This window comes from Citrobacter sp. Ce129 (assembly GCF_030334545.1).
Lineage (GTDB): Bacteria > Pseudomonadota > Gammaproteobacteria > Enterobacterales > Enterobacteriaceae > Citrobacter > Citrobacter europaeus.
In genome coordinates this window covers 57672-115342 of sequence record NZ_JAOWDS010000075.1, presented here as the reverse complement: position 1 = coordinate 115342, position 57671 = coordinate 57672, and the positions used below count along the sequence as shown (strand labels likewise).

Below are 57671 nucleotides of genomic sequence, written 5' to 3'. Positions count from 1 at the left end.
TGATGACGACGGAAAAGTTTACGCCACCTACAGCAACGGCGAACGCATGCTGCAGGGGCAGGTGGTGCTGGCCACTTTCCCGGATGAGAACGGGCTGGAAGCGGTAAGCGGGACTGCCTGGGTGCAGACGGGCGAATCCGGTACGCCGCTGATTGGCACGCCAGGCTCCGGCTCCTGCGGCACGCTCTCCTCCGGCATGCTCGAAAGCTCCAACGTGGATATTACCAACGAGCTGGTCAATCTCATGACCGCCCAGCGTAACTACCAGGCGAACACCAAGGTGATCTCCACCAGTACGCAACTGGATCAGGCTCTCTTCCAGGCGATGTAAGGCTAAGAAATGGATCGGTTGATTTATACCGCGTTGAGCGGCGCCACCCAGACGCTACTGGAGCAGCAGATTAGCGCCAATAACCTTGCCAACGTCAACACCAATGGTTTTCGTGCGGATATGGCGATGGCGAGCAATGACAAAGTGAAGGGCGGTGGCTTCGACACGCGTTTTATGGCGAAGGAAAGTCCCAGCGGCGTCAATGACAGCACCGGCGTGGCGGAAAAAACCGAACGCCCGCTGGACGTCGCCATTCAGGGTACCGGCTATATCGCCGTGCAGGATAAAGCCGGAAACGAGGTCTACACCCGCAACGGCAATATTCAGCAGGACGATCAGGGGCAACTGACCATCGACGGTAACGTGGTGCTCGGGGATAACGGCCCGATTATTTTGCCGCCGAATGCGATTGCCTCTTTCGGCAGCGACGGCACACTGTCGGTTACGCCCGACGACGGCGATGTTACCGCCACCATGGATATCGATCGCCTGAAGCTGGTGGATATTCCGGTCGCCAACCTGGCGAAAAATAGCGAGGGGATGCTGGTGACGGCGGACGGCGTACCGGCACAGCGCGATGAGAACATCAAAGTGAGCGGCGGCTTTCTGGAAGGCAGTAACGTGTCTGCTGTGAGCGAAATGATGTCGTCCATTGCGATGAACCGCCAGTTTGAAGCGCAAATCAAGATGATGAAAACGGCTGAAGATCTCAGCGACTCCGGCAACAGGCTGCTACGCGGCTCCTGAGTCGTTGCCTTTAATCAGGAATAAAGTTTTATGAACGCAGCGTTATGGATCAGTAAAACCGGCCTGTCGGCGCAGGATGCTGAGATGAGTGCGATTGCCAACAACATCGCCAACGTCAACACCACGGGCTTTAAGCGTGACCGCGTGATGTTCCAGGATCTGTTTTATCAGACTCAGGAAGCGCCGGGCGCCATGCTCGATCAAAACAACATCATGCCGACCGGAATGCAGTTCGGTAGCGGTGTGCGTATTGTTGGAACGCAAAAAACCTTCACCGAAGGGAATGTGGAAACCACCGACAACGCGATGAACGTCGCCATCATGGGGCAGGGGTTCTGGCAGGTGCAAAAGGCCAACGGGGATATTGCGTATACCCGTGACGGCAACATGCAGATTAACGCCGACGGTGTGCTAACCAACTCCGAAGGCTTACCCCTGCAACCGGAAATTGACGTGCCATCCGGCGCAACTAACGTGGCATTTGGCGAAGACGGCACCGTGACGGCGATCCTTCCCGGCGATAGCGACCCGACCGAACTGGGGCAACTGACGCTGGTGAACTTCGCTAACCCGGCGGGGCTTTCAGCCGAAGGCGACAACCTGTACCTGGAAACGGCAGCCAGCGGCCAACCGACGGAAGGTATCCCAGGGGAAGATGGCCTGGGAACGTTGCAGGACAGCGCACTGGAAGGCTCAAACGTCGACATCGTCAATGAAATGGTGGCGATGATCACCGTACAGCGTGCCTATGAGATGAACGCCAAAATGGTCTCTGCGGCAGACGACATGCTGCAGTTTATTAGTCAGACGCTGTAACGCAAGAACGTGATATGCCGGGTGGCGCTACGCTTATCCGGCCAATAAGCAACACCCATTTGTAGGCCGGATAAGCGTAGCGCCATCCGGCAGAATATAGGCAGAACGTGAAAAAATATCTCTGGCTGGTGGTCCTGCTGCCCCTGTTAAGCGGGTGCGAATCGCAGGCTATCCTGGTCAAAAAAAATGACGAATTCTTTGCTCCTCCCAAAACCGAGGCGCCGCCAACGGCGGATGGTCGTGCGGGTGGCGTGTTTGAAACGGGCTATAACTGGTCGCTGACGGCGGACCGCCGCGCCTATCGGGTGGGCGACATCCTGACCGTGATGCTGGAAGAGTCCACCCAGTCGAGCAAACAGGCGAAAACCAATTTCGGTAAGAACAATACTGTCGATATCGGCGCACCGACTCTGTTTGGGCATACCAAAGATAACCTTTCCGCTTCCGTGGATGCCAATCGCGATTTCAACGGAACGGCGACCTCGCAGCAGCAAAACAGTTTGCGCGGCGAAATTACGGTGTCGGTACACTCGGTACAGTCGAACGGCATTCTGGAAATTCGCGGCGAAAAATGGCTCACACTCAATCAGGGGGATGAGTACATCCGCCTGAGCGGTCTGGTGCGTGCTGATGATATTCAAAACGACAACTCCGTCTCATCGCAGCGCATTGCCGATGCGCGTATCTCCTATGCGGGCCGCGGTGCCTTGAGCGATGCCAATGCGGCCGGCTGGCTGACGCGTCTGTTTAACCATCCTCTCTTCCCGATCTAATGCAGGATTTTGATATGCAACACTTAAGCGGGCGCTGGATGAAGGCGTTAAACGGCATCGTTATCGCCCTGAGCCTGGCGCTGCCGGGCACCACGCAGGCGCAATCTCTGGAGTCGCTGGTCAACGTCCAGGGCGTCAGGGAAAACCAACTCGTCGGCTACAGCCTGGTGGTGGGGCTGGACGGAACCGGGGATAAAAACCAGGTCAAATTCACCAACCAAACCATTACCAACATGCTGCGCCAGTTTGGCGTACAGCTGCCGAGCAAAATCGATCCGAAGGTGAAAAACGTCGCGGCGGTGGCGGTCAGCGCGACGCTGCCGCCAATGTATTCGCGCGGACAGACTATTGATGTCACGGTCTCCTCGATCGGTGATGCCAAAAGCCTGCGCGGCGGCACGTTATTGCTCACCCAGCTACACGGCGCGGATGGGGAGGTTTATGCCCTCGCACAAGGGAGCGTGGTGGTCGGCGGGATGAACGCGACCGGGGCGAGCGGCTCCAGCGTGACCGTGAATACGCCCACTGCCGGGCTGATACCGAACGGTGCGTCGGTCGAACGTGAAATTCCCAGCGACTTCCAGATGGGTGACACCATTACGCTTAATCTGAAGCGTCCCTCCTTCAAAGATGCCAATAACATCGCGGCGGCAATTAACAGCTCATTTGGCGGCATTGCCACGGCACAAAGCTCAACCAATGTCAGCGTCCGCGCGCCAACCAGCCCCGGGGCGCGCGTCGCCTTTATGTCTCAGTTAGATGACGTTCAGGTTCAGGCCGAGAAAGTACGCGCCCGCGTGGTGTTTAACTCGCGTACAGGCACGGTGGTGATGGGCGATGGCATTGCCCTGCACGCGGCGGCGGTATCGCATGGCAGCCTGACGGTTTCCATCAATGAAAGCAGCAACGTCAGCCAGCCGAATGCCTTTGCCGGCGGTCGTACGGCGGTAACGCCGCAGAGCAATATTTCGGTGAATCATGCCCGACCGGGGATGATAACGCTGCCTGAATCCAGCAGCCTGAAGACGTTGGTTAATGCGCTCAACAGCCTGGGGGCCACGCCGGACGACATTATGTCCATTTTACAGGCCCTGCATGAAGCCGGGGCGCTGGATGCCGATCTGGAGGTAATTTAATGGCCGACATCAAAGTGAATCATAGCGGGGGCATTGACGGCAGCGATGCGTTAATGGGCCCGAAAATTAAAGATAACGATTTGCAGAAAGCCGCTCAGCAGTTTGAAGCCATTTTCTTACGCAACATGCTGAAAGAAATGCGTAAAACCAATGAGATCTTCGACTCCAAAGATAACCCGTTTAACAGCGATTCGGTGCGCATGATGCAGGGGTTTTACGACGATCAGCTATGCAACAGCCTGGCCCAGCAGCACGGCATTGGGATTGCGGCGATGATCGTCAAACAGCTCTCCCCGCATCACAAAGGATAAAGGTTGCGCGGCGGCTTAAGAACTGCGGTTTTTTCGCCGCTTTTAATCGGCAAGGTTGTTAACGACAGACCGGGGAACTGACCGGCGAGGACTCTTTGATGGACATGATTAACATTGGCTACAGCGGCGCATCGACAGCGCAGGTTGAGCTTAACGTAACGGCGCAAAACACGGCCAACGCCATGACCGACGGTTACACCCGCCAGGTGGCCATTACCAGTACCATAGGCGCCAGCTCCGGTTCTGCGAACAGCGCGGGTAACGGTGTGCAGGTGGACAGTATTCGCCGGGTATCTAACCAGTATCAGGTGAACCAGGTCTGGTATGCCGCCAGCGATTACGGTTATTACAACACCCAGCAGGAGTATTTAACTCAGCTGGAAACCGTGCTCAGCGATGATAACAGCAGCCTGAGTGGCGGCTTTGACAACTTTTTTGCCGCCCTCAACGAAGCGACTACCAGCCCGGATGATTCCGCTCTGCGTGAGCAGGTGATCAGCGAGTCCGGGGCGCTGGCGCTGCGCGTGGATAACACCCTCGATTACATCGACTCGCAAAGCAGTGAGATAGTCAGCCAGGAACAGGCGATGGTGGCGCAGGTGAACACCCTGACCAGCGGCATTGCCAGCTATAACCAGCAAATCGCCGAAGCTGAAGCCAATGGCGATAACGCCTCTGCGCTGTACGACGCCCGCGACCAGATGGTGGAAGAACTGAGCGGCATCATGGATGTCCAGGTCAATATTGATGATGAAGGCAACTATAACGTCACGCTGCAAAACGGTCAGCCGTTAGTCAGCGGGCAGGAGAGTTCCACCATCGAACTGGATACCAACGCCGATGGCACGCAGAGCATGTCGCTGACGTTCGCCGGAACCACGTCATCCATGAACACCGATACCGGCGGCTCGCTGGGTGCGCTGTTTGATTATCAGAATGAAGTGCTGACGCCGCTGACGGGAACGATTAACAGCATGGCGGAGCAGTTTACCGATGCGGTGAACACCCAACTGGCGCAGGGCTACGACCTGAACGGAAATCCCGGTGAACCGCTGTTTATCTATGATGAAAACTCATCGGATGGCCCGCTGGAGGTGAACCCTGATATCACCGCCGATGAGCTGGCATTTTCCAGCTCGCCGGACGAAAGCGGCAACAGCGATAACCTGCAGGCGCTGATCAACATCTCTACTGAACCGCTGGATATAGAGGGGCTAGGCAGCGTAACCGTGGGCGAAGCCTGTTCGTCGATCATCAGTAACATCGGTATTTACAGCCAGCAAAACCAGACGGAAGCGGAAGCAGCGGCGAACGTGTACTCCGAAGCGCAGAACCAGCAGAGCAGCGTCAGCGGCGTCAGCATGGATGAAGAAGCGGTGAACCTCATTACCTACCAGCAAATTTACGAGGCCAACCTCAAAGTTATCTCAACGGGCGCAGATATTTTCGACTCTGTGCTGGAAATGTGTAGCTAACCGGAAGAGGAATTAATATGCGAGTCACTACACAACAGTCCTATGTGTCCATGACGCAGAGTTTTAACGACCTTTCCAGCGATCTTTCCCACGTCGTCACGCAGATGGCGACGGGGAAAAGTATTCTGCTGCCGTCAGACGATCCTATCGCTGCGACACGCATCACCCAGCTTAACCGCCAGCAATCGGCTCTCGATCAGTATCAAACTAATATTGATTCCGCCTCGGCGGGGATGAGCCAGCAGGAGTCTATTCTGGATGGCGTCAATAACGATCTGTTAGCGATTCGTGACGATCTGCTGGAGGCCGCCAACGGCACCAATACCGCCGAGTCGTTGTCCAGCCTGGGGCAGGATATTCAGTCGATGACTGAAGCGATGGTCTCAGCGCTGAATTATCAGGATGAAGACGGTCACTATGTGTTTGGCGGGACGGTGAACGATCAACCACCAATTGTCGCGGTGGATGAGGATGGCGACGGGGTGACCGACAGCTATACCTATCAGGGTAACGACGATCATCGCCAGACCACGGTGTCTAATGGCGTCGAGGTTGATACCAATGTTGCGGTCAGCGATTTCTTCGGCGACAGCCTCGACGTTCTGAACACCCTGACATCGCTGTCAAAAGAGTTGCAGGATCCGTCGGTGGACCCTGCCGATCCGCAGGTACAAAGCGATATTCAAAATGCCATCGATACGGTGGATGTGGCCTCTGACGCGCTCAACGCCTCTATCGCCACCATTGGTGAAACGCAGAATACGATGACCATGCTGAGCGGCGCTCAGACGGATATCACCACCTCCAACGATCAGTTGATCAGTCAACTTAGCGATCTGGATTATGGCCCGGCCTCCATTACTTTTACCGGTCTGGAAATGGCGATGGAAGCCACCTTAAAAACTTACTCCAAAGTGAGTGAGTTGAACCTTTTCAGTGTGATTTAACAGTTAGCAGTAGCTCAGGAATAGTATGCAGGTCGGTTTAAATACAACATCACTCTCCGGTAGCGGAGCGCTTAATCCTTCTGTGCAGCAGCATACCGTTGCGCAGAATGCCCCTGTCCGTCAAAAGTTACCCGCAACGGCGAGTGATTACCCGGCCTCACCACTCATTACCACCCGGCCTCAGCGCTACAGCGTGCAGCTTAACGATCAGCTCACCACGCTGCAGCAGGCTGACCACTACCTGGGGCAGCTGGAACAGCATTTGCTTGACTATCGCCACGCATCGCGCCGCGGCCCACAGGCGCAGCAGCAAAAGGGCGCCGAACTTACCCAGTGGCTGGATAAAAGAACGGCGTTATCCGGCGGCGCGGTGGACAGGCAGCTGCGTCCGGTTTTGCAGGGCGAGGCGCGAGTGACATTTCACTCACCTGAACTGGCGCAAATGCTGCAAAAAAACGCCATAAGTTCACGTATGTTCAGCGTCTCTGACGGGCGGCAAACACAGCATTCTGCGGTGGTGGTCGGTGAAGATCTGGATCCCGGTCAGTACAAAATGATGATGAGCAACGCGCTGCGTCGTGTCGGAGTGCAGGTGCACGATCAGCAGGGGGCGCTGAGCTTTTCCACTGCGGAAAAGCAGTGGCCGCAGATCCAACAAACCCTGAGCGTACGCGATGTTGATGCGAAGTCATCGGCGTTTACCCTACTCAAAACCTTTGCCGATCCGTCCCGTTCAGAAGACCTTCTGCAACATATCGCGCAGGGCGGTTCCCGTTCTCAGGATGGCTTACAGCAGACGCTGGATGTTATTGGCGATCAGCGTGCGCAAATGGCCACGCAGCAGGAGAAGGCCCGACAGCTGATTGACGGTATGGCGCGTTTTCCGCAGGCAGAAAGCGCGGTTAAAGCTTCGGAATCACTGGGCGGGATATTGGATCATGCTAATCACAATTATCAGGTATTAGCACAGGCGGTAAACGGACAAGCCCGGCTTTCCAGCCAGACGGTCCGTAGTTTATTAAGCTAATCCTGATGGCATGCTTTTGTTGAGAAAGTAAAAGCAGAGGGGTCTGTGATTAACAGACCTCCTACATCCTGTGTAAAAAGCAAATTTTGCTGCGCGTCTAAATGAATCCACCACGTATGCAGGTTGTGTTCTGTCACAAACGACCCGAAATTCGCCAGCCGAGAATCGTTTTGATCGGTTTTGGTCGTACTAAAATGAAACTCCCCCTGTTTCGACGTGCCAGCATAATGGTTAATACAGGCGGCGATCTTAAACGTTGATGGCGTTTTGTTACTTTGCTCCAATGGGACGAGAGTAACGGTCGTGTTTTTATTCAGTGGACTCGTAATGAGTTCATAATGTACGTTTTTGCCAGAATTAAGATCGTAATTAACAATAACCGTATTTTCAATGTGGGCTTGGGCCATGAAGGTACAAAATAACGTTAAAGCGGACAGGCAGGGGAAAAAGTAATTATTTGCATTTTGGCATTTCATTTAACATTTTCTCCACTTCTTTAATTAAAATACCATTCATTTCATTATCTTTATTTAGCCAGTTATCAAAGCTCAGCGCTAACTGCCAGTTGTCATTGCATTGATTGCTTAGCACAATATCAAGAGCAAGCTTGTTGAGAGACACCCGATAATACAAGGTCATCGAGGCGCTATGCGTGACCAATAGTTGATTGATCTGCTCGACACCAGGAAGAATATGTTGTGAAACGAGTGATAATGATTTCTTATTCTCACCTGGATCATAAAGTTGATAAGCCGTAATACGATTGGCGTTTTCCAGCGTCTCTTTAACCAGTTGCGGGGCTTCTGGCGTTTTTGTTTCTGACGGCGCTTTAAAATAAGAGATCAGGGCAAACAGCGACAAGGCGACAACGATAACGGGTAACGTAATCAGTACGGCCCGGTAAGGGTGACGTCTGGTTGCCAGTTTTCTCTTGCTGCTTGCATGTAATGAACTGTTATTTAGATATATTTTTTCTTTTGTTGTTGATGGTAGACGCTCTTCAGATGCAAGGGCTTCAGCTACCTCAGCATTCTCTTCGGTTACCTCAACGGCGCTGTCATCAGCTTTATTTTCATTAGGATCAATGATTTCAGTCAGATAGTTTTTATTAAATAAATACCCTTTTTTAGGTATGGTTTTAATAATCTCCTGCTGTTTACCATCATCATCGATAGCAACGCGCAGGGCGTGAACGGCTGTCGGCAGACTATTTCCACCGACGATGCGATTCTTCCATACTGCGGTCATTAAAAATGAACGAGATAAAACAACATCGGCATTTTTAGCTAATGTTTCTAACAGAATAAAATGGTATTCGCCCAGACGACGTATCTCGCCTGTTTCACAATGGATTAACGCATTAAGCGAGGAATCCATCCGCCAGTTGTTGACTACAATACTCATGGTTTTATATACCCGCGCAAGATTTTTATATCCCTGGTGTCACACCGTTAAAAATCAGTGCATTAAAATTCTGGAGAAATTGAAATGTCTTTTGGCTGTGAAACAGCAGCCGAATCGCTATTGAGTGTTTTTTATGCTGTGCAAAAAGGGATTTGAAATGTAACGAAAGTGCCTGAGACTCACAATATAAAAATACAGGGCATTTGCAACTAAATGTAAAATAAGGTCAGGGAGTGGGTGATTAAAGCGCTTTTGATTGAGTATAATCTCATTTGTATCATGATGTTAGCCCTGTTGGTGTGTAAGCAATCAACCCATTATTAGATATTTCTAATAATCTTTTAATTAAATCTTGATTGAGATCTCCTTTATGTAGTGGGTGTTGTGGCGCGGGAAGCACGGAAAGCTAAAATAGAGTTGAGGTTTATCTCTCTGGTTAATGAGGTGGTGAGGAGCGTAAAAATTTTTTTTGCAGCGCTTTAAGTTTTCCAGACGGGTGGTCGTTTTTACAGAGTATCGAAACGAAAACGATTATTCCCAAGGAGCTGTACCATGTTATCGATTAATACTAATACCGCATCAATGTCTGCTGTTAATGCTATCAACAAAAGCAGCGCATCACTGTCTACTTCTATGGAACGTCTGGCGACAGGTAACCGTATTAACTCTTCTGCAGATGACGCTGCAGGCAAACAGATTGCCAGCCGTCTGACTGCGCAGTCCAGCGGTATGGGCGTTGCGCTGAGCAACATCAACGATGCGACTGCGATGCTGCAGACTGCAGACAGCATGTTTGATGAAATGACCGACGTACTGGGCCGTATGAAAGACCTGTCCACTCAGGCAGCGAACGGAACCTACAACGACGAAGATTTGCAGGCGATGCAGGACGAATACGACGAACTGGGTCAGCAGATGTCCGATATGCTGCAGAACACCACTTACGGCGGCACCAACCTGTTCGGTGTTTCCGGTACCAGCAACACCGGTAAAGACGGTCTGTTCCAGAGCGCGGTAACCTTCCAGGTTGGCGCTGAATCTTCTGACACCATGACCGTAAATATCTCCAGCCAGCTGGACGATCTGGTCGGCGCGTTGGATCAGGTGAGCGCCTCTTTCAAAGGTGACCAGGCTGATGCTACCGGTAATGCCGGCGTTTCCGGTGGTACTGAGCTGACCACTTCTGGTTCTGCAAACCAGATGATCACCACTATCCAGACTGCAATGGATGACGTGTCTAAGATCCAGTCCAAACTGGGCGCATCTATCAACCGTCTGAACGATACCGCAGCTAACCTGACCAGCATGCAGGACAACACTGAAGTGGCGATCGGTAACATTATGGATACCGACTACGCGACGGAAGCGTCCAACATGACCCAGCAACAGGTGCTGATGCAAACCGGCATCACCATGCTGAAGCAGTCCAACAGCATGTCCAGCATGGTTTCCAGCCTGCTGCAGTAATTCCTGACTTAACGTCATTCACAACACCGCCACCCGGCGGTGTTGTGCTTTCAGCGACCTGGCTTTTACCTGGAAACCTTCCTGGGGAAGGGAAAACGCCTTTCCGCCACTAAGTTAACTTACTGAATCTGAATAATAAAAAATGTTGGCATGCGTTTTGCTATTACATAAATAACGTTGCACGGAGTCATCGATTATGAGCTTTACGAGTCCGATCCAAAAATTAGCACAAGAGTTTGCCTACGCCGATATTGCTACCCAGGCGACGAATTTGCAGAACGAACAGAACGAATTGAATGCAGAGAGCAGTGGTCTGGACTCGCTCAGTACCGCGCTGACGAACTTTCAGACGGCCATCGATGCGCTGAACAGCGACACCGACGGTCCGCTGACGTTTTCTGCTACCTCTAATAATGACGCGAATACCGTATCGGCGAACTCCGAGGCGCAGGCCGGGACTTACTCATTCTATGTTTCGCAGCTGGCGCAGGCGCAACAAACCACCTTCAGCATGAGCGACGACCAGTACAGTGCAACCGGTACCTTTACGTTATCGATGGATGACGGCACGACCATGGATATCGATCTTGCTGCTGCTGATGAAGACGGCGACAGTTTCATTGATGCCAGTGAACTGGTTGACGCGATCAATGACTCGGACGATAACCCCGGCGTGTCGGCGGCATTGGTAAAAACCGACGGCACCACCACCATCATGCTGACCTCTGATACCACCGGCGAACAAAGCGGCTTTACTGTGACCGTTTCGGGCAATCCAGATCTTGCTACGGCGGAATCCACCAGTGAGCAACAGATAACGAAAGCCCAGGACGCCATCATTCATCTGGGGAATGCGAGCGGCCCTGCCATTACCAGTAGCACCAATACTTTTGATGATGTTATCCCCGGCGTGACGATGACTTTTTCTGAGGTCAGCGACCCTAACAATGATGATGATGTGACCACCTTTACCGTTGCCGAAGACTCCAGCGGATCGCAGGCCAAAGTGCAGACCTTTGTGGATGCCTACAACACGTTAATCGACACCATCGATTCGTTGACCAGCTATGGCGATGACGACACGGCTGCCGGGGTTTTTGCCGGTGACGCCGGGATGAATTCGCTGGCAAATCAGATGGATGATATTGCTCACGCCTCCTATGGCGGTGTTTCGATTGTCGACTATGGCATCACGCTGGATTCCGACGGTCACTTACAAATTGACTCCACCCAGTTCAGCGAAGAAATGGAAGAAAATCCGGACGGTTTGACCTCTATTTTCGTCGGGGAAGACAGCATGGTCGCGCAGATGGACGACCTGATGGAAAGCTATCTCGATTCCAGCAACGGCATCATCGCCATGCGTCAGGAAAACATTGATGACCAGCAGAGCAAAATTCAGGACGAAAGCGATCAACTGACTGAAACCTATAACACCAACTACGAGCGCTACGTGGAAGAGTACACCAATACGCTGGTTCAAACGTACACCATGAAAGTGAGTATGGCCGCGTTTATGTAACCGGCTGATTTAAGAGAAGGACTGAGAATCAACATGTACGACACGCAGGATGGTTATTCGCAATACAAAGAGATGGATCTTGCTGCGCGTACCGCAGCAGCATCGCCGTTAGAGCTGGTGCTGGTGCTGTTTTCGGGGCTGATGGACGAGCTGGAACGCGCCAAAAGCCACATTGAGAACAAACGCTACGAGCGTAAGGCGCAAAGCATCAACAAATGCATTGATATCCTCAACGCCTTAACCAGCTCGCTGGAGTTTGAAACCGGCGGCGAGCTGGTGGTGAATTTGTCCCGGCTGTATGACCACTGCGTCTACCGCCTGTACGAAGCCAGCGGCGAATTGTCGCTGGAAAAAATTGATGAAGTGATCCTCATCCTGACGAATCTGCGCACGGGCTGGGAAGGTCTGTCGGCAAAACTGGGATAAGGCGATGCAAAGAGAGCGTCTGCAACAGCAACAGCAGCTTTATGCCCTGGTACAAGAGATGAACGACGCGCTGGATAACAAGCGTTGGCGACGATTACCCGGCCTGCATCAGCAGGTGATGCGCGTTTTTCATGACTATGCCGCCTGGGAAACTGATGCCGGGGCGCTGAGGGAAGTGAAAAGCAAAATGCATGCGGCGTTTGAGGCGCTAATAACCCGGCGAACGCAGCGTGCGGAAGAACTCAAAGCGCGCATGGATCAACATCAGCAAAACCAGGAAGGAATGTTGGCGTACTCAATGGTTAATTTAATTTCGGAGAAGGCATGAATCCTGTATTACTGGCCTCGGCCAGTGCGTTGGCAGAGGCCACACCGGAAAAGGCGGCTATCTCAGCCCCAACAACGTCAACGAGCGGCAGCACGTTTTCTTTGCCGCAGGCTGGGCTTAACGCGGTGGCTGAACGTTTGATTGGCGCAAAAGTCAACCAACAGCAGGCGTCGGCGGCCGGGCATCAGCGCGATGATGCAGATCCTGCGGCTATGCAGGCATTGCTGGCGATGCTGCTGGCGCAACCGGCTCAGGCGTCAGCGTCTGCACCAACCCAGAAGCAGCCGGACGGTGAGATGCTGAAAATGCTGGCGCAGGTGCAAACCTCCCAATCAGGTTCATCGCTTCTGCGTCAACTGGCAGGCGCGATGGCTCAACAAGGAAATACGTCCTCGCCGTCGGCTGAGCAGCATGCCACGGATTTATCGTCACTGCCGCCTAAGCTGCAAACGTTGCTGGCGTCGATCGGCGAGGATTTGCCTCAGGCAACGCCGGATCAGCAGGCCAAACTGGCGACATTCTCCGCCCAGGATCTGCGCGCGATCGCACCTGAACCTGCTTCGCTTTCAACGTCACAGCAAATTTCCGCCCGCGTGAAGTCTGAGGATCATAGCGTTCCTCGCCCGATGGCGGTGAGAAAAACGGATGGCGTGGCGGTTAACCCAACGCTTGCGACGCAAAGTTTGCTCAATACGGCGGCACAGGGAAATCAGCCGGTGAATGCCCTGAGCGATCATAGCGTGGTATCGACGCAAGTTTCGACGCCGACCACGCTGTCAACAGAGGAACTCGGAGAGAAGCTTACCGCGCTGCTCAAAGACAGAATTCAATTCCAGTTGGGCCAGCAACAGCAGGTGTCGACTATTCGTCTTGATCCTCCTTCGCTTGGCAAACTGGAAATTGCCGTGCAGCTGGATGCCGGAAAGCTGATGGTTCACATCGGCGCAAATCAGAGTGATGTCTGCCGCTCGTTGCAGCAATTTAGCGAAAACTTACGCCAGCACCTCACGGCGCAAAACTTCATGGAAGTGAACGTTCAGGTCTCTTCCGAGGGGCAATCGCAACAGCAGCAACAGCAGTCAGATCATCAACAGGACGAGGTTACGTCGGCGCTAACGCTTAACGATGAGCCTCAATTTCAACAGAACGAATCCGTTCTGATCAAAGTGTAAAAGCAAGATGAAGAAAATTGTTATCGCGTGTCTGATTAGCTCCGTCGTGGCGCTGGGTATTGCAGGGGGCGCAGGATGGGGCATTTATCATTCTATGACTAAAGGAACCGCAACAGCAGCAGATAAGCCTGCGCATGAAGCGGAAGATAGCCAGGATGAGTCCAGCAGTATTTTTGTCTCCCTGCCGGAAACGGTGGTTACGCTTCATGATAATGAAGGGGAAGACAGATACATGGTGGCAGAGCTGGTAATGGTCGTTGATTCAGAGAAAGACGCTGAAAAAATTAAGAAAGACGAACCGCTCTATCAAAGTATTACGGTAGATGAACTCTCGAATATGAAATATGAGGATATTCGGGCGCTGAAGATCTCCGATATCAGAAAGAAAGTTTTTGAAAATCTGAAAATTGAATTAGCGAAACGCAAAATGGCGACACCTTATAAGGACATTTTGGTGAAAAAAGTCGTGTTTCAATAAGCGACACGCCAGGAAATAACATGATCCAGGATGCTTACGAGTCAGAAGACTTTAATGCGACGCCCGTGCTAACGCCAAAGCAAGAGAGCCATTATTTACAGGCCTATCTTCCTTTGGTGCGCAAAGTGGTGCGTCAACTTGCGCCGCAATGTACCTGCGTTATGGACAGGCAGGATATGGAACAAACGGCGCTGATGGGATTGCTGAATGCGATTCGCCGCTATGGTCAACCGGATGAAGGCTTTGCCGGTTATGCCGTCCACCGTATTCGTGGCGCCATACTCGATGAGCTGCGCAGCCTCGACTGGCGGCCTCGTCAGCTACGACAAAAATACCATCAGATTAAAGATTTGATTCGTGATGCGCGCACACAGCTTGGGCATGAACCCTCATGGGAGGAGTTGTCCCGGCTGGGATTATCGTCTGAGGATTATCAGGAATATCAACAGTTGGAAGGCGCCGAAACGCTGGCCAGTCTGGATGAATTACTGAATGGCGATATGCCGATTGCACCGCTCGAAGGGCGGGGGCTTGAGGAGCAATTCGTCACCCAGGAAATGTTGAGTTACGCCCTGAGCCAACTCAGCGAAAAAGAGGGCCTCGTGCTCTCCATGTATTACCAACACGATATGAATTTAAAAGAGATCGCGCTGGTATTAGGGCTGACCGAAGCCCGAATTTGTCAAATGAATAAAAAAATCACGCACAAGATTCGTGATTGTTTATATCCAGATTAACAATTCCGAATCAACATGCGGAGGACGTAATGCAAAAGATTTTTGGTTTACTGGTGGTTTTAGGCTGCGTATTTGGTGGCTACTTTGAGGCTGGCGGACAATTAATTGCCATCTGGCAGCCGGCAGAAATTATTATTATCTTTGGTGCGGGTCTGGGGGCGATGATCATTGGTAACCCGGTGCACGTACTCAAAGAGATCGTCCACCAGATTAAAGGGGTGATCAGTAAAAAGAAAATGGGACCGGAGTTCCAGCGCCAACTGCTGATGTGCCTGTATGAGCTACTGGAAATGGTGCAAAACGGCGGTCTGCGCATGCTGGATCAGCATATCGAACAGCCGGAAGAAAGTACTATTTTCCAGAAATACCCGCTGGTACTGACTCAAAAACGCCTGGTGACATTTATCGCCGATAATTTCCGTCTGATGGCGATGGGGAAAATTGATGCCCACGAGCTGGAAGGGATCCTCGATCAGGAACTGGATACGGCGGAAGAATCGCTGTTAACCCCATCGCGCTCCCTGCAACGTACCGCCGAGGCGATGCCTGGCTTCGGGATTTGCGCGGCGGTGTTGGGTATCATCATCACCATGCAGTCTATCGACGGTTCCATTGCGCTTATCGGTCTGAAAGTCGCGGCGGCGCTGGTGGGGACATTCCTGGGGGTATTCATCTGTTATTGCCTGATGGACCCATTGGCAAATGCCATGGAACAGCAGGCGCGGGCAGAACACTCATTGCTTGAATGCGTACGTACCGTGCTGGTGGCGCAGGCGGGCGGTAAGCCGACGCTGCTGGCGGTCGATGCCGGACGTAAACTTCTTCATCTGGCTTCCAAACCCACATTCGCCAATCTGGATGCGTGGGTGAATGCGATGCTGGAGCAAGAATAAGCATGAGGAAGGGGCCAAATCGTCGCGATCGCGGCGCGAAAACCACCATTATCCGCCGACAAATTAAAAAGAACCATGCAGGTCATCATGGTGGAGCGTGGAAAGTGGCATTTGCTGACTTTACGCTGGCGATGATGGCGCTGTTTATGACGCTGTGGATCGTGAACAGCGTCAGTAAAGCTGACCGTGAAAACATCGTGGCAGCGCTGCATGGCCAGTCAATCTTTAACGGTGGCGGTATGGCGCCGTTAAACAAGCTGGGCAAGCAGCCGATAGCGCCGGGTGCGCAGAAGAAAAACGTCACGCGCAACAAACTCGATAAAACCGCCAATCCGCAGGAGACGGCGAAGATCACGGAAGAAAACGCGAAAAAGGCGTTAGACGTGAACGAGAAAACAACGTTACTGAAGCAAAAATCAGCCCGTGAATTGGGCGAGCTGGCGACCGACATTAATGTCATCGCCCGCAACGCGCATATGGAAACTAACCTCGAGATGGAGATTGTTCCTCAGGGGCTGCGCGTACTGATTAAAGATGACCAGAACCGCAATATGTTTGAACGCGGTAGCGCCAAAATTATGCCGTTCTTTAAATCTCTGCTGGTTGAGCTGGCTCCCGTGTTTGACTCGCTGGATAACAAGATAATCATCACCGGGCATACTGACGCGATGAGCTATAAGAGCAATATTTACAACAACTGGAACCTCTCCGGCGACCGCGCATTGTCGGCACGACGCGTGCTGGAAGATGCCGGAATGCCGCAGGATAAAGTTATGCAGGTCAGCGCGATGGCGGACCAAATGTTGCTGGATGCGAAAAACCCGGAAAGCGCCGGTAACCGTCGCATTGAGATCATGGTGTTGACGCAAAGCGCTTCCGATACGCTGTATCAATATTTCGGCCAGCAGGGAGAGAAGGTTGTGCAACCGCTGGTTGATAAGCTGGACAAGCAAAAGCAGGTGACTTCTTTACGTCAACAATCTGCTCCCGTCACGCATTAATTCTGTTCCCGTCCCTCACGCAACGTGGGGGCAAATTATCCCTCAGGAAGGCAATGTGATAGATGTAACCCATATTATTCCCTTGGATATTGATACTGATAACGTCACCGATGTGGCCTGTCAGGGCGCACATTTCGACAAGATTTCAGGTATCTGGTACACCGAACCCCATGAGCTAAACGGGGCGCTGCGTGACTATGTCTACGACACCGACAATTTCAATATCGTCGCCCCGTACTATCTGGTGATTACCTCGAAGATGCACTGCTGGAGCTGCCACCAAATTACCCGTATTCATGGCGTGATGTTTACCCGCTTTATTAAGAAAAATCAGGATGGTCAGGGCTGGCAGTCGGTCAGGCGTAACAGCTTTTTGTTCCACATTAATTCTCTGCCTGAAGAGATAAAAAAGAACATCAAAGCCAGCAATTACTATCTCGATAAAAGTAAAACCACCGGGCTACGCTACTGGATGAACCATTGTGAAATTTGTGGCGAACGTCTGGGCGATTACGAGCTTTTCTGCGTTGAGAATGATGCCTTTCGCCTGATGACAATCGAAAAACTGCTGCGGGCAAATATTCGCAAAGTAAATAAACTGTTTGTCAGTACGGCGGGCAATCCAGCGGAACATACGAAAACGGATATTGTGCGTTACCTGTGCGATGCGCGCTTCGTCATGAATGGTCCGGCGTAAGGTATAATCATACTTCTCACACCATAAAAATACTGTATACTTAAACAGTGTTGTGGGAGGCGAGTGATGCGCAAAATCATACATGTTGATATGGACTGCTTTTTCGCGGCGGTGGAAATGCGCGATAACCCCGCCCTGCGAGACATTCCCATTGCCATCGGCGGCAGCCGCGAGCGGCGGGGAGTTATCAGCACAGCCAATTACCCGGCGCGCAAATTTGGCGTACGTAGCGCGATGCCAACGGGAATGGCGTTAAAGTTGTGCCCGCATCTCACTTTATTGCCTGGACGCTATGAGGCTTATAAAGAAGCTTCCCGGCAGATTCAGGCGATCTTCTCTCGCTATACCTCACTGATTGAACCTCTTTCACTGGATGAAGCCTATCTGGATGTCACCGACAGTACCCACTGTCACGGTTCTGCTACGCTGATCGCCCAGGAGATCCGCCAGACGATTTTTAACGAGCTGCAGCTCACCGCCTCCGCCGGAATTGCGCCGGTTAAATTCCTGGCAAAAATTGCCTCCGATCTCAACAAGCCCAACGGGCAATATGTGATTACTCCTGCCGACGTTCCTGAATTTCTCAAAACGTTACCGTTAGGCAAAATTCCCGGCGTCGGCAAAGTCTCCGCCGCTAAGCTGGAAGCAATGGGATTACGTACCTGCGAGGATGTTCAAAAATACGACCTGGCAATGTTGCTCAAACGTTTTGGTAAGTTTGGTCGTGTGCTGTGGGAGCGTAGCCAGGGCATTGACGAGCGGGACGTCAACAACGACAGGCTGCGCAAATCCGTCGGCGTGGAGCGCACGCTGGCGGAAGATATTCACGAGTGGCCAGAGTGCGAGGCAATTATTGAGCGGCTGTATCCCGAACTGGAACGGCGTCTGGCAAAGGTAAAGCCGGATCTCCTGATCGCTCGCCAGGGGATAAAACTCAAGTTTAATGATTTTCAGCAGACCACGCAGGAGCACGTCTGGCCGCGCTTAAATAAAGATGACTTGATTGCGACGGCGCGCAAAACCTGGGATGAACGTCGGGGAGGGCGTGGTGTGAGGCTGGTGGGATTACACGTCACGCTGCTGGATCCACAAATGGAAAGACAGCTACTGTTGGGGCTGTGACTCAGAACAATTACCGGATGACGGCATAAAAACTTTCTCAGGCCTACAAATTAGCGTGTAGGCCGGATAAGCACAGCGCCATCCGGCATTTAGCGCAGAACCTTACTTCGCTGGAATAGACTTCAGCAGTTCAGTCAGAAGCGTCCAGTAGTGGCCGACGCTTTCAATATGAACCTGCTCATCCGGGGAGTGCGGACCCGTGATGGTTGGCCCAATGGAAACCATATCCATTTCTGGATACGGTTTCTTGAACAGACCACATTCCAGACCGGCGTGGATAATCTGGATGTTCGGCGTTTTGTTGAACAGACGCTGATAGGTTTCGCGCACCAGGTGCATAACCGGGGAGTTAGCATCCGGCTGCCAGCCAGGATACGCGCCTTTAGCTTCCGTTTTGGCACCCGCGAGCTTGCCGAGTGAATCCAGCATGCTCACCACGTAGTCTTTACCGCTATCGATCAGCGAGCGAACCAGACAGTGGATCTGTACATTATCGTCAGTCATGGTGACCACACCGACGTTCAGGGAGGTCTCTACCACGCCTTTTGCTACGTCGGAATTGCGGATAACGCCGTTCGGGGTGGCGTTCAGCAGACGCACGAAGCTGTCGCGAGACTGAGCGGTCAGCGCGGCTTTATCTTGAGTCACGGCATCCAGCACCAGAGCCAGGTTCTTCTCTTTGGCTTCCAGTTCGTTTTTCAGGATTTCCTGGTAGGTGCCGACCAGCGCTTTTAACGCATCAACTTTATCTGCAGCTACGGCGAGGGTAGCAAAGGCTTCACGCGGAATCGCGTTGCGCAGCGTACCGCCGTTGAAATCAACCAGACGCAGATCCAGCTCTTGGGCGTGACCCGCCAGGAAGCGGACCAGCAGCTTGTTGGCGTTACCAAGACCCACGTGGATTTCGCCGCCGGAGTGGCCGCCTTTCAGGCCTTTCAACGTCAGCTTAAAGCTCTGGAAGCCAGCCGGGATTGCTTCACGGGACAGCGGCAGGTTAGAGGTAAAGTCGATACCGCCTGCGCAACCCATGTAGATCTCACCTTCTTCTTCAGAGTCGGTGTTGATCAGAATATCTGCCTGCAGCCAGTTAGCCTGCAGACCAAACGCGCCATCCATACCCGCTTCTTCGGTCATGGTGAGCAGGACTTCTAACGGGCCGTGTACCACGTTGTCATCAGCCAGAACGGCCAGCGCAGACGCCATACCGATGCCGTTATCCGCACCCAGCGTGGTGCCACGGGCTTTTACCCATTCGCCGTCAATATAAGGCTGGATAGGATCTTTAGTGAAGTCGTGTACGGTGTCGTTGTTTTTCTGCGGGACCATATCCAGGTGCGCTTGCAGAACGACCGGCTTGCGATTTTCCATGCCTGCGGTAGCAGGTTTGCGAATCAGGATATTACCGACTTGATCGCGCTCGACGTGGAAACCTTTCTCCTGGGCCCAGCTCAGAATGTGTTCAGCGAGCTGCTCTTCATGGTAGGACGGATGAGGAATAGAACAGATTTTGGCAAAAATATCCCACAGCGGTTGCGGGGATAACTGAGACAGTTCAGACACGTTGAGTCTCCTTGGCGATGTCCTACAAAACTTGCTTGCAGGCCACGGGTTAGCAGAATTAAAAACATCACAAGTCAGGCTTGCGCGATGCGATTGAGAATACCACTTTCTCCGCTGACGGCTAGCATAAAGCATGCAAAAAGAGGCGTGGATTCCGCGAAACACTGGTTTTTAGTGCTTCAGATCTCTATAATCTCGCGCAACCTATTTCCCCCTCGAACACTTTTTAAGCCGTAGATAAACAGGCTGGGACACTTCACATGAGCGAAAAATACGTCGTCACCTGGGACATGTTGCAGATCCATGCACGTAAACTGGCAAGCCGCCTGATGCCTTCTGAACAATGGAAAGGCATTATTGCCGTTAGCCGTGGTGGTCTGGTGCCGGGCGCATTGCTGGCGCGTGAATTGGGTATTCGTCATGTCGATACCGTATGCATCTCCAGCTACGATCACGACAACCAGCGCGAACTGAAAGTGCTGAAGCGTGCCGAAGGCGACGGTGAAGGTTTCATCGTCATTGATGACCTGGTTGACACCGGTGGTACTGCCGTTGCGATCCGCGAAATGTACCCTAAAGCGCATTTCGTTACTATTTTCGCTAAGCCGGCTGGCCGCCCGCTGGTGAATGATTATGTTGTTGATATCCCTCAGGATACCTGGATTGAGCAGCCGTGGGATATGGGCGTAGTGTTCGTCCCGCCGATCTCTGGTCGCTAATCTAAAAAGTTTTCAACGCCTGGCAACTGCCGGGCGTTGTTCTTTTTGCACTGTGTCAGGTTACACTATGCCTTAGTGAGTACTCATGGAGGCTGCAATCATGTCACAGGCTAACCTCAGCGAAGTCCTGTTTAAACCCCGCTTCAAACACCCTGAAACGTCAACGCTGGTTCGTCGTTTTAATCACGGCGCGCAGCCATCCGTACAATCCGCCCTGGATGGCAAAACCGTTCCACACTGGTATCGCATGGTGAATCGCCTGATGTGGATCTGGCGTGGCGTCGATCCGCGCGAAATCCTCGAAGTCCAGGCTCGTATCGTCATGAGCGAAGCCGAACGCACGGATAAAGAGCTCTATGACACGGTCATCGGCTATCGCGGTGGAAACTGGATCTACGAGTGGGCGAAGCAGGCGATGGACTGGCAACAGAAAGCATCTATGGAGGAGGATCCGCAGGTAAGTGGACGCCACTGGCTGCATGCTTCCACGTTGTACAACATTGCCGCGTATCCACACTTAAAAGGCGATGAGCTGGCAGAGCAGGCGCAGGCTCTGGCCAATCGCGCTTATGAAGAAGCTGCGCAGCGTCTGCCGGGCACGCTGCGTGAGATGGAGTTTGCCGTAACCGGCGGCGCGCCGATCACCGGTTTCCTGCATATGCCAAAAGGCGACGGTCCGTTCCCGACAGTGCTGATGTGCGGTGGCCTCGACTCCATGCAAACGGATTATTACAGTCTGTATGAGCGTTACTTTGCCCCGCGCGGTATTGCTATGCTGACGCTGGATATGCCGTCGGTCGGGTTCTCATCAAAATGGAAACTGACCCAGGATTCCAGCCTGCTGCACCAGCACGTATTAAAAGCGCTGCCGAATGTTCCATGGGTGGATCACACCCGCGTGGCGGCCTTCGGTTTCCGCTTTGGTGCTAACGTGGCGGTACGCCTGGCGTATCTGGAATCATCGCGTCTGAAGGCGGTTGCCTGTCTTGGTCCGGTAGTGCATGCGCTGCTAAGTGACCCACAACGTCAGGCAAGCGTACCGGAAATGTATCTTGACGTTCTGGCCAGTCGCCTCGGGATGCACGACGCATCCGATGAAGCGCTACGCGTTGAGCTTAATCGCTATTCATTAAAAGTGCAGGGCCTGCTGGGTCGACGCTGCCCAACGCCAATGCTGTCGGGGTTCTGGAAAAACGATCCATTTAGCCCGGAAGAGGAGTCGCGTTTAATCACATCTTCATCTTCCGACGGTAAGCTGCTGGAGATTCCATTCAACCCGGTGTATCGCAATTTTGACAAAGGCCTGCAGGAAATCACTGGTTGGATCAATCAGAGATTGTGTTAAAAGTTTGCTAAATTTTATCGATTTGGTAAAACAGGTGCTTCACCTAAGGAGATCGTAATGACGTTACCGAGTGGGCATCCGAAAAGTAGATTGATCAAGAAATTCACCGCGCTTGGCCCGTACATCCGGGAAGGGCAGTGCGAAGATAATCGGTTTTTTTTCGATTGTCTGGCTGTTTGCGTCAATGTGAAACCCGCCCCTGAAAAACGCGAGTTTTGGGGCTGGTGGATGGAACTGGAGGCGCAGGAAAAACGCTTTACCTACAGCTATCAGTTTGGCTTGTTTGATAAAGACGGGAACTGGACGGCGGAGCCGGTGAAAGAGACTGAAGTGGTAGAGCGACTGGAATACACCTTACGTGAATTTCATGAAAAATTACGTGGGTTGTTAACCTCGCTGAATCTGGCGCTGGAGCCTGCTGACGATTTTAACGATGAGCCGGTTAAATTAACGGCGTAATGAACAGTAAAATGCCGGATGGCGGCGCAACCCCATCCGGCATTTTTTTATGCTATATCAGAACTGGTAGACCATACCGACAGCAACGATATCATCATCATTGATGCCCAGCTTATTATCGCTATCGAGCTGGTTGATTTTATAGTCGACAAACGCGGACATATTTTTGTTGAAATAGTATGTTGCGCCCACGTCGATATAATTCACCAGATCCTCATTACCTACGCCTTCAATATCTTTACCTTTTGACAGCACATAACCCAGTGACGGACGCAGACCAAAGTCAAACTGGTACTGAACAACCGCTTCGAAGTTCTGTGTTTTATTGGCGAAGCCGCCGGAAATCGGCGTCATATTGCGTGTTTCAGAATAGAACGTCGCAATATAAATATCATTGGCATCATATTTTAAGCCGGTTGCCCAGGCTTCTGCTTTATCGCCTGTACCACGAGTTTGCAGATTCTGCTGGTTGGTACGATCGGAGTTGGTATAAGCGCCGCTGACCGCGAAATCGCTGCCGCCAAAGTCATAGGTAACGGAGGTACCAAAGCCGTCGCCATTCTGTTTTTTCACATCGCGGTCCTGGTTTTTACCCTGGTATTGCAACGTGAGATCCAGACCATCCACGACGCCGAAGAAGTCCGTATTACGATAGGTCGCCAGGCCGCTGGCGCGTTTGGTCATAAAGTTATCGGTTTGTGCGGAGGAGTCACCGCCGAATTCGGGGAACATATCGGTCCACGCTTCCACGTCGTACAGCGCGCCGAGGTTACGACCGTAATCAAACGAGCCAAGATTTTTTAATTTCAGACCGGCGAAGGCCAGGCGAGTTTTTTGCTGGTTAGAGTCGCTTTCGGCTTTATTGCCGGCGAACTCTGCTTCCCAGCGGCCATATCCCGTCAGCTCATCATTAATTTGCGTTTCGCCTTTAAAACCTAAACGGATATAGCTCTGGTCGCCATCTTTGCTGTCATAATCCGTCATGTAATGCATGGCTTTTACTTTACCGTACAGGTCCAGTTTATTACCGTTCTTGTTATACACTTCCGCTGCCTGTACGGATGCCGACGCAACAATACCCATCACCACTAATGCCAGAGTGCTCTTTTTCATTTTCATTCCTGATTAAAAGTACGCGCTAATATTCACTGGGTGTGATCCCCGTTAAAAGACAGGAAGGTTTTTAACGTCTGGCAATGAACGTTTTATGACAAAGTAAGAATATTTTTAAAAAAGGATGTTTTTTTGTTTCTGTAATAAATGCGTCAAAATCTGCCGTTACGCTTGCTGATCCTGCGCAATAAAATTTCATGCTTTGTGCGCTGGTTGTTGGCAACCGGGGCCAGTCCTGCTAAAACGTTCGTTTGATATCATTTTCCCCAATTTTGAATGGCAGAGAATCATGAGTGACAGCCAGACGCTGGTGGTAAAACTTGGCACCAGTGTGTTAACGGGCGGATCGCGCCGCCTGAACCGCGCCCATATCGTAGAGCTGGTTCGCCAGTGCGCACAGCTCCATGCCGCAGGGCATCGTATTGTTATCGTTACCTCGGGCGCGATTGCCGCCGGACGTGAGCATCTTGGTTATCCTGAGCTCCCGGCAACGATAGCCTCGAAACAGCTGTTGGCGGCGGTAGGGCAGAGCCGACTGATTCAACTGTGGGAACAGCTTTTCTCGATTTACGGTATTCATATCGGCCAGATGCTGCTGACGCGTGCGGATATGGAAGACAGAGAGCGCTTCCTCAATGCCCGCGATACGCTACGCGCGCTGCTGGATAACAACATTGTTCCTGTCATTAATGAGAATGACGCCGTAGCGACCGCCGAGATTAAAGTCGGTGATAACGACAACCTATCTGCGCTGGCGGCGATTCTGGCCGGGGCCGATAAGCTGCTGCTGCTGACCGATCAGCAAGGACTGTTCACCGCCGATCCACGCACCAACCCGCAGGCTGAGCTGATCAAAGACGTGCACGGTATTGATGATGCGCTGCGCGCCATTGCCGGAGATAGCGTTTCGGGTCTGGGAACCGGTGGCATGGGAACAAAACTGCAGGCTGCCGATGTCGCGTGCCGCGCCGGGATCGACACCATTATTGCCGCTGGCAGCAAGCCTGGCGTTATTGGCGATGTGATGGAAGGCGTTTCTGTCGGGACGCGTTTTCATGCTCAGGCCTCTCCGCTGGAAAACCGTAAACGCTGGATCTTCGGCGCACCGCCTGCCGGGGAAATTACCGTCGATGAGGGCGCGACCGCAGCGATTCTGGAACGCGGTAGCTCATTACTGCCAAAAGGCATTAAAAGCGTGACAGGCAACTTCTCTCGTGGTGAAGTGATCCGTATCTGTAATCTCGAAGGGCGCGATATTGCCCACGGTGTTACACGCTATAACAGCGATGCGCTGCGCCGTATTGCCGGACATCACTCACAACAGATCGACACCATCCTGGGCTACGAATACGGTCCGGTTGCTGTCCATCGCGACGATATGATCACCCGTTAAGGAACAGGCATATGCTGGAACAAATGGGCATTGCTGCCAAAGCTGCGTCATACAAGCTGGCGCTACTCTCCAGTCGTGAAAAAAATCGCGTACTGGAAACCATTGCTGATGAGCTGGAAGCGCAAACGGAAAGCATCCTCAGCGCGAACGTACAAGATGTTGAGCAGGCGCGAGTTAACGGCCTGAGCGAAGCTATGCTCGATCGCCTGGCGTTGACTCCTGCGCGTTTGAAAGCGATTGCTGACGATGTACGTCAGGTCTGTAATCTCGCCGACCCGGTCGGGCAGGTGATTGACGGTGGTCTGCTGGATAGCGGCCTGCGCCTTGAACGTCGTCGCGTTCCGCTGGGTGTGATTGGCGTGATTTATGAAGCGCGCCCAAACGTCACCGTTGATGTTGCTTCCCTGTGCCTGAAAACCGGTAATGCGGCAATTCTGCGCGGTGGGAAAGAGACGTACCGGACCAACGCCGCGACCGTGGCGGTGATCCAAAAGGCGCTGGAAGCCTGCGGTTTACCCGCAGCAGCGGTGCAGTCGATAGATAATCCGGACCGCGCGCTGGTCGCTGAAATGCTGCGTATGGATAAGTACATCGATATGCTGATCCCACGCGGTGGCGCGGGCCTGCATAAGCTGTGTCGTGAGCAGTCGACCATCCCAGTCATCACCGGCGGCATTGGCGTATGCCATATTTATGTTGATGATTCTGCTGAGATAGCCCCGGCGTTAAAGATTATCGTTAATGCCAAAACTCAGCGTCCAAGCACCTGTAACACCGTAGAAACTCTGCTGGTGCATCAGGATATCGCTGAGCGTTTCCTGCCTGCATTAAGCCAAAAGATGGCGGATAGCGGTGTTACGCTGCACGGTGACGAAATCGTGATGCAGGTACTGTGTGGCCCGGCCAAACTGGTGCCGCTGAAACCGGAAGAGCTGGATAACGAGTTTCTGTCTCTGGATCTGAACGTAGTGGTGGTCGAAAATATGGATGGCGCAATCGCCCATATTCGCGAACACGGCACCCAGCACTCGGATGCTATCCTGACGCGCACGCTCAGCAACGCCAACCGTTTCGTGAATGAAGTGGACTCTTCTGCCGTGTATGTGAATGCTTCCACCCGTTTTACCGATGGCGGTCAGTTCGGACTGGGGGCGGAAGTGGCAGTTAGCACGCAAAAACTGCACGCGCGTGGCCCAATGGGGCTGGAAGCGCTGACCACATATAAGTGGATTGGCTTCGGTGACGACACGATCCGGGCGTAATTGAAAACGGGCGATGCCATAATAGTGCTCTTAATTTTAAAGCTATTAAGGCATCTCCCGCTTAATTCTAAACTTCACTTCGCTGCCGCATTTATTTTTCTATCCTACGTTTTAACATCATCCGCATCAGTCTGTTTTTGACCTATGCTCTCACCGGCGCCCGAAAGGCGACGTATCACAGAATTTTCCCTGCCAGCATGAATTTTCCTGGTCTGCCGTTCACGTATTGTTCCTATGGTTCGATCTATTAGAATCAGTCTCATTTTTATGAGGAGTTGTTGCGTGAAATCGGATATTCACAAACATCGCATTCCTGTTGTGCCGCTCGGCAACCCGTTTCCCCCCCGCCATTGTTCGCTGTGTCCAAAGGGAGCGGCAATTGATCGTGATAATCAACACCGATTAATAGACAAAAGAAGAAGGTTTAAAGCAGGGGAGATACTCGCCCGGCAGGATGAAGCCGCAAACATGCTTTTTGTTATTCACGAGGGATACTGCAAGTCCAGCGTGGAATGCGGTGATAACGATTTTATCAGTCGCTTTTATGTTCCGGGAGATATCATGGCGCTGGATGCTGTCGAAGGGGGGAAGTACCTGACAACGATTAAGGCGGCAACGGCTGCGGAGGTATGTCATATCGATATTGCGCGGTTGTTCAAAGTAGCAGAAAAGGATCCGTCGGTTGCTGCCGCAGTCATCAAGTTTCTCTGCAGGGACAATGGATTCATTGTTGAAAAACTGCGGCGCTATGCGAATAAACATGCTGAGGCCAGGATCGCTGCTTTTCTGGTGGAGTTTTACGAGATGCATTTACGTATTGGCAGGCCAGAAACGACGCTTCACTTGCCATTCTCCCGGGAGGAAATTGCCAGTTATCTCGACCTTAAAATTGAAACCGTTAGCCGGTCATTTAAATCCCTTGAACAACAAAATTTGATTACCCTACATCGGGTGCGTACGGTAACACTTAATAGTTATTTGGGATTAAAAGGTTTCAGCTAAATCTCTCCTGGTTGAACGTTATATAACACTTGATATTCCAGGAATATTCTTTTTATATGGAAAATTCCTGGTTTTATTTTTGTGAAATAATTATCAATTCGAATACTAATCCTCCAGCTTAATGATTATTTTATAAGAATATTCCCCCTCATATGAATATTTCATGAGAATTTTCTTGTGAAGTTAAAAATTTAGCATAATTGCAACAAATATTAAGCATTATAGAGAAAATATGGAGGCGTTAATTATCTTTATGTTTTGTAAGGGTTTTGCTTAGGTGATATTTGTATGATCTTTTTGATATTTATCAAAAACATAAAAAAGATGAATTGTTTGGTATTACTTATTTGTTTGGGTGATAATTCTGAAACAAGGCGCATTTAAAGTAATTTTATCTTAGGAAACTTCTTAGGTAAATTTTTTTGTGGGAAAATTCTTAGTTTTTTGTAATTTTTGCGTTTCAGGGTTTGTTGAGATGTTACTTAATTCAAATGATAATTTTTTGGCGCGGCAATTCTGGCTCGCAATTAATGGAACCGCTGGAGTGACTTAAAAATAAGACTCGGTGGTGAGTTTGTTCTTAGGAGAAGATAAAAATGAAAAAATTATTATTAGTAACCTCTCTGGCTTCTGTATTTGTTGCAGCAAATGCAATGGCAGACGTTACTGCTTCTGCAACTGCCTCGTGGGACGCGACGGCAACAAAAGATACCACCAGTATGTTGGTTGTCACCCCGCTGAACTCTTTGACTTTCCAGTATGCTGAAGGTCTGAAAGCCTTCAACTCTCAGGACGGTGCTTTTGATGTGACTATTCAGGGTCAGGAAACGGCAACTGATTTTGAGCTGACTGCTCAGATCATTAGTAACACGCTGACCAACGCCAGTGGCGATGCGTCTACCCTGAACGTAGGGGTGGCATGGAATGGCACCGCGCTGACTAACTCATCAGATACTGTCCTGGTTAACTCCAGCTCTACTTCTGGTCTTGAAAGCCTGATGGCTGATGGCGCTTATAACGGTGCTGCTCGTGTCAGCGATCAATCCAACTTCAAATTCACCATCGCGTCAGCGACTTCTGATGGTAGCCAGGCAGTAACGGATTACTCTGCTCTGCCAGACGGCTATTGGACTGGAGATGTAAAAGTACAGTTTAATGCAACCTGGACGACTCCGTCTGCCTAAGTAATAAAAATTCGGGAGAATTTTTTCTCCCGAATTTATCAGGAATGGCGTCATGAAAAAATATTTACCGACAGCGATGTTGGTAGGGTTAGTAGTATCTTTTCCCGGATGGGCAATTAATGTGGGTGAAATCACATCGATAATGACTTCTGCTGAGAGTTCATTATCGAAAGAAATTACTAATACAACTGATGCGGCGCGTTATGTCAGTGTTTCGGTAAAACAATTGTCATCACCTTTGGCGGGGGGAGTCGAAATAAAACCTGTCAATTCCGGAGAGTTACTTTCTACACCTGCCAATCTTATTCTTCCTGGTCAGGCAAAGGATGTTTTTCGCTTCTTTTATAAAGGACCTGCAGATGATCTCGAACGTTATTATCGTCTGCAATGGATAGATGAGCCGATCACCGAGAGCGCGGAAACTCGGGCGAATAAAATGGCGGTTGCAACAGCGTCGGCTGAAATTGGCACTATTCTGGTGGTCGCGCCGCGAAAAGAGCGTTTTGAATATAGCCGAAATGGCGATGTTATTGCCAATACTGGCAATGTTTCGTTTCGTGTGATCGCCTATGGCGCGTGTAAGGATAAGGCTCGCGATCAGGGACGAGGTTGTCGCGAACGTTATTACATTATGCCAGGTACGAAAATAAAATTACAGTTTACCGACATCAGCAATAGCCGTTCACGCATTGGTATTTGGCACGGTAAGCAGTTTATTACAGTGAAGTGATGGTCGATTGCAGCCATCTGTACGGGATAAATAAAAATACCGGAATGTAAGGATGCATATGACAACAACAAATATTGTCGGCGGTAGCATTTGTTTTTTTCTTGCGCTGACACCAGGATTTTCACATGCAGCCCCAGTAAAAGTGGGTAATTACGTTATTCCCAGCGCTTTCGCCCGTTCACTGGAGCAGGGAATGACGGTGCCGGTATATATTCGTTACAACGAGACTGACGAGAAAAGTCAGCAAAAAATTGCCGATGCGGTGATTTCACTTGTTGATGGCAATATTACAGTTAAAGCCCTGACTCTTGCTGAATTGCCTAATAATGCCGTGTTATCTGGAAACACTCGTGCGTTGGTAGAAAAAATTCGTGATGTGAAATTTCACGATAACACCAATATCGAGTTATCGGACAATGCACGCCTGCAGCTCAACGTCTCTTCATTTCACCTGGAGATGATTGTCAGCAAAGATGCGTTAACTGAAGCGATTGTCGCACGCAGTAGCCTGCTTGGACCTTCCAGCGTGGAGTCTCTCTCTAACGTCCTGAACTATAACTTTGGTACCTACTACAACGATTATCATAATGGCAGCAGTACCCGCAGCTATCTGACGGTGGACAATACTACATCGCTGCGCGAGCACCATATCAACATTAACGGTTCGTTTTACGGCATCGGCGACAGCAACGGCACCAGTAAACTCTATCGTGCGATGTATGAGCGTGATTATGACGGTTATCGACTGGCGCTTGGGATGCTCGACACCTGGAATGTCCAGTCTATTGCCAGCCTGAATGCGCTGAATGGCGGGAAAATTTACGGTGTGAGCTACGGAAACAAAGGAAGTACGGTTGTTGAGAATACCGCGCTTTCACTCACGCCGATTACCGTATTTTTGCCAGCCGCTGGCGAGGTTCATGTCTTCCGTGATGGGCGTTTGCTCAGCGTCCAGAACTTTAATATGGGCAGTTATGAAATTGATACCAGTCGTTTTCCGTATGGAGTTTATGACGTCACGGTAGATATCGTGGTCAATGGCCGGACAATTAATAGTCGTATCAGCAGGGTTAATAAAATCTTTGCCCGCCAACAAGCTGCCGGGATTGATCAGCTCTCGTGGCAACTGTTTGGTGGCTCACTGGATTATGACCGTGTGAGTTATAAGCGAAATCATTATCAGGATTTGGGCAGCGAGCAGACCTGGATTGCCGGGGGGGCCGCATCGGTGACGCTGGCAATATTGTCGGGGCTGGGCCTGAAGTCCACGCTCTACGGTTTTGACAACAATGCGGTTAATGAAACGGATGTCACGCTCAATGTGAATGAATACGTAAGCATTGGCAATCAGACGCTGGTGGCGAACGATTCGTCATGGCGAAATATCAGTAACATCAACCTTAATGTACCTGAGGGATACGGTTCCCTTTGGGCATCTCGTGAAGACAGTAAAATTGGCGATCGTCTGCCCATGCAGGAGCGTGATAATTATTCCATTGGCGGGACTCTTAACCTCGGAAAGTTTATTCCTCATGGCGGCTCGCTCACCGTGAGTCAGACGGAGAATCGCTACTCGGGAAATAAATATCGTAATCTGGACTACAGCACGACCCTTTATTCAGGCAGGTATGCCACGGTTGGGTTGCGTGCAGGTATTCAGCGTTATTACTACAACAACCGGAATGACGATGGGCGGCAGGAACGTTATGTCAGTCTGGATTTATCGTTGCCGTTGGCATCCTGGTTGAGTATGGGCGTCTCCCGCGATCGCTATGGCAGTACTCAGGGTAATCTCAGCGCGCGCAAGCAGTATGCTGAGGGCCCGATTAAATCGGTCGGATTATCGGCATCAACGCGTCTGAGTGGCGAACAGTATTACGACAATAATTATTCGGTAAACGGCAATTTGAGTTATGACACGAAATATAACGCCGGCACCGTATCGGTAACGCGTTCTGCTGACAACTCCACCAATATGAACTTCTCTTCCCAGGGTTCTCTGGCGTGGGCAGGTAAAGATTTTGGCCTGAGTAAAGAGCGGCAGCGGTCTGGCATCATTGTGAAAACAGATTTGACCGGCGAAGGGAAACTGGCTGCGAAGATTAATAACCGCAATTATCTTCTCAGCGGTAAATCAAATTTCATTGCACTGCCGCCCTATGCTCAGTACAAGCTGGAAATCCTTAATGATAAAAACTCTGAGGACAGCTTCGATATTGTTTCAGGACGCAAACAGGAGCTGACGCTATATCCGGGTAACGTGGGTGTTATCAACCCTGAAGTGAAAAGCATGGTAACCGTATTCGGGCGCATTCGTTATCCCGATGGACAGTTGGCTACAAATACCGATATCCATAACCACATCGGTAAAACGCGTACGGATGAAAAGGGTGAGTTTGCTATCGATATCGATAAAAAGTATCCGGTCATCACGTTAATTTCAGCCAATGGCAGCATATGCGAAGCCGATCTTGATTTGGAAAAAGCACGCGGCGCAGCGTGGGTTGGTGATGTGAAATGTGCAACGCAAACCACGATGGCGCAGAGGTAATAAAATGAAAGTATTAATTAAATTAGCTACTGTAATCTGTGCCGTAGGGAGTTTTTCACCTGTACCTGCTTTGGCGTTGAATGCAATCTCTTCCGGCTCAGTCAGTAATAACTATTTGTTTATCGAAAATGCCATTGATAGTGAATACTTTATTACCCCATCGGCACTTGATCCGCGTTTCAGCGGGTCAAACACGTGGATAAAATACGGTACCTCTCAGGTGAGTCTCGGGTATTTAGGTTTTGTGGGCTGGACTGCGCCTGGAAATTATTATCAGGACATGTGGATTGATAACTCCCCGATTAACGGGCCTTTCCGGGGAATCCGTTGTTATAGTGGTACCCAGTGCCCATCAACCGGGTTTATTGCCGGATTGGGCACTGACAAAAACGGTTTTTATCATGCGCAGGTCGGCTCTGTCGCAGGCGTTATTGGTGGCGCCTACGGATTCGCTTCCCTGACCGATACTGCTTATGAGTATTTCCGCAATGTGCCTACCGGTAGCAGCGAAACCTATGTGTTCAACCGCTGTTATACTTCTGTAAATTATGATTATTCTTCCGGACAACGGTGCAAAGACCAATCGACAGGATCATGGAATTACGTCAATTACACGTTAACTAAACGCGGTCATCTGTCACTTGTCTCGACTAACGCATTTCAGGAGCTTTGGGTTGCCAGCGATGGTACGCCGAGCATCACCAAAGACTCTGGTTATTGCGAACTTGGCGTGGTGGGCGGTACTGACGGTGTGATTTGCAAAATGGTGAGTTATAACTTGCAACAAACGGCCAATCTGACCGGCTCCTTGACGTTTCGCGCTTTTGTCGACACGGCGATGCTTGGTTTTACGCCTGGAGCGGCCACCGTGAGATACTCCGGGAATGGTTCAAACTGGTATAACTATGGTACTTCAACTGCTTATTACAACGTTTTTACCACCTCTGGAGAATACATTTATATTTTTCTGTCAAAAGCATTTTTGAAGAAGCTTGTTGATTCAGGGATCAGCATTACTAACAGTCAGCCGTTTACCTTCGGCTTTTATAATGGCTTAACACCAGAGTCAGGACACTACCAGTTTACCCCTTCGCTACAGCTCAATATTGTGCCGAAGGAGTATGGGATCAGTATCGTCTCTTCGGACAACACAGCTTCTGCGAGCGGTAGTGGCACGATTGGCAATGCCGCTCCTATAGAAATGGATTACACCGTAACCGTCTCAGGCCCCCGTCAGGCCGACAGTATTACCGCGCAAGTTATTGGGGAAAGTACGACGATAAACAGTGTCCCTTACTGTCTGTTTACGTCTGCGCAAGGCGGGCTGTCCGTCCCAATTCCCGCTTTTCTGCAGTACAACAGTCAGTCGGGGGGCGTGGTGCAAAAACGAAATAGCTGCAGTGAAGCGGCAGTCAGTATGAGAGATGCGCAGTGGCAACAGACGCCCTGGGACGCAAATAACAATGACGATGGAAGCTATTATGCTACTGATTTGAAGTTGCTTTTCCCAATGAATGATTCACGTTCGATGTTAACCGTATCTGGCGCTGACTGGGAAGGTGTCGTCAGCGCCAGTGGAGAGATAAAAGTCACGGCGAATTGGGTGGGAGTGACGCCATGAACCGCCGCCGTCTGGCGCTTAGATGGGTATTTATTCTACTTTCCGGTCTGACAGCATTCTCTACACAGGCAGTCTACCTGGAGTCGACCATTTATGAGATGCCATCGGATAAATCATTTATCAGTAAACGAATCTATAACGATAGCCAGAAACAGAATTTATACAGTATCGGCGCAGTAAAAATTGATAAGCCGGGACCGGGAGGTGAAAACAGAAGTGCTATTGCTGAAGGCGAACTTCTGTTTACTCCGCTGAATTTTTCACTGGCTCCGCAGGCGAGTGAGTTTTTTAAGATTTTCTACCGTGGGCCGCAGGATGATAAAGAACGCTATTACCGAATTCTGTTTCGTGAAATGCCGATCACGCTTTTTACCGAACGTAATCAAGGGAAAGGCGGGCAGGCTCTCCCGGTGATCGCTATGGACACCATATTGGTTGTTCGCCCGAGAAACATAAATCTGGCTTACACCATTGATGAGGCTAACGGAACACTGAAAAACACCGGGAATACTTTTTTTAAAATCATCGTACACCAGGGGTGCAACTCAACCGATGATGAAGCCACCATGCGTTATGTATTGCCGGGTGAAACCTGGCGTAGTAGTGAGCTGAAAACAAAAAACCGAAAGTTTATCGTAGCGTTGCAGAAATACATCCCAGTAGGCCAGGGGTGCTTCAAACTCAATCAATAGTAAGCATTGAGTCTGATCCGATATGTCATGGTTAGATATCGAACCTATACTGTAACTATCTTTATACAATGCAGTAATCAGCTCGGCACAGATGAAACTTTGGTCATTTGTACTCCATGTCACGGTATTTAAGAGTCAGGTAGTATGAAAAGTATAATTAATGATCAGGTTGAGTACGATTCCACCAGAAAAAGCCTGAAACATCGCGATACTACAATAATCCTTTCGGCATCTACAGCGAGATTACTTGAGCTATTCATTGCCCATAAAAATCAACAACTCCACCGTGAGTTTATCATTGAAGAAGTATGGAAAAAGCATGGTATGGCCCCATCGGGTCATAGCCTTAATAAAAGTATCAGTATATTGCGAAAAGCATTTAGTGAGTTGGGGGCCGAAAATCCCATTGAAACGTTGCCCCGGCAGGGATTTTTGTTCCATGCTTCGGTCAATGATGAACAGTCATCTTTCAGTGGAGATGTACCTGTTCGTTCGGTAACAGAAACGGTGAACTCACCCGCAACACCGAAACGCAAAAACATTCTTCTGTTCATTTTATTGTTTGCCTTTCTTGGGAGCGCGGTTTTGATATTGCCAACTCTTAACTCAGGTACCACGAATTTTATCTATATCAGGGCAATAGGTGATTGTGAACTTTATACAGCCGATGACAATAATGCTGATAAAACGAAAGCGTTTTTATCTTCTGATATGTGGCGAAAAGTAAATGCGACCTGTCATGATGGCAAGAAAACAATAGTTTTTTATGATGACAATAATTTATCGGCAGGTAATGATCTTAAAGAGAATTTTTTGGGGATCTGTACGCTTGATAAAGGAGGGGCTGCCCGTGAATGCGAAAATTATATTTATTAGCGGGGCGATCTTTCTTGCTGTGATAACAGCATACTTTTTTTATCGCCATCAAGAACCTGAGACGCTGACCTGCTCTGCCAAGAGTTACCTTCATCTGCAGGCGCAAACTCAGGGTGTAAAAATTGAAGGTGAAGTTCTGTTGGTTTTTCGTATTTCATCTGCTACCGAAGGGCGGGTATCCCAGGTAGGGAGCCTTAATATCCAGGGTAAGCACTATGCCGTAGATCGTAATGTTGTCCTGAATTTTATTGGCAAAGACCGCGACGGATATCTGCAGACTCGTCGCCTGGCTATTGTCAAAAATAAAAATGATAATGTTCCCGATGAAATTACCGAACTGCTTATGTCTCAACAGGATATTTTCTATTATAAGGTCATCCGTATCGCCGGGAATGTCTATGCGATAAGAGATCTGCGACGTACGCTCATGGTTTGTCGGGCAGCATGAATAGAGGTAATATGTTAGTATTTTGATTTTGGTGGTTGTATGTTTTGCTGTTAATAGTATTTGTGGTCTTTTGTTTTGTCTTGTGGTGAAAATGAGTAAAAGGATTTGTACTGGTGAAAATTAGGAATTTTCCTTTTTCGATATTTAAAATGGATTTACCATTTAATGGGAATACGCATATGGATAATTGTGATTATAAACTCTGAAACTACGTGATATGACTTATGGATAAAGTTAATTCACGAACCGCCTTATAATTGCTGGAGGCTGAAGGTGTTGTATATTCTCTCGTGTATATAACGAGGGACCTGCTATGCCATAAATTTAAGTTGGTGGTAACTATGAATACGAAAAAGGTTTTTCTGCTCAGTTATGATATTTTTCTTTTCTCGGGAATAAAAGCGTGGCTGCCTAATTTGGTACTGGTTGATGCGCGATCATTTATTTCTGGTACCCAGTCAGTTATTCCACGATACCCGTCCTGTTTGCTGGTGATCGATAACCGGTTACCATTGCTACTGGTCAGAAAATGGTTTCAGAGAAATAGCACGCAGTTTATCAACATAAACTGTATTGTTCTTCGGATGAATGAAACTCGTTCTGTTAATCGAGGATATGAGGAGTATGCATTCATTAATGGAAGAGAATTATCTGATCAATTGATTTCTCAGCTCAGAGCCAATTTAATGGCACCCAATGAGGTTGTGGAGGTCACTAAAGGTTCGACGATGTTTACTTTTCATTTGACTGAATTTGAAGAGGAAATGTTGTATGCATCATTCACAAAAGAAAAATTGCACGATTTTTGTATTGCTAACTCACTAACAACTAAGTCAGTGTATCGATATCGGGAAAGGATAACCGCTCGACTGGGATTTTCTCATTTTAATGAAACCATCATTTTTTTAACCAGGAATAATTTATTGCATGAAGGTTACCCGACAAACAATCATTCTGGTGAGAATGTAATTTACGGCGATGCATATGATGTCTCAGATTCTGGCCGACTGAGTATGGCAATAAGGAATGAAGAAATCATTCCTTATTTTCAGCCCATCGTAAATATCAGTGGGGATGTCTGTGGTGTTGAGGTTTTAGCTCGGTGGCCACAGGGCCATAATTATGCGATTTCTCAGCGTGAGTTTATACCTCTGGCTGAAAAAAGTGGCTTAATGAATGAGTTAACGAGCTATTTAATGACCACCGTTGCGCGTAATCTGGTCGACGGAAGCGAGGGTATAAATAAAACGCTATTCGTCTCCTTTAATGTCAGTCCATCAGGTTTAAGTAATCCCGTTTTTTATTGGGAATGCCTTAATTTTATGGAGATAACGCAAAGGCTACCGATAAAATTAATGATTGAAATAACCGAAAATCAGACTCTCACTATCACTCCAGCCATCAAAGAGCTGATACGATCGTTGCGAAACCGAGGGGTTCTGTTTGCTTTAGATGATTTTGGGACGGGATACGCTAACCTCTGCTATCTCAATGAGTTAGACCTGGATGTTATCAAAATTGATAAAACGTTCATCAAGGCTATTAAAGAAGCTGAGCAACATATCCCTATGCTCGAGTCAATCATTCATCTTTCCGGGCTCCTGGGATTACGCATGGTGGCGGAAGGCGTTGAATACGGCTATCAGCAGCAATGGTTGGGGAAAAATAATGTGGATTACCTGCAAGGCTATCAATTTTTACCGCCAGTGATGTTTGATGATTTTATGCGTTTTTACAAGCAGTCTGTAGGGCTGTTTGAATCAGCGTCGGATTCAACTTTTTCAGCGTAAACCTGTCGGGAACATCAGGGGCGGATGCCTCTGATGCCGGTATTTTTGCAGAGGTTAGTGCTACAGATCCTGCCTGTCTGGTGAAGGCGAAAGCCTGTTGTGAATGAAGCATCGTTTGTTTATGTGTCTTTTACAGGGTATTTATAGCGGTATCAGCGTTAATCAAACCGCTTCCGAGGTTAGTCCATAGCCATGCGTCATTTCCTGCAAAAATTAAGAGTCTGGTTTCCGCCGCCATTCATCTTAGTACTTTTCCTCGTTGCCGATGCGTTGACGGCGAGCCCACGTTTCACATTTGGCGCGGTAAATATCGTGATAAGCGCATTACTGGCCAGCGTCAGTTTGTGGATGATACTGCATACCGCATGGCAGATGCGGATGAAACGTACGACCCTGAACCCGCTTCATGCAAATAAATCGACCACGCTTGTTACCGGCGGATGTTACGCCTGGAGTCGCAACCCGATCTACCTTGGTATGAGCGGGCTCCAGCTTGCCTTTGCACTGTTCGTCGGCAGCCCGGCTGGCGTAGTGGCAGTACCGCTGTTTATGCTGGCGGTTGCCAGATTGCATATTGATTTTGAAGAGGAACAATTGCGAAAACATTTCGTGCTGGAATGGGAGCGCTATGAGCGGCAGGTTCGCCGCTGGCTATAGTCTTACCCGACCGGGTACAAGCATTCCTGTCACGACACGATTCGTGCGTTATTGAAACCGGATGATGCAAAATTAGGCGTTTGATTCACAAGGCCATTGACGCATCGCCCGGTTAGTTTTAACCTTCTACCCCGTACTCACATTCGTGGACATGTCCTTTTCAGGGCCGATATAGCTCAGTTGGTAGAGCAGCGCATTCGTAATGCGAAGGTCGTAGGTTCGACTCCTATTATCGGCACCATTTCACATTTCTCCCTGGTTTACCGAAATCAACGTAAAGTCCGTATACTGCGGTTTCTGGCCCGTGTCTTATCTCCTGTTATCAACTGGACTCACCGGAATCAAGTCACCGTTGGGGGCATAAGTGGGGGCATTCTGTGTTCGGTTTAGGGAGATACCCCCAATGAAGGTTAATGCGTGACAGGTAGACGTTGTTAAACCCTGAGATAGGCCTATAAGCTCGCAGATAATGCTGGTTTGTATTTGGAGGTCGTTCTTTCTATTCTCGATAAGTGCACTGGTTTAGGTTATGGTAATAGTTAATGAGCGCTAAAATTGACTTTGAGTGCAAATCGGAGGAAATTTCGATTGTGAATAATTATACTTAATAACCAATTATAAAAGAGTAGAAAATGAAAAAGGTTATTATTATCAATGGTGCGATGGGGGTTGGTAAGACGACAGTTTCAAGAGCTTTATGTGAAATCTTACCCTCTAATGTTTTTTTAGATGGTGACTGGTGTTGGGATAGCCATCCCTTTATAGTCAATGATGAAACGATTGAGTTGGTTAAAAAAAACATAACAACATTACTTAATAATTTTATTGGTTGTTCCGCCTATCAGTTCGTCGTTTTTTGTTGGGTACTGCACGACAAGCTACTGTTAAATGATATTTGTAGCAAGATAGATAAAGAATCATGCAATATACATATTTATACTCTTACTTGTTCTGAAACGGAGCTGCTGAAGCGATTAAATAAAGATATATCTTGTGGTGTTCGTAAAATCGATATTATACCGCGAGCACTTTCTCGGCTAAAGTCGTGTAACTTATTGGAAACGCAGAAAGTTGATGTCGAGGGCCAAACTGCAGAACAGGTAGCCGCTTCACTCAAAAAAATGATTATGAAATAATATGACAGGACCGAATTGTTGAAAATAACGTTGAGAACATGTCATCGCTGTAGGCAATTGCTCTAAATTTTCATGATGTTACACAGACGACCCAACGCCACCTTCTCAAAATACGCGCAAGCCAGACGCAGAATATTGATACTGCTGCGCAGCTCGAAGTTTTTTCCCGCTCTGGCATCTTTCGAGTGCTCACGTTCATTGGTGTTTAGTCAGCCTGCCAGTCCCATTTCTCAATGAGTTTAATTTCCAGGATTCCCCCGACAAAGCCGGGGGTTACCAAATTTAATTATCAATTATCATAATTTAGTTAAGTTTGAATCCTCCGTTGAGGACAAGGGTTTTATCGCTCCCTCAAATATACCACGCGCATCTATAGCTGTCCCAGTATAATCAGTAAACACCCCATCAATACCAGCCTCATAAAAGTCAAGAAGTTCATTAATTGGTTGGTTATGGTAAATACCTGCCAAATACTGTTTTTCATTCCTGAAAGTAAATGAATGTACTAATAATCCTAATCTATGTGCATTAGCAATTACTTCATTAGGCTTAACTGAATTCACTAACTTTATATCATTGCGATTACCTGTTTTTTTTGTGTTGAGAAATGTCATGACTTCCATTTTCCATGGCCCAATAATATCAGCGTATGTAGCAATTTCTTTTAATCCTGCGGGTGTAAACATACTTCCAAAATAATCAGGGTTTCCTTCAATAGTCCAGCTGTATGGACGACCAGAGACAAACGTAAGATAGTTATTTGTATTATAAATAACTTTCCCTGTGTAATAATCTACATTATTTCCATCCATTAACTGAATAACCCTGGTCTTTAGCCCTTTAGACCTTAAATATTTTAGGCTTTGTGGATCAAAACTTTGTACTATAATTGGAGATTCTTTTGAGTTTAAGTTGTTTTTTTCAATGACTTTCAAGATAGAATCTTCGAATGGATGTGAACCTAATGTCCCACATCCATTTGCGATAGCCTGACCATTATTCCAGATCGGGTTTTTTGATTCAGGGTAAATACCAATTGTACGTCCTGTACGCTTTGTTTCTTCCTTGGCTATATCAATAACTTCCTGGAAAGTTAAAATTGGGAATTTACCATTTAAAGAAGATGGTCTATCAGTAGCAGCATCAAATGATGTACCACCTATCCAATCTTTTAATTCTTTAAGCGTAAAGTCACTAACAGCCCAATCATTAGTATGATCTTCACCGTCTACAATTAACGCTTTTAAGCGTGATTTATAATCGTTAGGATCAACTAAATCAGTCAAGTATTTATCCGGACCATGATCTTTAACTTCACGCTGCCATTTTATGTCTACATAACGTCCTGGAGTGGTTCTTTTCCTTTTAGCAACCTCTGGATTAGTTTTAGCAACTTCCTCAATATTTGTATTATCCTTCATCCAGGGATTATGACGTGCAATTAATTGACAATCCTTTGTCATGTGCAAATCAAGTTCAAGGTAATCAGCACCGTTTGTTGCTGCTGACTCATAAGAAGGTCGTGTCTCTTCTGGCATTATACCAGGATAACCACGATGTCCTATAACTAAAATATTATGACCGATTTTTGTCTTATTAAATGCGATATCATCTTTAGTAGTAACCTCTTGTGCCAATAGCATTTTAGGTAACAATGCTATCATTAAAATGCTTAAAATTTCCTTTTTCATAAATATTATGCCTTATATATTGTTAAATGCCTTTTGGTGCCAATAATTCGGCTTCTTTTTTTTGAATTTCTAAATGATGCCTTTTCTCAATCAGCATGGTCCACGCAAGTAAAATGATTGCAATGATACAACCTATTATCATTGTTAAAAAACCGCCATTCCAACCAAAATGGTCAACCATTATACCAACTATAGCGTTTGCAGCAGTAGAACCCCCTAAATAACCGAACAGGCCTGTAAACCCTGCCGCGGTACCTGCAGCTTTCTTAGGAACAAGTTCTAACGCATGTAAACCAATCAACATTACAGGCCCATAAATTAAAAAACCTTCTGCTGTAATACACGCAACATCTATACCATAATGGCCTGGAGGATTAAGCCAGTAAATAATAGTACAGATAAGTACTAAAATCATAAATACTACTCCAGCAGCTCCCCTATTTGTTTTAAAGATTTTATCTGATACCCAACCACAAATTATAGTGCCCGGGATGCCTGCATATTCAAAGTATGCATAGGCCAGAGATGATTGCGTTACCGTAAAATGTTTAACTTCCTGTAAGTAGGCGGGTGACCAGTTTAGTATTCCATACCGCATCAGATAAACGAAAATATTTGCCAGTGCAATCAACCATAATGCTTTATTTTTCAGAACATAAGTGACGAAAATCTCCCTGGCACTGAACTCTTCCTCATCTCTTTTAGCATCGTAATCTTCAGGGTATTCGTTTTTCCATTCCTCTACCGAAGGCAATCCACAGGACTGCGGGGTATCACGTACCAGTATGAAAGCAATAATTGACAATACAATGGCCGCAAATGCGGGAAGGTAAATAGCAGATCGCCAATCTTTTAACCACCACATACCTAAAATAAATAGCAGAGAAGGTACGGCACCACCAACATTATGTGCACAGTTCCACACTGCGACAATTCGTCCTCGCTCCTTCTTCGTCCACCAGTGAACCATAACTCGCCCACAGGGCGGCCATCCCATTCCCTGCAGCCAGCCATTAATAAACAGTAAAATAAACATAACTGTCACGCTTGACATGGCCCAAGGGAAAAATCCCATAAATAACATGACAAGCCCGGACAACAGCAACCCGAAAGGAAGGAATATTCTGGCATTGGCTCGGTCAGAAATGTTGCCCATAAAAAATTTCGACAGTCCGTATGCTATCCCTACCGCAGATAGCGCAATTCCCACATCGGCATGCGAAAATCCCTGCTGAATAAGATGTGGCTCAGCCAATGCAAAATTATTCCGTACGAAGTAATAACCAGCATAACCAAGAAAGATACCAATAAACAGTTGAAAGCGCATTTGTTTATATTCGCCATCAATTTTCTTATCGGGGATTTTTTCTTTGTGCTTAGGTGGTTCAAATAATTTCCACATAATTGATGCTCCATCAAAAAATCACTGATTTCTCTAACGACTCCCAATTGACACCATAGTCTTGTAATAATGCGTAATGCTCAGAAAAATGATTTGCCTTGTCTCAAGACGATAGAATGCATGACAGGAAAAGCAATTCATTCATATCCAGAAACATAAAGTTCCTGGGTAAGAAATATTCCCCTGCCATAGATTAGAAGTCGAGACTTAATACTGCAGGTAGACCTTATAGCATGCAATATGTGCTATGTTGTGACCACATTCACATTACATTATTAATTTCGAAATTAACTACAAAAATAAATTAAGTCCTGGTGTGAATTTAATCAGTTAAATCAATCAATTAAATCATAACTTGATGTCAACACTCTAATTCGGAATTTTAATATTTAAATGTATGTACAATTTTCACCGTGATACAAAATGTAATATCAAAAGTGAAATGATTTATTTCGACTGTAAGTTGTGTAAGTACCTATATCTGTGTTCATTGGAGCTGCTTGATTTAGGATGGGGAGATCATTAACGTTGAACTTTTCCCTGTGCAGGTTGTGGCCCTTGAGATCCGCCACAGACAGAATTTGTTGTGTAATGTTGTCGGCTCTGGGCTGTTCAATGACAACGATTGCGCAGTACCAGATTATTAGTGAAACGCCTGCTCTTTGCCATATATGGGATTACCCTAATAAAGGTAAACTGCCTTCTGAAAATAGAGCCCGCAGGCATCTCAGTTCTATGCAATTCACATAACTTACTCGTCTTTTGACCGACAACGTTCATCTTACAACTGTGAGTATCGTTACCTTTGTCATGTAACGATTACCACGTTTCACCCCTCGTGTCGTATTCATGTCTTTTCATCTTAGGGGAAGGATTTAATCCGCTGTTTGGTTCTAAGTTTTTTGAACATGTCTTGCGTGCAGTCGTAGAGCAGCAACTTTTTATAAGGGATCACCTGGGCTGAAATAGTGATCTCGTTAAGTATCCCCGTAGACAGAACTGCTGAGTAATGCATCCGTCCGGGTACTGCCGCATAATAGATAGACGCGAGCTTATTGCCATCCGGATCACATACTTAGGTACTACTGTAGTAGCCCTGACCATACTGCGGGCCCATGCCCCGGCGCGCCTTCATCTTTGTTGCCCAGGCTTAGTGCGAGTAGGTACAACTGCTTAGTATGCTAGACGGAATGCGCTTTCAGCGCCACCAACGTGCCGTTACCAGCTCTGGCAGGTTGTCAATCAAAGGGGCAGCCGATGCACAGGCCAACGGAGTGTTTGCCGTTGAACGTTCCTCACGGCACACCTTCTTCATTACGCCTGGCCTGCGGTTGCCCAAGTAGTTTTATTCTGATTAATAAACATACAATTGATGGCGAGAGAACTTAGGGGGGAACGATTTTTGAGCACTGGTGAAATCAAGACTCGAATTCAACTCAATCGCTATGGCAACGGCCCGATATCAGGAAAGAGGAATATAAAGATGAGTTTCAGGTCATAATCATAGCCTGCGCCAGCAGTACCTGATGGTTATCCCGTCATAATGACGTAAATGGGGGAACCTGTCGGCATGTTCAAAATGATTCTCGTTGTAGCCAGGGGCTGTCGACCAGAATTTTCTCCCGGTGGCTGTCGCCATTGATAATGTGCAACGTACTTAACCGACCAATCTCATAATGTGGTAACTGGACTGTGGATAGCGGCGGTAAGAATAAATTTCCAATCCCGACGAGGTTATCGTATCCCAGAACGGCAATGTCCTGTGGGATGCGGATCCCCTGTGTTAACAGGGTCTGATATACCATAAATGCGATACGGTCATTACCACAAATTACCGAATCAAATTGTGGTATGCCCTGAACTATATATCTCAGCAAAATGTCCGGAATATCACGATAGTGTTCATCTCCATATTGCATATAGCAGTGATTGAGCGTGTCAGGATTAATATTGGCTTCACGGCAGGCACGATCAAGCCCCCGACGGCGGCGTCGTGTTGCTAAATGGTTGACCGGTAAATGCAAGCAAAGAGGGCGACAGTACCCCGCTGATAATAGCGCCTTTACTGCCGTATACTGCCCTTGTTCATCATTGGGAATATAGCTGGCAACTGGTTCTCCTTTATTCTCACAGTTGGCCAGTACGCAAGGATGCTTCAGCAGCCTGGAAGGAACGTTCACCTCACGCAATCCCATCGTGGTGAAAATGATCCCTCCGGGTCGGTGTGCGAGTAGTAGATCAACAATATCGTCAGGATTGTCATCAGCAAACATGTTAACCACGAAGCTATTCCAGCCGTACGCGCGTGCGGTTTCCTCGATAGACAACGTAATGTCCACTGAAAAAGGGGTTGTGACAGTATCCAACGCGAGCACGCCAATCGTTTTATTCCTGGAACCGACACGACGAACCTGGCGGGCAGAGAGGTCCGGTACATAATTGAGCTGTAATATAGCCTCCTGTACCCTGGACAGGGTTTCTGGCTTCACACGTTTCGGATCGTTCAGCACCCGAGATACGGTCATTAGCGATACATTGGCCAGTCTGGCCACATCTTTTAGAGATGCCATAGTCTTCCGTAAAAATACTAACTACCCAATCCAGATTTTGTACCCAATCCATCTATTAACGGGTTGTGAACAAAGACAAATACCTATTCTAGGCATCGAACCATGAAGAATTGCAAGCGACGATAAAAAATGTGAGCTTGATCCTAACATAATAATGTTAACGTTAACTTTTGTGATTAACATCGATTATCGCGCCAAAATCAAGTGTACCTGCAAAATGTTAACGTTACCATCCTGACATGTCATTTCCCTGAGATTACGTAAATGAAAAAAAGACCTTCTCGCAGCTATCTGCTGCTCAGCGCGCTGTTGTTCTTTTTCTTTGTGACCTGGTCCTCATCAAGTTCACTCCTCTCTATTTGGCTGCATCAGGAAGTGGGACTAAAGGCGTCGGAAACCGGAATTATCTTTTCCGTGCTATCCGTCTCCGCCCTGTTTGCTCAGGTTTGTTATGGCTTTATTCAGGACCGACTAGGCTTACGCAAACATCTGTTATGGTGCATCACCACATTACTCATTCTCTCCGGTCCCGCTTATTTGCTGTTTAGCTATTTACTGAGTATCAACATTTTGCTTGGGAGCGTATTCGGCGGTTTGTTTATCGGGCTGACATTTAACGGCGGTATTGGCGTTCTGGAGTCCTACACCGAACGTGTTGCGCGTCAGAGTACCTTTGAGTTTGGTCGGGCACGCATGTGGGGGTCTCTGGGCTGGGCTGTGGCTACGTTTTTTGCCGGGCTACTGTTTAACATTAACCCTGACCTTAACTTCCTGGTGGCTTCTTGCTCTGGGATAATTTTCTTCTGTCTGCTGGCCCGCTTAAAAGTCGCGGCTCCGGCAAGCATGGAAAAACTCGAAATCGGTGCTAAAAAAGTCTCTCTGGAAGATGCTCTAAATCTCCTTACTCTTCCACGTTTCTGGGCGTTGATATTCTTCGTGGTCGGCACCTGCATTTACGGCGTATACGATCAGCAATTCCCTGTCTATTTCTCTTCACAGTTCCCGTCATTAAGAGAAGGGAATGAAATGTTTGGCTATTTAAACTCTTTCCAGGTTTTTCTGGAGGCCGCTGGCATGTTTTGCGCCCCCTGGTTGGTGAACCGTATTGGCGCTAAAAATGGCTTGATATTCGCAGGAATGGTGATGGCGATGCGTATGATCGCTTCCGGGCTGGTGGAAGGGCCACTGCTTATTTCCATTACAAAATTACTTCACGCTGTCGAACTGCCGATATTGTTAGTCGCCATTTTTAAATACAACAGTCTGAATTTTGACAAGCGTCTGTCCTCCACGATTTATCTGGTTGGATTCGCCTGCACCAGTTCAATTATTGGCACCGTACTGTCCCCACTGGCAGGCTTTAGCTATGAAAAATTTGGCTTCGCCCAATCCTATCTAATCATGGGAATTATGGTGTTTTGCACCACGTTTATTTCCATTTTCCTTTTGCGCTCAAATAAGTCCTCATCTGAGCCATCCTTTTTGCAGCAAAACGTTGCGTAATGTACTGAGAGTAAAGACGATGACATCCTTGTTAAAACAGACCGAACAGACGCTTGAAAAAGCACAAGCCGATATTAATCCGCGTTGGTATCCGCGGTATCACCTCGCTGCTCGCGCAGGCTGGATGAACGATCCTAACGGCCTGGTATGGTTTGATGGGTGGTATCATGCGTTTTATCAACATCACCCTTATTCTCCTGAATGGGGACCAATGCACTGGGGGCATGCTCGCAGCAAAGATTTGGTGCACTGGGAACATATGCCAGTCGCGCTGGCGCCGGAAGGTCCAGCAGATGTGGACGGCTGTTTCTCCGGCTCCGCCGTGGTGGATGGCGATACGCTGGCGCTGATTTATACCGGACATAAATTTCACGGTTCGCCAGACACAGACGACAATCTCTACCAGGTGCAGTGCCTGGCAACCAGTCGTGACGGTATCCATTTTGAGCGACATGGTATGGTCATTGATACACCGTCAGGGCTGCATCATTTTCGCGATCCGAAGGTATGGCGCGAAGGTGAGCGCTGGTACATGGTGGTCGGTTCCCGTGTGGAGAATACGGGGCAGGTTCGTCTGTATAGTTCATCCGATCTCCGTAAATGGCAAGACGAAGGGATATTTGCCGAGGCTGATGAAGGAATGGGATATATGTGGGAATGCCCTGATTTCTTTACTCTGGAAGGGAAGCGGGTGCTGATGTTTTCTCCGCAGGGGATCGCGGCGGAAGGTTATCGCAATCGCAACCTTTTTCAGAGCGGTTATTTACTTGGTGAATGGCAGCAAGGTCAACCATTCACCCATGATGGACAATTTATTGAGCTGGACCACGGTCATGACTTTTATGCTCCGCAAAGCTTTCTGACTCCGGATAATCGTCGCATTGTTATCGGTTGGTTGGATATGTGGGAATCGCCGATGCCTGAGCAGCAGGACGGCTGGGCCGGAATGTTGTCTCTACCGCGTGAACTGAGCCTTGGTGATGACTATCGGGTGAGGATGAAACCCGCTGACGAAGTCACCGCGCTGCGTGGCAGCTATTATCCAACACCCGCGTGTTGCCTGCGTAATCAGAAAGTCCTTATTACGGCTGATGCCGAAGCGGTCGAGGTACAACTGGTATGGGATCTGAACGCCTCTACGGCTGAACAGTTTGGTATGGCATTAGGGGATGGACTAAGAATTTACGCCGATAATCAAGCCCAGCGTCTGATAGTGGAGCGTCGCTATCCAGAATATTCGCTGGTAGGAACTCGCAGTATTCCGTTGCCAGCAGACGGTTTACTGACATTACGTATATTTATCGACCGCTCATCAGTAGAGGTATTTGTTAATGATGGTGATGCGTGCTTAAGTAGCCGAATATATCCTCACCCGGCCCAGCGCGATCTTTCACTGTTTGCGAATCATGGAGTTGCCACATTACAGCAAGCCGGATACTGGTCTTTAGATAAATAATATAGTCCCGATTCGCTTTACCTCTTACATTGTGAGCTTTTATTTGTGCCAGTCTTTGGCTGGCATATTTTGCCTAAAATAATGAGATAACGAAATGGATGAAATATTAATGCCTCACTATCGCGTTTCTGCGATGAATATCAAAAGGCTTATTTTAAAACAGAAGATACTAGCCTGTGTTATAACGTCTGTCACAGCGTTTTCCGCTATCGCTGAGGATAATACAGAACAACCAGTTACTTATACAGGAAACTATCAAAGCTATTTCCTGGATGAATCTGAAACCAACGTAACGAGTACATCGCCAACAATTAAAGGTAATGAGCAAACGTCACGTAACGCTGTAGATAAAACGGCGCTGCCAACGACGTCGTCCAAGCCTGCAACGTTATCCGCAGCAACTGAAAATAAAACCTATGAGGTGAATGCGAATAATAAAGGAGATTCCCCAGAAGATGTCAGTCTGTTGCGTTTAAGGCAGGAAGATCCTCCTGTTCACTGGAACAGTATTGGCCGCAATATGGAGGCTGGTGGTCTACACGGAAATATTGGAACTCAGATAGAGATTGATGATGTTCGTTGGAGCGATAATAAGAAAAATAGTGGCAAATTCAAACTTGCCACTATTCAGGCTTTTTTAAGGCACGACGAGCTACCCAATTGGTACTTTGGTTTCTGGAACGCCCGCGAGGATAGCTATAAAGGTCAATTTAGTAACCAGGATTACAAGGGCACAAATACGATCAATGAGTTTTTTGTCGGTCATATTTTTGAAACCTGGCGCGGTAATATCGGCACGGAGGTCATGGTTGGTTCAGAAACGGCAACTAAACGTTGGAAAAACAGGTATAAAATCTGGCAAGACCTGCGACTGAGCAACAAATGGAGCCTGGCCGGTTACGCCTATGGTGAATACCAGCCGCAGGGCAACGAGCCGGGGAATGGCGATCTTGAGCAATATATTTTTGAAATCGAGCCTGCTATTCAATATCGCGTGAATCCCGATCTTGGTCTGTATTTGCGGCCCTATTATTACTATAACCGGCAGGAACGCGAGAGCTGGGGCGATATTGTAGAAGAAGAATGGAAGGTTACGGCTGGACTCTGGCGAAACTGGTATCCTCTGTTAACCTCTCTGTATTTAGGCTTCGGTCAGGACAAAATAGATAACGCCAGCAATGCTAAAGAAATTTTTTATGACGGTCGTTATAAATTCATTGGCGGTACCATCAGCTATCCAGTCTTTGGTGAAGTTCGATTATATGGTGAATTCAAAGCACAATTCACAAAAGAGTCCGGGCTCTGGACTTCTACCGGCCATTCGTGGAATCCCTTTACCGTGGTTGGCGTGAATTATAACTTCTGATATTCAGGTGTGATATGAAAAAAATAATATTAGTGGTATCTGCCGCTCTGTTGGCGCTTTCGCTTATCAATATGCCAGCCTGGTCGCAGCCGTCTAAAGAAACATTACACAATAAAAGTATTAGCTATGTTAATGATTTTTTTCCGCGGGTAGAAGGTTCTTTTATTGGTGACCCAATGCCTGTTTATAATGATGGTGAATTTGATATTTTTTATCTTAATGATGTGCGTGGTGGTAGCGATTTGGGGGTCCATGCTATTCATTTGCTATCGACTACCAATTTATATAACTATCAGAACCATTCCGAGGTGATTCCTTACGTTAATGACGTTGACGACCCTGAACTATTATTAGGAACCGGTTCGATTGTGAAAGTTGGCGATACCTGGCATGCCTGGTATACCGCGCACAATGAAAATGTGTTTCCGGTTGAGTCCATTATGCACGCGACCAGTAAAGACCGTCTTCACTGGGTGAAACATCCACAAGATACGATCCTGCCAGGCGATAATTATCGCGGGAATGACTTCCGGGATCCTCATGTTGTTTGGGTCGAAGAAAAGAAAGAGTACTGGATGTTAATTACTACCCGTCGCGACGGGCGCGGTGTCATTGCCCGGTACAGTTCAACCGATTTGAATAACTGGGAAGACCGTGGTGTATTTTTTGATAATGACACGATTACCAGTAACTCTAACCTCGAATGTCCGACACTGGTTTTCTTTAACGGACGTTGGTATCTCAGCTTTAGCGACCAATGGCCGCTACGCCTGACCCAGTACCGGGTTGCGGATAATCCTGATGGGCCGTGGCGAAAGATGGACAATTATGCGGTCGATGGCTCGGGGTTTTACGCGGGAAAACTGGCGCTTAAAAACGATCGTCTGTTTGTTTTTGGTTGGATCCCAACTAAGGCAGGAAGCAGTGACAGTGGCAACATTGATTGGGCTGGAAATTTGGTTGTTCATGAGCTCATCGCGGATGAGCAGGGGCAGCTCAAAAGCATCCTCTCGCAGGAACTTCAGACAGTCATTAATGACAACCCCGGTCCGGTGACCACCTTAAAAAGCGGTAAAATGCTAAAAACAGCAACACAGTTTGGTCCATTACAATCTGCGGTATACCCACCGCTGCCCAAACGAGGTGAGTTAAGTGCAACGATAGATATCCCCTCTGCCGGAATGGTGATGAGTTTTGGTCTGATTGACGACAGGGTGAGCGACGCAAAGCTCAACGTTGTGTTCAATAAGAGCAAAGGCAAGGTCTATTTTTTCAATGCACCACTTGCCTCTATTCATCAGGCGAACGCGGAGTCATGGGTAAATGTTCCTCTTGATGAGAAAATAGAGTTACGTGTTTTGCTTCAAGACTCAGTTGCTGTTTTTTATATAAATAACAAAGCCGCATTCAGTACCCGAATGTATTCCATGCCGGAGAAACCATGGAGTATTAGCCTGCCGCAAAATGATAATTTTCACGCCACATTGAAAATAAAAGAAATAATATAACGAGATATTACTATGAAAAACTATCATGCCCTGTCTGTTATTTTTGTTCTTCTGTTTCCGTCGCTGGCGAATGCGAGCATGAGCATCATGAAGGATGCATCGGGAAAAGTTATTGCTGTGGATCCATGGTCTTATCTGGATGAAGACGTGATGTGGACCTCAACCCGTTCCTCCAACCCCGCCGGTGGTCGTGTTCATGGTCAACTGAAAATGAAATATGCCATTGAGGACAATAACTGGCGTAACAGCCATTTCCACAGCGGAAATGATTCACTGACATTTGTACAAGGGGTGATGCGCCATGATGCGTTACCCGGCTGGTATTTAGCATTTTCTGAAGGTAGAACCACCAACTATAACGGGACATGGGAGGATCAAACATACCTCAGCCAAAATCAGTGGACTCAGTTGATTATCGGCCATGAATATTTCTACAAGCGTCTACGCTATGGCTGGGACGTCATGGGAGGAAGTTCTTCCATCGAGGATCGGTGGCAGGGACGTATCAAATTCTTTACCGATCTGCGTGTTACGGACAACTTCTCATTCTTTAATTACCTGTATCAGCAGATTGACCATCGTCGTAATGGGGGGGCACAAAATGATCGGGATATACGTTCTTTTCAGATTGAACCTGGCGTTCAATACATTATTAACAATACCACCGGAGTTTGGTTCCGCCAGCAATTCGCTTCTGCAATTTTAGACCGTGCGCAATGGGGGGATATTGATGAAAAAAGTTGGACAACATCAGTCGGCGTCTGGCGTAACTGGGGTAAATTATCCACAACATTTAGCGGTGGATATGGGCATTATAAGAAAAATAATGCGCGGGATGAAGATGGAGAGGTATTCCAGAATACCCGTAACCGTTTTCTGAAATTGTCAGCAAATTATCCATTGACCTCTCGGTTTACGGTGTCCGGGGAGATTACCGGTTCGTTAATAAACCAGAATGGCAGTTGGGTCACTAATGGTGATGCCATAATGACCGACTATAAGCTGATGCTGGATTATAACTTTTAACAGTCACGTTTAAATAAATGCGTTAATTATTGTTGAGGAAATACCATGATTATCTGGACGCTTGGCGATGCGGTGGTGGATCTTTTACCGCTTGCAGACATGCAATATCAAGCTTGTGCAGGAGGAGCGCCATTCAATGTGGCAATTGGTACTGCGCGTTTAGACAGACAAAGTGGTTTTATTGGTCGGGTTGGTGATGACGATTTTGGCCATTTTCTGAAAAAAACATTGTTCGATGCAGGCGTCTCAACCACAAGCCTTCAGTTGGATAATCAGCACCAAACCAGTACGGTGCTGGTCTCACTGGGTAACGGTGGAGAACGCGGATTTACATTTTTAACTAATCCCTCCGCGGATCAATATTTAACACCCGCTGCGCTTCCAGACTTCAGCGAAGATATTCTGCACTTCTGTTCCCTGGCTCTGGTTGCCGAGACTTGCCGTGATACATTGGCTACCGCAATCTGTCAGGTTAAGAAATGCGGCGGATTACTGAGTTTCGATGTGAATTTACGCGAACAAATGTGGCCTGATAAATATGAAATGCTCAAGGTGGTGCGCCAGTATTCTTCACAGGCTGACATTCTTAAGCTTTCAGAAGAAGAGTGGTACTGGATGACGGGTACACACGATTTTGCCCATGCGCTCGACGGCCTTAAAGCGCTTCCTGCACAATTGAAAGTTGTGACCTACGGAGCGCAAGGCGCAATGGTGCTTTGGCAGGATAATGTGATCCATTTCAACGGCTATGCCGTCGATAGCATTGATACAACTGGGGCAGGGGATGCTTTTGTCGCCGGTTTGCTGGCCTGGCTGGCAGACAACCGGATGCCAGAGTCCGTTGAGCAGCTCCACCAGGCTATCGCCTGGGCCAGTGGCTGCGGTGCGCTCGCGACAACCCGCAAGGGGGCGCTGACCGCACTGCCGGATATCGAAGCGCTGAATGCTTTTATTACGCAATGTCATCTACCGGACTACGAAATAAAAGACGTTTAAGCATAATAACGGCGAGTTTAATAATTTTAACTCTCTATGATCTTTGTGAATGTCCCCGCATCCATCATCGGATGGCGGGGATTTTTACTTTATTTTTGCCATACCGGCTCTTTACCTTTTTGATGCTTGATAGATACATCCTCTGAGTATATCTACTCAGAGGCTAATCTTTTATTTTTTAGTATTGAATAATTAATATTTGTCCTGAGTATTACTTTCCTCACATACGATATTCGATCATCCCGCTCTTTTTGGCAACCCAGTCATACAGTCGTTGTCCACGCAGGTTAGTTTCATGCGTGTGCCAGTATAATCTTGATGCGTGGTGATTCTGTGCTTGCTGTTGAACATACTCGATAAGTTGTTTCCCGATATGTTGACCACGAACCTCTTCACTAACAAATAGATCTTCGAGATAGCAATAATTTGATTCTGCCCAGGTTGAGCGGTGAAAGATATAATGCACCAGACCCACTATTTTGCCATCATATTTCGCGACAGCACAATAAAGAGGTTCACTCGGCGTAAGGAAACGCTCCCATGTTAATTTTGTTACTTCATCTGAAATTTTAGTACGATAAAATGTTTGGTAATTTATCCATAAAGGAAGCCAGTTGACGTAGTCTTGCTGTTTTGCGGCTTCAATAGTAATACTGTTTTTGTTGTTCATATATCTCTCCTGATATTTTATAAGAATAATGTGTTAGGATGATGATCCTAAGGTTTTTATAAATTATCGTAAAGAGACACTTTTCATCTATTGATAGGATCCACTTTTAGCGTAAAGGTTAATACAATGAAAAAAAATAATGCACCTTTATTTCAAGGATTTGTTTTAGGAAAAGGTGTCGTGAAAGAACAAGTCTACCACACTCTTCGTGATCACATTCTTGCAGGCCGATTACCAGCAGGAACGAAGATGCCTTCAACCCGGGCGTTGTCCGAGATGATGTCAATTTCACGAAACTCAGTGATTGCCGGTTATGACCGGCTATTAGATGAAGGGTATATCCTGACCCGCAAAGGGTCTGGAACGTATGTCGCACACAATATTCCGGATCGGAGTATCAGCAATAGCTACCCAAATGTGCAGTCGGGGGGCGTCGTCGCGCCTGATGAACAGGTTCACAGCCGAGATAATCCTGTTCACGATTTATGGTCAAATGAGTATGAAGGGCGCGGCATGAACCGCCTATTCGCGGTTGGCGTTGGCTGTACGGATCTCTTCCCGCATGCATTATGGGGCAAGTTGCTGCAACGGGTCTGGAGACAATCCCGACATCAACTGGGGGCTCACACCCATCCTTGCGGATACCTTCCTTTGAGAAAAGCAGTTTGCCACTACATTAAAACAACGCGTGGAGTGAACTGTAACGAAGAACAGATAATCATCGTAAATGGTATTCAACAGGCATTGAACATCACTGCACGAGCGCTGCTGTCGACAGGAAGTGAGGTTTGGCTGGATGACCCGGGTTACAAAGGCGCCCGAGGGGCTTTTATGTCTGTTGGCGCAATGGTGAGGCCGGTACCGGTAGATAGCGAAGGAATGAACGTCCGCTATGGTATTGATCATTTTCCTGACGCTAAGCTCGCCTACGTTGTTCCGTCGGATCAATACCCTTTAAGTGGAACGTTAAGTTTCTCCCGGCGTTTTGAGTTGCTGGAATGGGCGAGGTCTAACCGGGCATGGATATTTGAAGATGATTATAATAGTGAATTCCGTTATGCCGATCGTTCTTTACAAGCATTGCAGGGATTAGATCAGAACCAACGGGTAATTTATGCCGGAACGTTTTCTAAAATGATGTATCCAGAGTTTCGTTTAGGTTTTTTAGTTGTCCCGCCAGGCTTACAAGAACAGATTATGGTGACGAAATATTTTACCGATCTCGGTACCAGCTATCTTGAGCAGGCAGTGATGGCCAATTTTATTGGGGATGGACATTATGCCAGCCATGTGCGTCGAATTCGCAAGGCGTGTTATGAAAGAAGAACTGTGCTGGTCAACGCCATTCACCAATATCTGGCTGATAAAATGATTGTCCAACCTTCGGACTCTGGGGTTCATATTGTGTGCTGGCTTCAAAACGGATTGACCGGAAATGAAGTCGAGGAGAAAGCCAGAGCTCTCGGAATGGGGATACTATCACTGAGTCGTTATTATCAGGGAGATGTCTCGCGACAGGGAATTTTGATTGGTTTTGCTAATCATCCTTCTGAAGCAATTATTGATGGAATACGCCGTCTGGCTCAGGTTATTTAAATTATAGTGTATTCGGCTCTTATCATTAATGCTGTCGTGCGCTTTTTTGACTACGCCTAAAATATGATGTCTGTTTTTTGCACAATGAAATACTGTGGATCCGTAAAAAACACGCATTGTGGTTCTTTTGGTCGGGTTGGTTTGATCATATTCTGCGCGGGTTTAGTCCTGTTTTGTAAGAGGTGTGGATATGTCGGGCAGCTTTAATCAATTCCATCAACCCGTAGGTCAGTCTTTGTCTGACTGGAAAGGTGCTCCCTTTCCACTGGTTCAGCAAATGGCAGGTCGCTATTGCAAGCTTGAACGTATTAACGCCGAACGCCATGCAAAGGATCTTTATGAAGCGTACGGCGAAGCAAGCGATAATCGTGACTGGACATATCTGCCAGTTGGGCCTTTTGAAACATTTGATGTCTTCCTGGTTTATGTAAAAAAGATGGAAGAACAGACAGATCCAATGCATTTTGCTGTGATCGATTTAGTCAGTATGAAGCCTGTTGGTACGTTTGCACTGATGCGTATTGATCCCGCAAATGGTGTGATTGAGGTAGGGCATGTTTCTTACTCCGTTCGCATGAAGCGCACGCGAATTTCAACGGAAGTCATATCCTTGCTTTTAAAGTACGTTTTTGAGGATCTGGGCTATCGCCGTTTTGAATGGAAATGTGATGCCCTCAATGCGCCTTCCCGTAGGGCGGCAGAGCGCTTTGGCTTCAGTTTTGAAGGTATATTTCGGCAGGCTATCGTTACCCGCGGACGAAATCGTGATACCGCATGGTACTCAATCATTGACGGCGAGTACCCGATACTCCGTCCTGCCTACGATTTGTGGCTCGATGAGGGTAATTTCGATAGCCAGGGACGGCAGATTAAACGTCTTGGGGAACTGATGGAAAGGGGATAAAAGGCTCCCCGAATAAACGGGGTGATTTTGGCGGTGAAGATCACGCTGGCCAGGGTCAGTGAAGCGCACAAAAATCGCCACTGTTTTTCGCTTCCCAGGAATAAAAAAACGCACAGGGGGGACCGCCCTGTGCGTCGGGTTTATCGCGGAAGAACTTAAACCCCAAGGCGATCGCGTAAGCTGTAGTATGCCGCCCCCATGGCGGTAAACGGAATGCGCAGGCTGCGGCCTCCAGGGAACGGGTAGTGCGGCAGTTTGGCGAACGCGTCAAAGCGCTCGGCGTCCCCGCGCAGCAGTTCCGAAATCAGCCGTCCTGCCAGGTGGGTACAGGTCACGCCGTGACCGCTGTAGCCCTGCATATAGTAGATGTTGGTATCAAGACGCCCGAACTGCGGCATGCGAGACAGCGTTAACAGGAAATTACCGGTCCAGCGGTAATCAATTTTTACCCCTTGCAATTGCGGGAAGGTCTTCAGCAGTTTCGGCATCACCAGACGCTCAATATCGTCCGGATCGCGAGCGCCGTAGACTACGCCACCGCCGTACAGCAGGCGGTTATCGCCGGTCAGACGGTAGTAATCCAGCAGGTAGTTACAATCTTCCACACAGTAGTTTTTCGGGATTAGCGAGCGCGCCATCTCCGCAGACAGCGGTTCGGTGGTTAACACCTGCGTGCCGCACGGCATGCTGCTTTTTGCCAGCGCAGGCTCCAGTTTGTCACCGAGGTAGGCATTGCCCGCGACGATCACAAAGCGTGCCGTCACCTGACCTTTTTCCGTGCTGACCACCGCCGGGCTGGTGTGCTGAATTCGGGTAACCGGCGACTGTTCAAAGACGCGCCCGCCGTTCAGACGAATGGCGTTAGCTTCGCCAATCGCCAGGTTCAGCGGATGAATATGGCCACCGCTGTGGTCAAGCAGCGCGCCGACATAACGATCGCTGCTGACTTCGCGGCGAATTTCACTGCTGTCTAATAGCTCAAGCTGCGTGTTGCCGTAGCGTTCCCAGTTCGACTTCTGTTCTTCCAGCGTTTCCATCTGTTTGTGGTTCAGCGCCACAAACAGCCCACCGGGACGATAATCGCATTCGATCTGATAACGCTTGATGCGTTCGCAGATGATATTGCCGCCTTCAAACATCATGCTGCCAAGCATTTTGGCAGCATCCGGGCCGTAGGTGCTTTCGATGACGTCGATATCGCGACTGTAGGAGTTCACCAACTGACCGCCGTTGCGCCCGCTGGCCCCAAAGCCAATCCGCGCGGATTCCAGTAATACCACGTCGTAACCCATCTCGGCTAAGTGCAGGGCTGAGGAGAGGCCGGTATAGCCACCGCCCACGACGCAAACATCACAGCTCACCGATTCGCTGAGGGTGGGAAACGGTTCGTACTGATTGGCGCTTGCGGCGTAATAACTGCTGGTATGTTCAGTCATGATTAAGACTCCAGGGAGATCCAGATGGTTTTCAGTTCGCTAAATTTTTCCAGCGCATGCAGGGATTTATCGCGTCCGTTACCGCTTTGCTTATAGCCGCCGAACGGCACGGTCATATCACCGTCGTTGTAGTTATTCACGAAGACCGAACCGGCCTTCAGGCGCCGGCTCATACGGTGGGCGCGCGACAAATCGCGGG

At 48.4% G+C, this 57671-nt stretch carries 54 protein-coding genes, 1 tRNA gene and 1 pseudogene (2 of these 56 cut by a window edge); 45 read left to right on the top strand and 11 right to left on the bottom strand.

What is annotated here, in order from left to right:
- From flgE to OGV77_RS24365, 9 genes are all read left to right on the top strand, one after another.
- Nucleotides 1-331, top strand: the final stretch of a protein-coding gene (gene flgE, locus OGV77_RS24405; protein WP_043015266.1) for a flagellar hook protein FlgE. 872 nt of this gene lie to the left of the window's left edge; 331 of the gene's 1203 nt are visible here — the last part of the coding sequence; the start codon falls outside the window, past its left edge; the stop codon is at nt 329-331.
- Nucleotides 332-340: 9 nt separating this feature from the next.
- A complete protein-coding gene (locus OGV77_RS24400) occupies nt 341-1078 on the top strand; it encodes a flagellar basal body rod protein FlgF (protein ID WP_043015267.1) in 738 nt (245 codons plus the stop codon).
- A gap of 30 nt (nt 1079-1108) precedes the next feature.
- Complete coding sequence (gene flgG, locus OGV77_RS24395) at nt 1109-1894, top strand: flagellar basal-body rod protein FlgG (protein WP_043015268.1); 786 nt, start codon at nt 1109-1111, stop codon at nt 1892-1894.
- A 107-nt stretch (nt 1895-2001) separates the two neighbouring features.
- On the top strand, nt 2002-2667 hold the full coding sequence (gene flgH, locus OGV77_RS24390) for a flagellar basal body L-ring protein FlgH (RefSeq protein ID WP_043015269.1): 666 nt from the start codon (nt 2002-2004) through the stop codon (nt 2665-2667).
- A 14-nt stretch (nt 2668-2681) separates the two neighbouring features.
- Nucleotides 2682-3803: a flagellar basal body P-ring protein FlgI gene (locus OGV77_RS24385; RefSeq protein ID WP_141110924.1), complete on the top strand. Its 1122-nt coding sequence runs from the start codon at nt 2682-2684 to the stop codon at nt 3801-3803.
- A gap of 8 nt (nt 3804-3811) precedes the next feature.
- A complete protein-coding gene (locus OGV77_RS24380) occupies nt 3812-4114 on the top strand; it encodes a rod-binding protein (RefSeq protein ID WP_029139422.1) in 303 nt (100 codons plus the stop codon).
- Nucleotides 4115-4212: 98 nt separating this feature from the next.
- On the top strand, nt 4213-5589 hold the full coding sequence (gene flgK / locus OGV77_RS24375; protein WP_075145150.1) for a flagellar hook-associated protein FlgK: 1377 nt from the start codon (nt 4213-4215) through the stop codon (nt 5587-5589).
- Nucleotides 5590-5606: 17 nt separating this feature from the next.
- Nucleotides 5607-6536, top strand: a complete 930-nt coding sequence (gene flgL, locus OGV77_RS24370) for a flagellar hook-associated protein FlgL (RefSeq protein WP_043015272.1) — start codon at nt 5607-5609, stop codon at nt 6534-6536.
- A 25-nt stretch (nt 6537-6561) separates the two neighbouring features.
- A complete protein-coding gene (locus OGV77_RS24365) occupies nt 6562-7563 on the top strand; it encodes a flagellar hook-associated protein (RefSeq protein ID WP_087051689.1) in 1002 nt (333 codons plus the stop codon).
- Here the strand turns inward: OGV77_RS24365 and OGV77_RS24360 are convergent.
- Together OGV77_RS24360 and OGV77_RS24355 are read right to left on the bottom strand one after the other, a co-directional pair.
- Nucleotides 7560-8039 (bottom strand): hypothetical protein, encoded by a 480-nt coding sequence (locus tag OGV77_RS24360; protein ID WP_043015274.1) that lies wholly within the window; start codon nt 8037-8039, stop codon nt 7560-7562. The two genes, OGV77_RS24365 and OGV77_RS24360, sit on opposite strands and share 4 nt — an antisense overlap.
- Nucleotides 8017-8967: a transcriptional regulator gene (locus OGV77_RS24355; protein WP_075145148.1), complete on the bottom strand. Its 951-nt coding sequence runs from the start codon at nt 8965-8967 to the stop codon at nt 8017-8019. Before OGV77_RS24355 ends, OGV77_RS24360 begins: the two co-directional genes overlap by 23 nt.
- Nucleotides 8968-9519: 552 nt before the next feature.
- On the opposite strand from OGV77_RS24355, the gene lafA reads away from it, so the two are divergent.
- From lafA to dinB, 11 genes are all read left to right on the top strand, one after another.
- Nucleotides 9520-10434 (top strand): lateral flagellin LafA, encoded by a 915-nt coding sequence (gene lafA, locus OGV77_RS24350; RefSeq protein WP_043015275.1) that lies wholly within the window; start codon nt 9520-9522, stop codon nt 10432-10434.
- Nucleotides 10435-10630: 196 nt separating this feature from the next.
- The gene (fliD, locus tag OGV77_RS24345; protein ID WP_043015276.1) at nt 10631-11956 is read left to right on the top strand and encodes a flagellar filament capping protein FliD; all 1326 of its coding nucleotides are present in this window, start codon (nt 10631-10633) and stop codon (nt 11954-11956) included.
- A gap of 33 nt (nt 11957-11989) precedes the next feature.
- Nucleotides 11990-12382, top strand: a complete 393-nt coding sequence (fliS, locus tag OGV77_RS24340) for a flagellar export chaperone FliS (protein ID WP_003843794.1) — start codon at nt 11990-11992, stop codon at nt 12380-12382.
- Between the two features lie 4 nt (nt 12383-12386).
- Nucleotides 12387-12710: a hypothetical protein gene (locus OGV77_RS24335; protein WP_043015277.1), complete on the top strand. Its 324-nt coding sequence runs from the start codon at nt 12387-12389 to the stop codon at nt 12708-12710.
- Nucleotides 12707-13882: a flagellar hook-length control protein FliK gene (locus OGV77_RS24330; RefSeq protein ID WP_043015278.1), complete on the top strand. Its 1176-nt coding sequence runs from the start codon at nt 12707-12709 to the stop codon at nt 13880-13882. Before OGV77_RS24335 ends, OGV77_RS24330 begins: the two co-directional genes overlap by 4 nt.
- 7 nt (nt 13883-13889) lie before the next feature.
- Nucleotides 13890-14360 carry a flagellar basal body-associated FliL family protein gene (locus OGV77_RS24325; RefSeq protein WP_043015279.1) on the top strand — a complete coding sequence of 157 codons (471 nt, stop codon included), beginning with the start codon at nt 13890-13892 and terminating at the stop codon, nt 14358-14360.
- A 20-nt stretch (nt 14361-14380) separates the two neighbouring features.
- Entirely contained in the window at nt 14381-15097 is a 717-nt protein-coding gene (locus OGV77_RS24320; RefSeq protein WP_006685924.1) for a FliA/WhiG family RNA polymerase sigma factor, read from the top strand.
- Between the two features lie 29 nt (nt 15098-15126).
- Complete coding sequence (motA, locus tag OGV77_RS24315; RefSeq protein WP_043015281.1) at nt 15127-15990, top strand: flagellar motor stator protein MotA; 864 nt, start codon at nt 15127-15129, stop codon at nt 15988-15990.
- Nucleotides 15991-15992: 2 nt separating this feature from the next.
- Nucleotides 15993-16991, top strand: a complete 999-nt coding sequence (gene lafU / locus OGV77_RS24310) for a putative lateral flagellar export/assembly protein LafU (RefSeq protein WP_043015282.1) — start codon at nt 15993-15995, stop codon at nt 16989-16991.
- A 55-nt stretch (nt 16992-17046) separates the two neighbouring features.
- Nucleotides 17047-17688, top strand: coding sequence for a DNA primase (locus OGV77_RS24305; protein ID WP_087051688.1), 642 nt, complete (start codon nt 17047-17049; stop codon nt 17686-17688).
- 66 nt (nt 17689-17754) lie between these two features.
- Complete coding sequence (dinB, locus tag OGV77_RS24300) at nt 17755-18810, top strand: DNA polymerase IV (RefSeq protein ID WP_043015284.1); 1056 nt, start codon at nt 17755-17757, stop codon at nt 18808-18810.
- Between the two features lie 102 nt (nt 18811-18912).
- On the opposite strand, the gene pepD is transcribed toward dinB, so the two are convergent.
- Entirely contained in the window at nt 18913-20370 is a 1458-nt protein-coding gene (gene pepD, locus OGV77_RS24295; RefSeq protein WP_087051687.1) for a cytosol nonspecific dipeptidase, read from the bottom strand.
- Between the two features lie 260 nt (nt 20371-20630).
- Between pepD and gpt the strand changes: the two genes are divergently transcribed.
- The 3 genes from gpt (at nt 20631) to crl (ending at nt 22893) form a co-directional block, all read left to right on the top strand.
- Nucleotides 20631-21089 carry a xanthine phosphoribosyltransferase gene (gene gpt, locus OGV77_RS24290; protein WP_003031380.1) on the top strand — a complete coding sequence of 153 codons (459 nt, stop codon included), beginning with the start codon at nt 20631-20633 and terminating at the stop codon, nt 21087-21089.
- Between the two features lie 100 nt (nt 21090-21189).
- On the top strand, nt 21190-22434 hold the full coding sequence (gene frsA, locus OGV77_RS24285; protein WP_043015288.1) for an esterase FrsA: 1245 nt from the start codon (nt 21190-21192) through the stop codon (nt 22432-22434).
- A 57-nt stretch (nt 22435-22491) separates the two neighbouring features.
- Nucleotides 22492-22893, top strand: coding sequence for a sigma factor-binding protein Crl (crl, locus tag OGV77_RS24280; RefSeq protein ID WP_087051686.1), 402 nt, complete (start codon nt 22492-22494; stop codon nt 22891-22893).
- Between the two features lie 57 nt (nt 22894-22950).
- On the opposite strand, the gene phoE is transcribed toward crl, so the two are convergent.
- Nucleotides 22951-24006, bottom strand: a complete 1056-nt coding sequence (gene phoE, locus OGV77_RS24275; protein WP_042310379.1) for a phosphoporin PhoE — start codon at nt 24004-24006, stop codon at nt 22951-22953.
- Nucleotides 24007-24295: 289 nt separating this feature from the next.
- Between phoE and proB the strand changes: the two genes are divergently transcribed.
- The 14 genes from proB (at nt 24296) to OGV77_RS24205 (ending at nt 39348) form a co-directional block, all read left to right on the top strand.
- The gene (gene proB, locus OGV77_RS24270) at nt 24296-25399 is read left to right on the top strand and encodes a glutamate 5-kinase (protein ID WP_003031373.1); all 1104 of its coding nucleotides are present in this window, start codon (nt 24296-24298) and stop codon (nt 25397-25399) included.
- An 11-nt stretch (nt 25400-25410) separates the two neighbouring features.
- Nucleotides 25411-26661, top strand: a complete 1251-nt coding sequence (gene proA, locus OGV77_RS24265; RefSeq protein WP_087051685.1) for a glutamate-5-semialdehyde dehydrogenase — start codon at nt 25411-25413, stop codon at nt 26659-26661.
- Between the two features lie 282 nt (nt 26662-26943).
- Complete coding sequence (locus OGV77_RS24260) at nt 26944-27663, top strand: Crp/Fnr family transcriptional regulator (protein WP_016149621.1); 720 nt, start codon at nt 26944-26946, stop codon at nt 27661-27663.
- A gap of 596 nt (nt 27664-28259) precedes the next feature.
- Nucleotides 28260-28847 carry a common pilus major fimbrillin subunit EcpA gene (gene ecpA, locus OGV77_RS24255; protein ID WP_003031365.1) on the top strand — a complete coding sequence of 196 codons (588 nt, stop codon included), beginning with the start codon at nt 28260-28262 and terminating at the stop codon, nt 28845-28847.
- A gap of 52 nt (nt 28848-28899) precedes the next feature.
- On the top strand, nt 28900-29577 hold the full coding sequence (locus OGV77_RS24250; RefSeq protein ID WP_075145142.1) for an EcpB family pilus assembly chaperone: 678 nt from the start codon (nt 28900-28902) through the stop codon (nt 29575-29577).
- 58 nt (nt 29578-29635) lie between these two features.
- Nucleotides 29636-32128: a CS1-pili formation C-terminal domain-containing protein gene (locus tag OGV77_RS24245; RefSeq protein WP_087051710.1), complete on the top strand. Its 2493-nt coding sequence runs from the start codon at nt 29636-29638 to the stop codon at nt 32126-32128.
- A gap of 4 nt (nt 32129-32132) precedes the next feature.
- Nucleotides 32133-33749 (top strand): fimbrial adhesin EcpD family protein, encoded by a 1617-nt coding sequence (locus tag OGV77_RS24240; RefSeq protein ID WP_043015293.1) that lies wholly within the window; start codon nt 32133-32135, stop codon nt 33747-33749.
- Nucleotides 33746-34441, top strand: coding sequence for a fimbrial biogenesis chaperone (locus OGV77_RS24235; RefSeq protein WP_043015294.1), 696 nt, complete (start codon nt 33746-33748; stop codon nt 34439-34441). Before OGV77_RS24240 ends, OGV77_RS24235 begins: the two co-directional genes overlap by 4 nt.
- Before the next feature lie 144 nt (nt 34442-34585).
- Nucleotides 34586-35317: a winged helix-turn-helix domain-containing protein gene (locus OGV77_RS24230; protein WP_043015295.1), complete on the top strand. Its 732-nt coding sequence runs from the start codon at nt 34586-34588 to the stop codon at nt 35315-35317.
- Nucleotides 35292-35765, top strand: a complete 474-nt coding sequence (locus OGV77_RS24225) for a FidL-like protein (RefSeq protein ID WP_087051684.1) — start codon at nt 35292-35294, stop codon at nt 35763-35765. The genes OGV77_RS24230 and OGV77_RS24225 overlap by 26 nt, the downstream gene beginning before the upstream one ends.
- A 341-nt stretch (nt 35766-36106) precedes the next feature.
- Nucleotides 36107-37555 (top strand): EAL domain-containing protein, encoded by a 1449-nt coding sequence (locus tag OGV77_RS24220; protein WP_043015297.1) that lies wholly within the window; start codon nt 36107-36109, stop codon nt 37553-37555.
- Between the two features lie 192 nt (nt 37556-37747).
- Nucleotides 37748-38212: a methyltransferase family protein gene (locus tag OGV77_RS24215; protein WP_087051683.1), complete on the top strand. Its 465-nt coding sequence runs from the start codon at nt 37748-37750 to the stop codon at nt 38210-38212.
- Nucleotides 38213-38377: 165 nt separating this feature from the next.
- A tRNA-Thr gene (locus OGV77_RS24210) sits at nt 38378-38453 on the top strand.
- Nucleotides 38454-38844: 391 nt separating this feature from the next.
- Complete coding sequence (locus OGV77_RS24205; RefSeq protein ID WP_043015299.1) at nt 38845-39348, top strand: ATP-binding protein; 504 nt, start codon at nt 38845-38847, stop codon at nt 39346-39348.
- A 296-nt stretch (nt 39349-39644) separates the two neighbouring features.
- On the opposite strand, the gene OGV77_RS24200 is transcribed toward OGV77_RS24205, so the two are convergent.
- From OGV77_RS24200 to OGV77_RS24185, 4 genes and pseudogenes are all read right to left on the bottom strand, one after another.
- Nucleotides 39645-41039, bottom strand: a complete 1395-nt coding sequence (locus OGV77_RS24200) for a glycerophosphodiester phosphodiesterase family protein (RefSeq protein ID WP_087051682.1) — start codon at nt 41037-41039, stop codon at nt 39645-39647.
- Between the two features lie 22 nt (nt 41040-41061).
- Nucleotides 41062-42441 carry a glycerol-3-phosphate transporter gene (gene glpT / locus OGV77_RS24195; protein ID WP_087051681.1) on the bottom strand — a complete coding sequence of 460 codons (1380 nt, stop codon included), beginning with the start codon at nt 42439-42441 and terminating at the stop codon, nt 41062-41064.
- Nucleotides 42442-43516: 1075 nt separating this feature from the next.
- Nucleotides 43517-43784: pseudogene (locus OGV77_RS24190) on the bottom strand (VOC family protein); the annotation flags it as partial.
- A 231-nt stretch (nt 43785-44015) separates the two neighbouring features.
- Nucleotides 44016-45011 (bottom strand): LacI family DNA-binding transcriptional regulator, encoded by a 996-nt coding sequence (locus OGV77_RS24185; RefSeq protein ID WP_043015302.1) that lies wholly within the window; start codon nt 45009-45011, stop codon nt 44016-44018.
- 264 nt (nt 45012-45275) lie between these two features.
- Here OGV77_RS24185 and OGV77_RS24180 point away from each other — a divergent pair, with 264 nt between their 5' ends.
- From OGV77_RS24180 to OGV77_RS24155, 6 genes are all read left to right on the top strand, one after another.
- Nucleotides 45276-46514 (top strand): MFS transporter, encoded by a 1239-nt coding sequence (locus OGV77_RS24180; RefSeq protein ID WP_043015303.1) that lies wholly within the window; start codon nt 45276-45278, stop codon nt 46512-46514.
- A gap of 19 nt (nt 46515-46533) precedes the next feature.
- Complete coding sequence (locus tag OGV77_RS24175) at nt 46534-47970, top strand: glycoside hydrolase family 32 protein (protein WP_087051680.1); 1437 nt, start codon at nt 46534-46536, stop codon at nt 47968-47970.
- A gap of 133 nt (nt 47971-48103) precedes the next feature.
- Nucleotides 48104-49336, top strand: a complete 1233-nt coding sequence (locus OGV77_RS24170) for an OmpG porin family protein (protein ID WP_414437097.1) — start codon at nt 48104-48106, stop codon at nt 49334-49336.
- 14 nt (nt 49337-49350) lie between these two features.
- Nucleotides 49351-50844, top strand: coding sequence for a glycoside hydrolase family 32 protein (locus tag OGV77_RS24165; RefSeq protein ID WP_080625672.1), 1494 nt, complete (start codon nt 49351-49353; stop codon nt 50842-50844).
- A 12-nt stretch (nt 50845-50856) separates the two neighbouring features.
- A complete protein-coding gene (locus tag OGV77_RS24160; RefSeq protein ID WP_075145101.1) occupies nt 50857-51870 on the top strand; it encodes an OmpG porin family protein in 1014 nt (337 codons plus the stop codon).
- Between the two features lie 45 nt (nt 51871-51915).
- Nucleotides 51916-52866, top strand: a complete 951-nt coding sequence (locus OGV77_RS24155; protein ID WP_043015308.1) for a PfkB family carbohydrate kinase — start codon at nt 51916-51918, stop codon at nt 52864-52866.
- 220 nt (nt 52867-53086) lie between these two features.
- On the opposite strand, the gene OGV77_RS24150 is transcribed toward OGV77_RS24155, so the two are convergent.
- Nucleotides 53087-53536 carry a GNAT family N-acetyltransferase gene (locus OGV77_RS24150; RefSeq protein WP_087051678.1) on the bottom strand — a complete coding sequence of 150 codons (450 nt, stop codon included), beginning with the start codon at nt 53534-53536 and terminating at the stop codon, nt 53087-53089.
- A 126-nt stretch (nt 53537-53662) separates the two neighbouring features.
- Between OGV77_RS24150 and pdxR the strand changes: the two genes are divergently transcribed.
- Together pdxR and OGV77_RS24140 are read left to right on the top strand one after the other, a co-directional pair.
- Nucleotides 53663-55132, top strand: a complete 1470-nt coding sequence (gene pdxR / locus OGV77_RS24145) for a MocR-like pyridoxine biosynthesis transcription factor PdxR (RefSeq protein ID WP_043015310.1) — start codon at nt 53663-53665, stop codon at nt 55130-55132.
- Nucleotides 55133-55322: 190 nt separating this feature from the next.
- Nucleotides 55323-56036, top strand: coding sequence for a GNAT family N-acetyltransferase (locus OGV77_RS24140; protein WP_075145099.1), 714 nt, complete (start codon nt 55323-55325; stop codon nt 56034-56036).
- Nucleotides 56037-56191: 155 nt separating this feature from the next.
- Here the strand turns inward: OGV77_RS24140 and OGV77_RS24135 are convergent, their stop codons facing one another.
- Both OGV77_RS24135 and puuC read right to left on the bottom strand, forming a co-directional pair.
- A complete protein-coding gene (locus OGV77_RS24135) occupies nt 56192-57472 on the bottom strand; it encodes an NAD(P)/FAD-dependent oxidoreductase (RefSeq protein ID WP_087051677.1) in 1281 nt (426 codons plus the stop codon).
- A gap of 2 nt (nt 57473-57474) precedes the next feature.
- Nucleotides 57475-57671, bottom strand: the 3' end of a protein-coding gene (gene puuC / locus OGV77_RS24130) for an aldehyde dehydrogenase PuuC (protein ID WP_087051676.1). It continues 1291 nt past the right edge of the window; the window shows 197 of its 1488 coding nt (coding positions 1292-1488); the start codon falls outside the window, past its right edge; its stop codon occupies nt 57475-57477.

Bases quoted from the DNA above. Each gene is read 5' to 3' on its own strand.
- OGV77_RS24400 (WP_043015267.1), top strand. From the start codon at position 341: ATGGATCGGTTGATTTATACCGCGTTGAGCGGCGCCACCCAGACGCTA.
- flgG (WP_043015268.1), top strand. From the start codon at position 1,109: ATGAACGCAGCGTTATGGATCAGTAAAACCGGCCTGTCGGCGCAGGAT.
- OGV77_RS24385 (WP_141110924.1), top strand. From the start codon at position 2,682: ATGCAACACTTAAGCGGGCGCTGGATGAAGGCGTTAAACGGCATCGTT.
- flgK (WP_075145150.1), top strand. From the start codon at position 4,213: ATGGACATGATTAACATTGGCTACAGCGGCGCATCGACAGCGCAGGTT.
- flgL (WP_043015272.1), top strand. From the start codon at position 5,607: ATGCGAGTCACTACACAACAGTCCTATGTGTCCATGACGCAGAGTTTT.
- OGV77_RS24365 (WP_087051689.1), top strand. From the start codon at position 6,562: ATGCAGGTCGGTTTAAATACAACATCACTCTCCGGTAGCGGAGCGCTT.
- OGV77_RS24360 (WP_043015274.1), bottom strand. From the start codon at position 8,039: ATGAAATGCCAAAATGCAAATAATTACTTTTTCCCCTGCCTGTCCGCT.
- OGV77_RS24355 (WP_075145148.1), bottom strand. From the start codon at position 8,967: ATGAGTATTGTAGTCAACAACTGGCGGATGGATTCCTCGCTTAATGCG.
- lafA (WP_043015275.1), top strand. From the start codon at position 9,520: ATGTTATCGATTAATACTAATACCGCATCAATGTCTGCTGTTAATGCT.
- fliD (WP_043015276.1), top strand. From the start codon at position 10,631: ATGAGCTTTACGAGTCCGATCCAAAAATTAGCACAAGAGTTTGCCTAC.
- fliS (WP_003843794.1), top strand. From the start codon at position 11,990: ATGTACGACACGCAGGATGGTTATTCGCAATACAAAGAGATGGATCTT.
- OGV77_RS24335 (WP_043015277.1), top strand. From the start codon at position 12,387: ATGCAAAGAGAGCGTCTGCAACAGCAACAGCAGCTTTATGCCCTGGTA.
- OGV77_RS24330 (WP_043015278.1), top strand. From the start codon at position 12,707: ATGAATCCTGTATTACTGGCCTCGGCCAGTGCGTTGGCAGAGGCCACA.
- OGV77_RS24325 (WP_043015279.1), top strand. From the start codon at position 13,890: ATGAAGAAAATTGTTATCGCGTGTCTGATTAGCTCCGTCGTGGCGCTG.
- OGV77_RS24320 (WP_006685924.1), top strand. From the start codon at position 14,381: ATGATCCAGGATGCTTACGAGTCAGAAGACTTTAATGCGACGCCCGTG.
- motA (WP_043015281.1), top strand. From the start codon at position 15,127: ATGCAAAAGATTTTTGGTTTACTGGTGGTTTTAGGCTGCGTATTTGGT.
- lafU (WP_043015282.1), top strand. From the start codon at position 15,993: ATGAGGAAGGGGCCAAATCGTCGCGATCGCGGCGCGAAAACCACCATT.
- dinB (WP_043015284.1), top strand. From the start codon at position 17,755: ATGCGCAAAATCATACATGTTGATATGGACTGCTTTTTCGCGGCGGTG.
- gpt (WP_003031380.1), top strand. From the start codon at position 20,631: ATGAGCGAAAAATACGTCGTCACCTGGGACATGTTGCAGATCCATGCA.
- frsA (WP_043015288.1), top strand. From the start codon at position 21,190: ATGTCACAGGCTAACCTCAGCGAAGTCCTGTTTAAACCCCGCTTCAAA.
- crl (WP_087051686.1), top strand. From the start codon at position 22,492: ATGACGTTACCGAGTGGGCATCCGAAAAGTAGATTGATCAAGAAATTC.
- phoE (WP_042310379.1), bottom strand. From the start codon at position 24,006: ATGAAAAAGAGCACTCTGGCATTAGTGGTGATGGGTATTGTTGCGTCG.
- proB (WP_003031373.1), top strand. From the start codon at position 24,296: ATGAGTGACAGCCAGACGCTGGTGGTAAAACTTGGCACCAGTGTGTTA.
- proA (WP_087051685.1), top strand. From the start codon at position 25,411: ATGCTGGAACAAATGGGCATTGCTGCCAAAGCTGCGTCATACAAGCTG.
- ecpA (WP_003031365.1), top strand. From the start codon at position 28,260: ATGAAAAAATTATTATTAGTAACCTCTCTGGCTTCTGTATTTGTTGCA.
- OGV77_RS24250 (WP_075145142.1), top strand. From the start codon at position 28,900: ATGAAAAAATATTTACCGACAGCGATGTTGGTAGGGTTAGTAGTATCT.
- OGV77_RS24245 (WP_087051710.1), top strand. From the start codon at position 29,636: ATGACAACAACAAATATTGTCGGCGGTAGCATTTGTTTTTTTCTTGCG.
- OGV77_RS24240 (WP_043015293.1), top strand. From the start codon at position 32,133: ATGAAAGTATTAATTAAATTAGCTACTGTAATCTGTGCCGTAGGGAGT.
- OGV77_RS24235 (WP_043015294.1), top strand. From the start codon at position 33,746: ATGAACCGCCGCCGTCTGGCGCTTAGATGGGTATTTATTCTACTTTCC.
- OGV77_RS24230 (WP_043015295.1), top strand. From the start codon at position 34,586: ATGAAAAGTATAATTAATGATCAGGTTGAGTACGATTCCACCAGAAAA.
- OGV77_RS24220 (WP_043015297.1), top strand. From the start codon at position 36,107: ATGAATACGAAAAAGGTTTTTCTGCTCAGTTATGATATTTTTCTTTTC.
- OGV77_RS24215 (WP_087051683.1), top strand. From the start codon at position 37,748: ATGCGTCATTTCCTGCAAAAATTAAGAGTCTGGTTTCCGCCGCCATTC.
- OGV77_RS24205 (WP_043015299.1), top strand. From the start codon at position 38,845: ATGAAAAAGGTTATTATTATCAATGGTGCGATGGGGGTTGGTAAGACG.
- OGV77_RS24200 (WP_087051682.1), bottom strand. From the start codon at position 41,039: ATGAAAAAGGAAATTTTAAGCATTTTAATGATAGCATTGTTACCTAAA.
- glpT (WP_087051681.1), bottom strand. From the start codon at position 42,441: ATGTGGAAATTATTTGAACCACCTAAGCACAAAGAAAAAATCCCCGAT.
- OGV77_RS24185 (WP_043015302.1), bottom strand. From the start codon at position 45,011: ATGGCATCTCTAAAAGATGTGGCCAGACTGGCCAATGTATCGCTAATG.
- OGV77_RS24180 (WP_043015303.1), top strand. From the start codon at position 45,276: ATGAAAAAAAGACCTTCTCGCAGCTATCTGCTGCTCAGCGCGCTGTTG.
- OGV77_RS24175 (WP_087051680.1), top strand. From the start codon at position 46,534: ATGACATCCTTGTTAAAACAGACCGAACAGACGCTTGAAAAAGCACAA.
- OGV77_RS24170 (WP_414437097.1), top strand. From the start codon at position 48,104: ATGAATATCAAAAGGCTTATTTTAAAACAGAAGATACTAGCCTGTGTT.
- OGV77_RS24165 (WP_080625672.1), top strand. From the start codon at position 49,351: ATGAAAAAAATAATATTAGTGGTATCTGCCGCTCTGTTGGCGCTTTCG.
- OGV77_RS24160 (WP_075145101.1), top strand. From the start codon at position 50,857: ATGAAAAACTATCATGCCCTGTCTGTTATTTTTGTTCTTCTGTTTCCG.
- OGV77_RS24155 (WP_043015308.1), top strand. From the start codon at position 51,916: ATGATTATCTGGACGCTTGGCGATGCGGTGGTGGATCTTTTACCGCTT.
- OGV77_RS24150 (WP_087051678.1), bottom strand. From the start codon at position 53,536: ATGAACAACAAAAACAGTATTACTATTGAAGCCGCAAAACAGCAAGAC.
- pdxR (WP_043015310.1), top strand. From the start codon at position 53,663: ATGAAAAAAAATAATGCACCTTTATTTCAAGGATTTGTTTTAGGAAAA.
- OGV77_RS24140 (WP_075145099.1), top strand. From the start codon at position 55,323: ATGTCGGGCAGCTTTAATCAATTCCATCAACCCGTAGGTCAGTCTTTG.
- OGV77_RS24135 (WP_087051677.1), bottom strand. From the start codon at position 57,472: ATGACTGAACATACCAGCAGTTATTACGCCGCAAGCGCCAATCAGTAC.